This window comes from Rhodococcus sp. 15-649-2-2, assembly GCF_002258645.1.
Classification (GTDB): Bacteria; Actinomycetota; Actinomycetes; order Mycobacteriales; family Mycobacteriaceae; genus Rhodococcoides.
Genome location: NZ_NPFM01000035.1, coordinates 1 through 56,054 on the forward strand (window position 1 = coordinate 1; position 56,054 = coordinate 56,054).

Consider the following 56,054-nt stretch of genomic DNA (forward strand, 5'->3'; position numbering starts at 1 on the left):
CCATCCCGGCAACAGGAAGCGGTGGCACACACGACGGTGCGTGCCACCGCTTCACCATGCCGTCGTTGACAGGCCGACCTCCATATGAGAGCGGCTGCGCCGCATGTGAGTGTGGAGCCTGCGGGTCGTTCCGCAGGCTCCACTCCTGTCTCGTAGCAGGCTACGAGGTTCCACTCACATGCCTAGGCTCCCTTGCTGAGGAATCCGAGCAGGTCGTGGCGAGTGATGACGCCGACTGGCTTGCCTTCTTCGACGACCATCAGCGCATCGGATTCGCCGAGGGCCTTGGTGGCGTCGGAGACGGTTTCGCCGGCACCGATCAGCGGGAACGGCTCGCTCATGTGCTTGGCGACGGGGTCGGCCAACGCTGCGCGACCCTCGAACACGGCACTGAGCAGATCCCGCTCGGTGACGCTGCCGGCAACCTCGCCTGCCATGACGGGTGGCTCGGCTCCGACCACCGGCATCTGGGAAACGCCGTACTCGCGCAGGATCTCGATGGCGTCACGCACGGTCTCGGACGGGTGAGTGTGCACCAGATCCGGCAGCGCACCGGACTTTCCGCGCAGCACTGCGCCGACGGAGGTCTCCTCGGTTGTGCCGTCCAGACGCGAACGCAGGAATCCGTACGACGACATCCACGAGTCGTTGAAGATCTTTGCCAGGTAGCCGCGTCCGCCGTCGGGCAGCAGCACGACGACCAACGCGTCGGGACCTTCGCGCTCGGCAACCTGGATCGCGGCAACGGCAGCCATGCCGCACGAACCGCCGACCAACAGGCCTTCCTCACGGGCGAGGCGACGCGTCATGTCGAACGAGTCGTTGTCGGAGACGGCGATGATCTCGTCCGGGATGGACGGGTCGTAGGCCGTCGGCCAGAAATCCTCACCGACACCTTCGACGAGGTACGGGCGTCCCGTGCCTCCGGAGTAGACCGAGCCCTCGGGATCGACGCCGATGACCTTGACCTTGCCGCCGGAGACCTCCTTGAGGTACTTGCCGGTACCGGAGATGGTGCCGCCGGTGCCGACGCCTGCGACGAAGTGCGTGATCTTTCCGTCGGTGTCGGCCCAGATCTCGGGGCCGGTGGTCTCGTAGTGGCTGGCCGGTCCGGCCGGGTTGGAGTACTGGTTGGGCTTCCAGGCTCCCTCGATCTCGCGAACGAGTCGATCGGAGACGCTGTAGTAGCTGTTGGGGTCCTCGGGTGCGACGGCCGTCGGGCAGACCACGACCTCGGCTCCGTAGGCGCGCAGCACGTTGCGCTTGTCCTCGCCGACCTTGTCTGGGCACACGAACACACACTTGTAACCGCGCTGCTGTGCGACGAGCGCGAGACCGACGCCGGTGTTGCCGGACGTGGGTTCGACGATGGTGCCGCCGGGCTTCAGTTCGCCGGACGCCTCGGCCGCGTCGATCATCTTCACGGCGATGCGGTCCTTGGACGAACCACCCGGGTTGAGGTACTCGATCTTGGCCGCGACCGTGCCTGCACCGTCGCCGATGACGGTGGACAACTTCACCAACGGGGTGTTGCCGATGAGTTCGGTGATGTGCTGAGCGATGCGCATTGCACCATCTTCCCAGATGCAGGTATTCGACTCTCGGCCACTGCCGTCGACGCCCGCCTACGATGGTGTCGACGGCGCGACGAGAGGGATCGATCTGTGACGGCGAGCGGATGGCGCACCGCTGCGAAAGCGAGCGCCGCGACAGTACTTGCGGGCTCTGGAGCAGGGACTGCGTCCTGGGCCGCCTACCGACATCTCATGGGACAGGCCGCTGCGGCCCGCGGCGTCATCGGGCGTACCACCGCCAAGCCACCGGAGGCCGACGGCGTCTACACAGCGGGCTGCGCGGCCCCCGAACGGTGGCGATTGGGAAGTTCAGCAGATATTCATCTGATGATCTTCGGCGACTCCACGGCCGCGGGCGTGGGCTGCGTCGTTGCCGACGAAGTCCCGGGCGTTCTGCTCGCCCGCGGCCTGGCCGAGGAGACAGGTCAGCGAATTCGCTTGAGCACCAAAGCAATTGCCGGTGCCACCTCGAAGGGACTCGAAGGCCAGGTCGATGCGATGTTCGTCGCCGGTCCGCCGCCCGATGCGGCGGTCATCTTCGTCGGCGCGAACGACGTCACCAAGAAGTTCTCCATTCCCGCATCGGCAGCCAGACTGGGCGACGCGGTCGAGCGATTGACGGCCAAGGGCTGTGTGGTCGCTGTGGGGACGTGCCCCGATCTCGGTGTCGTGACTGCCATTCCGCAGCCGCTGCGCACCGTCGTACGCAATTGGGGTCGGCGGCTGGCCCATGCCCAGACGGCCCGAACGCTCAGCGCGGGCGGACATCCGGTGGCTCTGGCGGATCTACTGTCCCCCGAGTTTCTCGCGGCCCCCGACACCATGTTCTCGGCGGATCGCTTTCACCCGTCGGCCGCGGGCTACGAACTCGCCGCCCAGCAAATTCTGCCGGTACTCGCGTCCGCGCTGGGCGTGTGGCACGGCGGCCCACTGCCCGAACTGCCGACCGTGTCCGCAGCCGTCGAATCACGCAAGCCCATCCCCCGCGCCACGGCCGCACTCGACCGCTTCCTGCGCAGGAGAACCGCTGAGCTCGACGCCGAGATCAGCACTGCGTCGGAGGATCTCGTACGTCGTGGCGGCGGCGGTCGGGCGGGGTTGTAAGTTCGGTCAGGAGACATCGCCTACTCGGCGGTAACAGAGCAGGTAAGCAGTATCGATTCGAAGGAGATCTCATGCCAGAGGCAGTCATCGTCGCCACCGCGCGCTCACCGATCGGCAGGGCGATGAAGGGGTCGCTCAAGGACATTCGTCCCGACGACCTCACCGCTCAGATGGTCGCCGCTGCGCTGGCCAAGGTGCCCTCGCTCGACCCCAAGGACATCGACGATCTCCTCCTGGGCTGCGGTCTGCCCGGCGGCATGCAGGGCAACAACCTCGCTCGTATCGTCGCAGTGCAGCTCGGTTACGACTCCCTGCCAGGAACGACGATCACGCGCTACTGTTCGTCCTCGCTGCAGACCACCCGGATGGCGCTGCACGCGATCAAGGCAGGCGAGGGTGACGTGTTCATCTCCGCCGGTGTCGAGAGCGTGTCCAGCTTCGTCCATGGCAGCTCCGACTCGCTGCCCGCGAGCCACAACCCGATCTTCGCCGACGCCGAAGCCCGCACCAAGAAGGCACAGGAAGAGGGCGCGGACAGCTGGACCGATCCCCGTGAGAACGGCGAGCTCCCCGACGCGTACATCGCGATGGGCCAGACGGCCGAGAACGTCGCGCTGCTCACCGGCATCACCCGCGAGGATCAGGACCACTGGGGCGTCCGCAGCCAGAACCGCGCAGAAGAGGCCATCAACGCCGGCTTCTTCGAGCGGGAGATCACCCCGGTGACCCTGCCCGACGGCACCGTCGTCAACACCGACGACGGCCCTCGCGCCGGCACCACCTACGCGAAGATCAGCCAGCTCAAGCCGGTCTTCCGTCCGAACGGCACCATCACCGCGGGCAACGCGTGCCCGCTCAACGACGGCGCAGCAGCACTCGTCATCATGAGCGACACCAAGGCCAAGGAACTGGGTCTGACGCCATTGGCTCGCATCGTCTCCACCGGAGTCACCGGCACGTCCCCCGAGATCATGGGCCTCGGCCCCATCGAGGCCACCCGTAAGGCGCTGAAAATTGCGGGGATGTCCATCTCCGACATCGACCTGTTCGAGATCAACGAGGCCTTCGCGGTCCAGGTCCTCGGCTCTGCACGCGACCTCGGCATCGAAGAGGACAAGCTCAACGTCTCCGGTGGTGCCATCGCGATCGGCCACCCGTTCGGTATGACCGGTGCCCGCATCACCACCACCTTGCTGAACAACCTGACCACCCACGACAAGACGTTCGGCGTCGAGACCATGTGCGTCGGCGGCGGCATGGGTATGGCCATGGTGCTGGAACGTCTCAGCTGATCCGAGACACCACAACGAAAAGCCCCGCCCTCCGAAAGGAGTGGCGGGGCTTTTCGCGTGAGTACTAGTCGTTCTGGAAGTAGCTCAGCAGACGCAGGATCTCGACGTACAGCCAGACCAACGTGATCGTCAGTCCGAGGGCGACTCCCCAGGCTGCCTTCTCCGGTGCCTGTGCACGGATCAGCTGATCGGCCTGGTCGAAGTCGAGCAGGAAGCTGAACGCGGCGATACCGATGCAGACGAGGCTGAAGATGATGGCCAGCGGTCCGCCCGAGCGGAGTCCGAAGCCGTCTTCCATGAAGAAGCTGGCAACCAGGTTGCCGAGCATCAGCACGACGACACCGATCAGGGCACCGACGACCATGCGGGTCAGGCGCGGGGTGACGCGGATGGCGCCGGTCTTGTAGACGATCAGCATGCCGAAGAACACGCCGAACGTGCCGAGCACTGCCTGACCGATGAGGGCGGATCCGCCGACCCCACCGAACTCGACACCGGTGAACATCAGCGACAGTGCGCCGAGGAACACGCCTTCTGCGGCGGCGTAGGCGAGGACGATGGCCTTGTTGTCCATCTTGCGACCGAAGGTCGCGAACATGACCAAACCGAAGCCGATCAAGCCACCGCCGATCACGAACGGGATGGCCAAGTCGGTGTTGTTGGAGACGAGCAGGTACGAGATGATCGCCGTCACGCTCAGCACACCGAGGGTGATGCCCGTCTTGGTGACGACGTCATCGATCGTCATGGCCCGCTGAGCGGGCTGCGTGGTGTATGGATCGGCCTGCGTTCCGGGATGCTGGCCGAAGGTTGCGGCCTGCGAGGCTCCAGCCGTCGCAGATCCGAATGTGGCGTAGCCGCCGCCCTGCTGCTTGGGCAGGTTGCGGAACACCGGGTTGCTGGAGGTGCGCACCGTGTCTCTTCCCTTCGTAAGTTCTGATCCCCACCGGGGATCTCCCCGCCGGTCACCAGTAGAACGTCTGATATCCGGACAAAAGTTCCCGAACGGAGAACTTCTACGACGGACAAAACGGACTCTACCGGGTACGCCCTCCAAACGCGGACACGACCGCGTGTGTGACACCGAATCGAAACGGGCACTATGAGGAAATGGCAATCGAAGACGGACCCGACCAGACTTTGGACCCCAGCGAAAGCGTCGACTCCGACGAGGTGCGCAACGACGACGGCGACACCGTGGTCGATCCCCCGGACCACTGGAGCGAGGCCAACAGCTTCGGCACCACAGCCCGTGAGGCCGCCGAGGGCGAGAGCCTGGACCTCAAGCTCAGCGAGGAAGAACCCGACATCGCGGTCGAGGAGGAGCTCGACCGCCCGATCACCGAGACCCCCGACGACGAGTTGACCGAGGAACTGGTCGACCACGTCGTCGAGGAATCCGACGAGGATCCCGATATCGACTACGCCGAAGGCCAGCGTCAGGCGGAAATCGTCGAAGGAACCCTCGTCGAGGACCGCGGGCGCAACCGCGGCCAGATCGACGGCTCCCCCGAAGACGGCGGCCCGGTCACCTGACACTCACCGTTGCTCGCTCGGCCGCACCGAGCGAGCAACGGTGAACTTGCCGTTGCGCCCCATGAGGTCGGTGGGACCCACGGCGTCGGCCAGTTCGCGTCGATAGTTCAGGTGAGTGTTGAACACAGTCCACAGTTGACCGCCGGGCCGCAGCACCCGACCGGCGGCAGCGAACAGTTTGCTCGCTCCGCCCGTATGCACGGCAGAACCCTCGTGAAACGGCGGATTGCAGACCACCAGATCGACCGACTCCGATTCGAAGGTCGACATCGCATCGTCGGCGATCACCGCGACACTCGTCCCGTTCGCCTCCGCCGTCGCCGCTGCCGACGCGATCGCTGCAGCCGAACGATCGGTGGCGATCACCTCCAGATCCGGCCTGGTTCGCGCCAGCTCTGCTGCGAGAATGCCGGTGCCACAACCTAAATCGACGGCCGTGCGAGCACGCGGCACCATCTTCGGCACGAACTCGAGCAGGAACCGTGTCCCGATGTCCAGGCCTGCGCCGGCGAACACAGCGCCATGGGCCACGACCGTCATGTCGATATCCGCGAGACGTTTGCTCACCGGATACGTCATGGCCGACGCCACCGCCCCGGTCGCGGTGAGCACTCGGGCTTTCTGTCGGCCGCGGCCGGCCGTGACCGTCGCGAAGGACCGTCGTAGCACGTCGTTCATGGCAGGGGTCATGTGCTTGTCTCGCCCACCTGCCAACACCACGACGTCCGCGGTTGCGTGCGCTGCGATGTGCTCGGCGATCTCGGTGAGCTCGGCCAGACCTCGCGGCAACTGCATCAGTACCGTGCCGACGCCGTCGAACAGCTCGGCACCGAGCCTGTGCTGGGTGTACGAATCGCTCATGCCAACCCGCGCAGCGTTCAGTTCGAGCGCCCGCACGCCGGTGACGGCGTCCTGATGAACCCGCACATTCGTGAAGCCCAGCGCCGCGGCACCGAGGGTGAGGGCACCGTACCGATCGCCGATCACCGCGATCGGTGCAGTTCTCTCGACTCCCGGACGCTCGTCGACGGTGTCGAGTACCAGACGGTCCGCGGCGTCGACGGCATGGAGGTTGGGTGCCTCGGCGTCGGGCTCGCGACGCAAGGTGTCGAACAGAGTTTCATCAGGCACCCGAGCAGTATCCCACCCGTCACACGCATGCGTTCCGCGCGGCGAGTGGCTATTGCGGTCGACTAGGGGCATGCTCGGGGAATGGAACACAAGGACAAGAACGAGGCACTCTTCAGCCATCCCGACGACGCGTCGACCGATGCGCATGCCGAGGCTTCCAAGCCTGCCGTTTACACCGCCCTGTTCAGCGGCGCGAACGAATAGCGGCGCACTTCGGCGTCAAGACAGATAACGCAGGTATTCCAAGGCCTTGGTCGCGTGCACGTGACCGCGTTCGCTCTGCACCACCATCCGCACCACTCGGTGCCGATCTATCACGAATGTCGTCCGCTTCACGGACAGTAGCTGCCGCAGGTACCCACGGTTGGCCGCATGCGCCCGCCCGCGTTCGAGCTCACGAAGCCTACGCCGCCGGGTGAACCACCCACCTCGCCGCACTCCGAATTGTTCGGCCACCGCGCCGTCGGAATCGGACAGCAGTGGAAAGTCGAAGGACCTCTGCAGAGCGAAATGCTGATTCTTGTCACGGGTGTCGGTGCTGATCCCTACTCGCTGCGCGCCGAATCTGCTGAATTCTGTTCCGAGGTCCCGGAAATGGCAGGCCTCGGCGGTGCAAATGGGGCTGTTGGCCGCAGGATAGAAGAACAGCACCACCGGGCCCGATGCCGTCAGCTCGGAGAGCGCACGGGATTCACCCGAATGATCGGGGAGCTCGAAATCCGGGGCCGTCTGTCCGATTCGCATGACGCAGAGGCTACCGCTCAGTCCTGAACCAATTCGGCCACGAGCCGTCCGCGCAGATGTTCATCGATACCCAAGTGACTCAGGTACGCCTCGAACGACCCGTGATTCGACGTCACAGCCTGCATTCCGCGCTCCAGATAGGACGCGCGGACTCCCAACAACGCCTCCCCGGGCTCTTCGACGTCATCGGTACCTCCCCATATCCGGCGCACATGGGCGAGCAGCGGCTCCACTGCAGCATTGCTGGCGAGGTAGTCGGCGAGGATCTCGTCCTCGCTCACTCCGGCGGCACGCAGCACAGTCGCGACGGTCCACCCCGCCCGATCCTTACCCGCGGCGCAGTGCACCAGAACTCCGCCTCGTCCGGCTGCAACAGCCTCCGCCACCTGCTTGATCGCGTGCGCCGCCCCATCCAGCACCGGAAACGACGCGTACGCGCGTAGCAGGTAGTCGACCTGACTCTGTTCTGCGTGGGTCGGTACCTCGTGCGGAGCGCGCTCACCGATGTCGTTGTGGAACGGCACCGAGATCGACTGCACGCCGTCCGGAACTCTGTCGACACCACTTCGTGCAATCTCGGAGTCACTGCGAAAATCGAACACCGTGCGTATCCCGAGATCGACCACGGCGCGTTGACCACGCTCGGTGAGAGCACTCAATTCCGATGCGCGATAGAACTTTCCGGGCCGAATCCTCGAGCCGTCGACAGTGCGAACACCGCCGAGGTCTCGAAAGTTCCAGGCCCCGTCGAGAGCGAACTGGTTGTGCACACGGGCGTCGGGCATGATCCCGACTGTATAGAAGCGAGGTTGTACAGAAGCGAGGCCGGGCTCAGATGCGGGGTACGAGCCACTTCCGCAGCCGGGAGGTGACGAACGGCATCACCACGTAAACCATCAACGGCGTGCACATCATCACCACGACCGCCGTTCGCAGGGCGACGTTCAACCCCGTCAAATGTGGTGTGAGAACGATGTTGACCAGCAAGCTGACGGCATAGAACGCCACACCGATCGAGATCGCCTGCTTCCACCGGGGTGGCGGGCCGCCGATCACTCGAACAGCGTCGGTCAGGTTGGACTGCGGCTCGAACCATCCCTCCACGCCGGAAAGACGATGTGTTGCAACGTCGTCGGCGATGGGCCTGCCGCTGCTGAGCCAGCGGCGTCGAGAATCCGAGTGCAGCCACGCGTCGAGGTTGTCGTGGGTCTCGAACCGGTACACCACGTGGTAGTCGTTGGATCCGCCGGAACTGCGCAGCCAGCCGCCACCGAGAAAGCCGGGGAAAGTTCGGACGAGATCGATACCCTGATCGGTCCATTCGACGAAATCTGCTTCGTACCCCTCGCGAACGCGCCGTGCGACCGAGGTCGTGACGTGGTCGAGCGTGTCCGTCGTGGTCATGCGGTACCCCTTCTGCACGTGTTCGTCTCGGCCTTTCTGTTCTACACAGAGTGCGGGCCAGTGGACCAGCTTTCAAATCAGGGGCCCAGATGTAGATGTATGGCCCCCAAGTGCGACTGATGTGACAGTCTGTCCATACAGACCTCTCGTGAACGACCTGGAGTGGACGGATGGCACAGACCGAGTACGAGCTCGACGACGTGGATCGACGCATCGTCACCGAGCTGAGCCGTGACGGCCGAATGTCCATGCGCGCATTGGCCGAGGCAACCCACATCTCCCGGGCACACGCCTACGTACGCGTCGACCGCCTCCTCGACGAGGGCGTCATCGAGGGGTTCACCGCACGCATCGCCTACGAGAAGGCCGGAGTCGGCGCATCCGCCTATGTCGCTCTGTCCATTCGGCAGGATTCGTGGCGTGCCGTCGCCGACGACCTGAGTACCTATCCGTTCGTCGAGCACGTCAGCTTGATGGGCGGTGATTTCGATGCGCTCGTTCTGGTCCGTGCTCCTGACACATCGGCGCTGCGGCATCTGGTGCTGGACAAGTTGCAGGGGCTGGACGGGATACTGTCGACCCGAACCTGGCTGATTTTCGACGAGGCGGTCGGCCCCGGCGCTCAGTGGACCGCTCAGCCGAAAATCACCGAGCCGAAGAACGGGAGAACTCGATGAGCACGTCTGCTCGCGACACGGCTACCACCGATGTCATAGTTGTCGGCGGCGGAATCGGGGGTGTCTCGCTCGGCTACGAACTCGCAAGCGATCACCGAGTCACCCTGCTCGAACGCGAGAAGACCCTGGCCTTCCACACCACCGGACGCTCGGCCGCTCTGTTTCTGGAAACGTACGGCAACAACACGATTCGTGCTCTGACGACGGCCAGCCGTGACTTCCTCGAGAACCCGCCGGAGCACTTTCGATCAGAACTGCTCGCCCCGCGCCCCCTGCTCCAGTTCGCGTCCACCGGACGAGGCGACGCGCTCGAAGCGATGTACGCCGACGTCAGCCGCTTGACGCCCGACGCACAACTGGTTTCGCCTGCCGACGCGCGCACATTCTTTCCGCCGCTGCGCCCCGAATTGATCGATTGCGCTCTGTACGAGCCGCATTCGATGGAAGTCGACGTGCACGCCCTGCATCAGGGCTACGTGCGAGGGCTCCGTGCGCGGGGCGGGCGTGTCCACACCGGGACCGGGGTGAGGTCACTGAGGCGCATCGACGGACTGTGGCACGCGCACACCACCGATGGGTCGACACACACTGCTCCACTCGTCGTCGACGCCGCGGGCGCATGGGCGGATGTTCTCGGGGCAATGGCGGGAGCCGAGCCCATCGGACTCGTGCCCATGCGTCGCTCGGTGTTCATGGTGGCCGCACCCGACGACCTCGATACCGCGCACCTGGTGACATTGAGCGACATCGACGAGAAGTTCTACATCAAACCCGAAGGCACACAACTACTGTGCTCGCCTGCGGACGAGACGCCCACCGAGCCGAGTGATGCCCGCCCGGACGAGTTGGAGATCGCCCGAGCGTTCGACGACATTGCCGAGGCGACCACGTTGACGGCGCGGCACGTGCGGTCGTCCTGGGCCGGTTTGCGCAGCTTCGTGCCCGACCGAACTCCGGTCGTCGGATTCGATCCGAATATCGAGGGTTTCTTCTGGTGCGCCGGTCAGGGTGGGTACGGAATCCAGACGTGCGCAGCACTGGCCCGGGTCGGCGCGGCTCTGGTAGGGCGGCAACCACTTCCGGTCGATGTGACCGAGCGCGGGCTCGACGAAGCGGACCTGTCGCCCAGCCGCTTCAGGTGAGAGGCGCTTCGCGCCACGTGCACGAAAACTCGACCCCTGCTACCAAGTTCCGCGCACGACGTGTGCAGTCACCCGGCGACCACGCGTCGTAGATCGCGCTGCGTAGTTCGGTAGATGTCCACCAGGTCGGCGTCCTGCCCGGCGTCGATGCGCTCAGCCCAGTCGTCGAAGGCGATCCGCATGGCCATCCCGGCCCCCTCGACCAACAACCGTGCGTATGAGCGTGATTCGTGACCACCCAGCTTGGCGGCCACCGAATCGGTGACGCGACACAGCGTCATCGCGTCGGCCGCGAAGGCGGCGGCCCGCAGATGGTCGTCGCGACCGATCAACCGCCGGGTACGCAGGAGACGATCTCGCGCCTCGTACGGTGCAGCGGATAATCGTTCGACGGATCGCTCGTACAGTGCTTCGATAGCAGCGAGGGTGATGTCCGCGGGGGCCGTCGATGCCAGCCAGGCGTCGATATCGAGCTCGAACTCCGGGGCGAGCCCGAGAACCGATTCTTCCTTGGATGCGAAGCTACGAAAGAACGTGCTGGGCGATACTCCGGCCCGACGTGCGATCTGGTCGACCGTCGTGGCGGCGCAGCCCTGCGTCTCGAACAGATCGAGCGCAGCACGGGTGATGTCGAGGAGGGTTTCCCGACGACGTCGCTCTCGCAGATCCGGTACTCGATCGCTCATCGTCCTCCATCCATCGGTCACTCCTCTGACGTCTGGCTGTCAACATACCAGCAAGATCCAAGTTGACAGTCACTGTCATGATGATTCAAGCTGTCTACACACAAGAATTGCTCCACACGTTGCACCGATACCCGAAAGTTCTCGCCACATGACCACATCTGACATCGACCACAAACCCGACGGCCGACTCGCGCCGGGCAGCACACTGTTGATCGGCATTCTTGTCATCGCGGCGTTCGTCATGATCCTCAACGAGACGATCATGAGCGTGGCGCTGCCTACCCTGATGGTCGACCTGAGCATCACGGCGACCACCGCACAGTGGCTCACCACCGGATTTCTGCTCACGATGGCGGTGGTCATCCCCATCACCGGATTCCTGTTCCAGCGCTTCACACTGCGTCAGGTATTCGTGGCGGCGATGACTCTGTTCTCCGTCGGCACGCTGCTCGCAGCTTCTGCCCCGGGCTTCGAGATGCTCCTGCTCGGGCGCATCACCCAGGCCAGCGGCACGGCGATCATGTTGCCGCTGTTGATGACCACGGTGCTGACCGTGGTTCCAGCGCACAAGCGCGGCGCGATGATGGGCGTGATCTCCATCGTCATCGCTGTGGCACCCGCGATCGGTCCGACGATCTCGGGGATCATCCTCGATTCGCTGGACTGGCGATGGATGTTCTGGCTCGTCCTTCCGATCGCACTCATCGCGTTCGCCATCGGCACAACTCTGGTGAAGAACGTGACCGAGACCAGTCGGCCGTCGTTCGATCCTGTGTCGGTCGTGTTGTCCGCGTTGGCTTTCGGCGGCATCGTCTACGGCCTGAGCAGCCTGGGCCACTCGGCCGAGGAGTCCGTGGTGCCGGTATGGCTGCCGCTGATCGTCGGCACCGTCGCCCTCGTGGTGTTCGTTATCCGGCAGATCTCGCGTCAGGATCGCGGCGGCGCTCTGCTGGACATGCGTCCGTTCCGCACTCCCACCTTCAGTATCGGACTCGGCATGATCGCGATCTCGATGATGGCCCTGTTCGGCGCACTGATCCTGCTACCGATGTACCTACAGAACGTCCGCGGACTCGACACTCTCGACACCGGACTGATGTTGCTTCCCGGCGGACTCTTGATGGGTCTGCTCGCCCCGTTCGTCGGACGCATCTTCGACCGAATCGGGCCGCGTCCGTTGGTCATTCCCGGTGCCGTGGTGGTGAGCGGCGCGCTGTGGTCGATGACCGTGCTGGACGCGCAGACTGCACTGCCGCTCGTGATCGGTATCCACATGTTGCTCTCGGCGGGCCTGGCACTCATCATGACGCCGCTCATGACCTCGTCGCTGGGATCGCTTCCCACCCAGCTGTACTCGCACGGTAGTGCCATCTTCAGCACGGTCCAGCAGTTGGCCGGTGCTGCCGGTACCGCACTGTTCGTCACCGTGATGTCCAACACCGCAGCAGCCAGAATCGCCGACGGCGCAACTGCTGTGGGCGGCTCGGAGGCCGGAATACACACAGCCTTCCTCTACGGCGGGGCCGTGTCGTTGGTCGCAGTGGCGGCGTCGTTCTTCATCCGGGCACCGGCACGAACCGACAGCGAGGCGCTCGCCCCCGCACAACCGGTTCACTAGGTCACCCGGCGTCCATCATCCGCACGGCCGCGTCGACGATCTCGTCTTCCGACAGGAGGACGAGATCGGCCGCGCCGCCGAGGGGGACGAACGAATTCGCGCTGGAGACTCGCGCGATGGCACCGCCGTAGCCGCCCTCGACGAGAGCGGTCACGACGCCCTCACCCACTCCCCCGTCGTGCCGGGTCTCGTCGGCGATCAGCACTCGATCGAAGCGTGCCAGCCGGTACAACAGATCCTCGGCCGGCAGGGGAACTATCCAACGTAGGTCCACGACCGTCACCGCGATCCCGCGTTCGCTCAACCGAGACGCGGCGCGTCGACTCATCACCACTCCGTTACCGAACGTGACGATCACCAGATCATCTCCGTCGAGATGGCTTGCGACGGTGCCGAAATCGCCCGTTGAATTGTCGGCACAGCGCAGTGCACCGTCGCCGTCGAGCAGATCGGTGCGGTGATAGAGCGCAATGGGCTCCAGAAACACGCACACTCGCCCCTCCTCCGCGGCCAGTGCCACGCAGGTTCTCAAGAGACCGGCGGCCTCGGCCGCCGAACTCGGAACCGCAACCACGATGCCCGGAATATCGCGCAGAACAGCGACCGCATTGTCGTTGTGAAAGTGTCCGCCGAAACCGCGTTGATACGCCAAACCAGCGATGCGTACCACCATCCCGTTGGTGTACTGGGCGTCGGAGAAAAACTTCAGCGACGCGGCCTCACCACGCAGCTGATCCTCGGCATTGTGCAGGTACGCCAGATACTGAATCTCGGGTATCGGGACGAATCCAGCGAGCGCAGCACCCAGGGCGGTGCCGAGCACAGTTTGCTCGTCGAGCAGAGTGTCGAAAACTCGCGCTGCGCCGAACTTTTTACGCAAGCCCTTCGTGACGCCGTAGACGCCGCCTTTGACGGCCACGTCCTCGCCGAACACGAGCACGTCCGGTCGCGTCGTCATGATGTCGGTGAGAGTTCGGTTGATCATCGCGGCCAGCGTGAGCCGACCTTCGTTGTGAGCGCCTCGCAGACTGCTCTCGGTAGTAGCCACGGCGGTCGGTCGCCTGTCGGTGAGCGGAGCCATCACCGCCTCTGCGGTAGCGAGGCGCGACGATTCCCCGGAGCGCAGCGAGTCGACCGTCGCCTCGGCCTCGCCCATGACGGTCTCGCGCATCGCCTGGTATCGGCCTTCGACGTCGGCGGCAGTCAGGATCCCGGCGTCGACCAACGCGCGAGCGCCGGCCAGCAACGGATCTCGCTCGTAGTCACCGACAATGTCTGCGCTGGAGCGGTAGGCGAGTTCGGCATCCGATCCGGCGTGACCCATCAGCCGCACCGTCTCGAGGTGGAGCACTACCGGACGCCGCCGATTGCGCACTGTAGCGACGGCGGCGTCGACGGTGCGCATCAGTGCGATCGGATCGTTGCCGTCGGCCCGCACGTACTCGATCGACGGTAATCGGCTGAGCGACTGCGCGATCCACCCCCGCGGCGATCGGGTACTGATCCCGATTCCGTTGTCCTCGCAGACGAACAGGATCGGCATCGGAACGGACTGATGCGCACAGTAAGCAGCCGAGTTGAGCGCACCCACCGTCGTCGAATGGTTGGCCGAGGCGTCGCCGAAGCTGCACACCACAACGGCGTTCTCGGGCCACGGGGTTCGATGACGCATCGCCTTCGCCCGACCGAGCGCGAACGCCAGACCGACCGCCCGCGGAACCTGGGACCCGATGGTCGACGTCTGCGGGACGATGCCCAGAGCCGGATGCCCGAACACCTTGTGGCGGCCGCCGGACATGGGATCTCGAGTCGAGGCGACCAGACTCGCCAGTACGTCCCGGATCGGGTTCGAGTCCGAATGCTGTTGTGCGCGTGCGGCATGGAAACCACCGGAGCGGTAGTGCAGCAGCGCCGGGTCGGTGACCTCGGTCGCTGCCCCGACGGCTGCGTTGGCTTCGTGCCCCGACGATCCGATGGTGTAGTAACCGAAGCCCTCGGACTGCAACCAACGGGCCGCGAAGTCGAGATGCCTGCTGGCGAGCTGCGCGTCGAAGTACCGAAGCAGTCGATCCGGATCCGCGACGACCGACTCAGCGGGCCGGGCGAAGCGAACCTGCTTCAGGAAGTACTCGTCGATTGCCTCGGCCACGCGCGCACCCTTGTCTCTATCGACTTGTCTCCATCGACCTGTCTCCATCGAGCCGCGGAATCAGCTCAGGGCGATCATATCCATCGGAGTGCTGAGCAACCGACCGACGAGGGCGAGGAATTGTGATCCCTGCTGGCCGTCGACCAGACGGTGATCGAACGACAGTGACAGCGTCGTCACCGAACGCAGTGCGATGGCACCCTCGTGTTCCCAGGGCATACGGCGGATCGAACCGAAGCACAAGATGGCCGCTTCACCGGGATTGAGAATGGGCGTCCCGGCGTCGACTCCGAACACTCCTACGTTGGTGATCGTGATCGTGCCGTCGGCGAGGTCGGCCGGACTGCTCTTGCCTTCTTTCGCGGTACGCGTCAGATCTGCCAGTGCACGCGCGATGTCCACCAACGAAAGTTCGTGCGCGTCCTTGATGTTCGGCACCATCAGGCCGCGCGGAGTCGCTGCGGCGATGCCGAGGTTGACGTAGTGCTTGGTGACGATCTCCTGAGCCGCCTCGTCCCAGGACGAGTTGAGGGACGGGTTCGATCTCAGTGCTACCAGAACTGCCTTGGACACCAACGCCAGCGGAGTCAGCCGCACGTCCGCGAAGTGGGTCGAGGACCGGAGGGATTCCAGCAGAGCCAGGGTCTCGGTGACGTCCACGGTCACGAATTCGGTGACGTGCGGAGCGGTGAATGCACTGCGCACCATCGCATCCGCCGTATGTTTGCGCACCCCCTTGATCGGCGTGCGCTCTTCGCGGCCGGTCCGGTGCGGGGCCCGCGCCTCCGCCGGCTCCTCACCCTTCAGGTAAGTCTCGACGTCCTCACGCGTGACGTCACCGTGGCTTCCGGTTGCGGGCACCTCGGCCAGGTCGACGGCGTTGTCCTTGGCGATCTTTCGCGCCGGCGGTGTGGCCAACGGCTTGCCGTTCCGACCACTCGATGTCGCGGTGACCGGAGCTGGTCCCCGGCCGCCGCGTCGACTGGATCCTTCCTTCGCCACGCCGTAGCCGACGAGAACCGGAATCCGTTCGTCATTGTCTTCTGCGGGGGCTGCCCCGTCCGTGTCGGTGGCTGTCTCGACACTCGGCGGGGCAGTCACCTCCTCCTCGATGTCGCCGCCTACTCGGATGTCGATGATTGGCACCCCGACCTCGACGGTGTCGCCCTCCGAGACATGCAGCGCAACAACCACCCCCGCGAACGGTGACGGAAGTTCGACGGCAGCCTTGGCCGTTTCCACCTCGGCGATGTTCTGATTCAACTCGATCGTGTCACCGACGGCGACGAGCCAGGTCAGCAGGTCGGCCTCGGTGAGACCCTCCCCGAGGTCGGGCAACGGAAAACTCTGGATGGTGGGCATCGTCGAATCCTGTTCGGTGTCTGTCGTAGGCAGTGAGCGAAAAGTCAGTGGGAGCGGCAGCGGTCGACGGCGTCGAGGATCCGGTCGACGTCGGGGAGGTAGAACTTCTCGAGCTTCGACGCGGGGTACGGGGTCCCGAAGCCGCCGACGCGCAGCACCGGTGCCTCCAGGTTGTAGAAACACCGTTCGGATATCCGTGCGGCGATCTCGGAGCCGATACCCATGAACACCGGCGCCTCGTGTGTGACGACCAGACGTCCGGTCTTGCGCACAGAGGCCTCGATGGTCTCGAAGTCGATCGGGGACAGCGAGCGCAGATCGATGACCTCGATCGAGATTCCCTCGTGGGCAGCAACTTCGGCGGCCTTGCGGGCGGTGGCGACGAGCGGGCCGTAGGCGATGAGTGTGACATCGGTGCCCTCGGCGACCACCCGCGCCCGGTGCAGCGGGTACGACGCGCCCGGATCGGTGGAGTCCAGGTCGATCGGGCTCTTCTCCCAGTACCGACGCTTCGGCTCGAAGAACAACACGGGGTCGTCGCTGGCAATAGCCTGTTGGATCATCGAGTAGCCGTCTGCAGAATTGCTACAGGTGACGACGCGTAGGCCCGCGGTCTGCGCGAAGTAGCCCTCGGGCGACTCCGAGTGATGCTCGACGGCACCGATTCCGCCGCCGTAGGGCACGCGAATCGTCATCGGAATCTTCACGTTGCCACTCGTGCGGTAGTGCAGCTTGGCGACCTGCGAGACGATCTGGTCGAAGGCCGGATAGATGAAGCCGTCGAACTGAATTTCGCACACCGGCCGGAATCCCCGCATCGCGAGTCCGACTGCGGTGCCGATGATGCCGGACTCGGCCAGCGGCATATCGAGAACACGACCGGGTCCGAAGTCCTTCTGCAGGCCGTCGGTGATGCGGAAGACGCCGCCGAGCTTGCCGATGTCCTCGCCCATGAGGAGAACCTTGGGATCGTTCTCCATCGCTCGTCGCAGACCTGCATTGATGGCCTTGCCCAACGGAAGACTCGTGGGCCGCTGCGGCGCAATACTTTCCATGGTGGTCATGACGTGGCTCCTTCGAATCCGGCCTGGTACGAGGCAAATTGGGCTCGCTCGTCGTCCAGGAGGGGGTGTGGATCGGCGTAGACGTTGTCGAACACCGACATCGCTTCCGGCTCGACGGTCTCGAGGCACCCACGGCGGAGTTCCGCCGCGACGTCGTCGGCGGTGCGCTTCACCGAAGCGGCGAACGCGTCGTCGTACACACCGATTCGACGGAGCAGCTTCTCGATTCGATCGATCGGATCCTTCGCACGCCATTCGTCGTCGGTGGCACCCGAGCGGTATCGCGTCGGATCGTCGGACGTGGTGTGCGGGCCCATCCGGTAGGTGACGGCCTCGATGAGCGTCGGGCCACTACCCTCGCGGGCGCGCGCCAGCGCTGCTCTGGTCACCGCCAGGACGGCCAGAACGTCGTTGCCGTCGACGCGCACCGACGGAATACCGAAGCCCTCGCCGCGGGCCGCGATCGTCGTCTTGGTCTGTACCGTCACCGGTTCGGAGATCGCCCACTGATTGTTCTGGCAGAAGAACACCACCGGCGCATGGAAACTGGCGGCGAAACCGAGCCCTTCGGAGATGTCGCCCTGACTGGTCGCGCCGTCACCGAAGTAGGTGATGGCCGCACCTTCGGCACCCTCGAGCTGCATGCCGATGGCGTACCCGGTCGCGTGCAGACCCTGCGATCCGACGATGATCGCCGGTGTGGTCATCCGGTACTCGTACGGGTCCCAGCCGGACAGCGTCGATCCGCGCCAGAACCGCAGCATCTGAGTGGGGTCTACCCCGCGACAGTAAGCGACGCCGTGCTCGCGGTAGCTGGCGAACACGAAGTCCTCGGTGTCGAGTGCACGAGCGGATCCGACCTGCGCCGCTTCCTGACCGAGCAGCGGTGCCCACAGACCCAGTTCGCCCTGCCGCTGCAACGCGGTGGCCTCGGAATCGATGCGCCGGACGACGACGAGATCGCGATACATCTCCATCATCGCGGCCGTGTCGATATCGGCGACGAGAGGCGAGTAGGTCTCGTTGCGCACCACGGTTCCCGATTCTTTGATCAGCTGAACCAGCGAGTTGGTGTTCATGGTCCTGGCACTCTCCGTCCTGATGTGATGTCCTTCACAAGGACACCACCGACATCCAGACTGCACAAGTGATGACTTCGAAACTGCGCAACGTGCACAATATCGAGTGACGACTGAGCTACAGGAAGTGCGCAATGACCGATTTGGACAAGACCGACGCCAAGCTTCTCCTCGCCCTCTGCTCGAAGCCTCGCGCCACCGGGGTCGAACTCGCCACGACACTGGGCTTGTCGCGAAACACCGTCCAGGCGCGTCTCGGCCGATGGGACGACAAAGGCTCACTCACTCCGATCGATCACCGCATCCCGCCGAAGTCGCTGGGGCGACCGCTGCAGGCGTTCGTCACCGCACGGGTCAATCAGCACATGCTGGCGGCGGTCACCGAAAATCTCCGCACCATCCCTGAAGTACTCGAGGTGTTCGGGCTGTCCGGAGCTGCAGACATGCACATCCGCATCGCCGCCGTCGACGCCGACGACCTGTATCGCATCGCCGGTCTGATTCTCGAGATACCAGGAGTCGAGCGCACCAACATGTCCATCGCCATGTCGGAACTGATCCAGTACCGCACCAAGCCGTTGCTCGAACAGCTCGCCGAAGACGGCCGGCGCTGAGCAAGCAGACCAGCTCTGCCAGACCGATTCAGCGTCCACAGTGCAAGATGCATGATCTCGGCGACGGCGGTTGACCAGCGTGCACGTTCACGGCACTCTTCGACGGACATGTCCCGGATACCACCCATTTCCGGGTACCGCCGCCTCATCACCGAAAGAGACCGCCTGTGTCCGTCGTTGCCGACCACCCCGCCGCCGTAGCCAGCACCCCGCCCCGCTCCCTCTCCTCGACGGCAGGCGTCTTCGACCGTCCCGACATGCCGCGCGACTCCGCGCACGAACGCGTCGTGTTCTGCCAGGACCGCGATACCGGGCTGCGCGCGATCATCGCCGTCCACTCCACCGTTCTCGGGCCGGCCCTCGGCGGAACTCGCTTCTACCCCTACGCATCCGAGCAGGATGCGTTGACCGATGTATTGCGACTCTCCCGCGGGATGACCTACAAGGCCGCCGTCGCGGGCGTCGACCTCGGCGGCGGAAAGGCCGTGATCATCGGCGATCCCACCGCCATCAAGACCCCGACGCTGCTGAACGCATACGGCCGGTTCGTCGAGTCGCTCGGTGGAACCTACGTCACCGCAGGCGATGTGGGCACCAACAGCAACGATCTCGACATCATCGCCGAAGAGACCGCGCACGTCGTCGGCAAGAACACCACTGCAGGCGGCACCGGCGACAGCGGTCCGCAGACCGCACTCGGGGTCTTTCTTTCGCTCCGTGCGGCAGCCGAATCGATCTGGGGCTCAGATGATCTGACCGGTAAGCGTGTCGCCGTCGAAGGTGCAGGAAAGGTCGGATACAACCTCGTCGCCCTTCTTCGGGATGCCGGTGCCGACGTGATCGTCAGCGACTCCTATGCACCCGCACTCGAGCGCATCGCCCTGGACTTCCCCGGGGTCACCATCGAATCCGACATCATCGGTGCCGACGTCGACGTCTACGCACCGTGCGCCATGGGTGCCACCCTCGACGCCTCCTCGGTAGCCCGATTGACGGCGTCCATCGTCTGCGGCGCGGCCAACAACCAGCTGCTCACACCCGACGTCGAAGAGACGTTGGCGGCGCGCGGAATCGTCTGGGTACCCGATTACGTAGCCAACGCCGGCGGACTGATCCAGGTGGAAGGCGAACTGCGCAGTAAGGATTCGGCCCAGGTGATGGCCACGATCGGGAAGATCCGCGACACCGTCTTCGGCATCTTCGCCATCGCGCGTACCGAGGGCATTCTGCTGGGAGCCGCAGCCGATCGTCTGGCCGAGGACCGGATCGCAGCCGCGCAGGGCTGAGAACGGACCGGCACGAATCGCTCCACTCTCGGCCGTCGAACGGGACTTCCCGCGCTGACGGTCGCAGAGTGGCGCTTCGTGCACTGACTACTGCAGCGCGATGTACTTGGTCTCGAGGTATTCCTCGATGCCCTCCGAACCGCCCTCGCGGCCGAAGCCCGATTCCTTGACGCCACCGAACGGAGCGGCCGCGTCCGAGATGGCACCTCGATTGACCCCAACCATGCCGGTGTCCAGAGCCGCCGACACCCGCAGGGCCCGGTCGAGGCTTTCTGTGTAGAAGTACGCCACCAACCCGTACCTGGTGTCGTTGGCTGCGGCCACGGCCTCGTCCTCGGTGTCGAACCCGATGATCGCCGCGACAGGTCCGAAGATTTCGTCCTGCAACAGATTCGCGTCCGCGGGGATACTGTCGAGCACCGTCGGCGCGTAGAAGAATCCAGGTCCATCCGGCGCCGTGCCGCCGGTGCGCACTCGAGCACCCTTCGCGACGGCATCGTCGACCAGTGCGGTGACCGTTCTACGCTGTTTGTCGTTGATGAGCGGCCCGATGTCGGTGCCTTCCCGATCGCCGGCACCGACCGTCAAGGCCTCGATTCGCGCCGTCAACTTCACGGTGAATTCCTCACGCACCGAGTTCGCGACATACAAGCGGTTGGCCGCCGTGCAGGCCTCGCCGCCGTTGCGCATCTTGGCGAGCATCGCCCCGTCCACGGCCGCGTCGATATCCGCGTCGTCGAACACGATGAAGGGGGCATTGCCACCGAGCTCCATCGACGTCCGTAGCAGGCGGTCGGCTGCGTTGCGGACCAACAGCTTTCCCACTCCGGTCGATCCGGTGAACGTGACCTTCCTCAGTCTGGGGTCGTCCATCAGCGGTCCGGTGACCGCCGCGGCGTCGGAGGTCGGAAGGATCGAGAGCACCCCATCGGGCAACCCCGCGTCGGCGAACACCTGCCCCAGAAGGAGCATCGTGAGCGGAGTGTCCTCGGCCGGCTTGACGATGACGGTGCATCCGGCAGCCAGAGCGGGCCCGATCTTGCGCGTTCCCATGGCCAGCGGAAAGTTCCACGGGGTGATGGCCAGCACCGGACCGACGGGCATCTTGGTCACCAGGATTCGGCCGTTGCCTGCCGGGGCGGGAGTGAACCGGCCGCCGATCCGAACGGCTTCCTCGCTGAACCAGCGCAGGAATTCTCGTCCGTAGTTCACTTCACCGCGGCTCTCCGCCAATGACTTCCCCATTTCGAGGGTCATCAACAGAGCGAAGTCGTCGGCTCGCTGCTTCAGCAGGTCGAAGGCGCGCCGCAGAATCTCTGCCCGCTCGCGAGCAGGCGTCGCCGCCCACGCCCCCTGCGCCGCAACAGCGAGATCGAGCGCGGTGATCCCATCGCCCGCCGTGGCGTCGGCGACGGTGGTCAACTCCTCTCCGGTCGCCGGGTTCAGCACGGCGAATCGTGCGCCCGACGCCGACGGTGTCTGCGCACCGCCGAGCCAGAGATCGGTGGGCAACGAGGAGATCAGATCGTGGGCCGACATGTCAGTTCCCCTGCGCCACAGAGCGAAGCGCACCTTCGAGGACGGTGAGCGCGTCGTCCAACAGCTCGTCGGAGATCACGAGGGGCGGCAGCAGGCGGATGACGTTGCCGTAGGTACCGCACGTCAGCACGATCACCCCGGCCTCGAGTGCCGCAGCCGCAACGGCTTTGGTGGCCTCGGGATTGGGCTCGTGTCCACCGGGTACGACCAGTTCGACGGCCAGCATGGCTCCGCGTCCGCGAATGTCACCGATGATGGAGACGTCCGAAGTCAACGCGTGCAGCCGGTCGAGCACGATGCGTTCGATATCGCGGGCGCGGGCATTGAGGTCGAGCGTCTCCATCTGCTCGATCGACGCCAAGGCAGCGGCGCAGGCGACGGGGTTGCCGCCGTACGTCCCACCGAGTCCACCCGGATGCACGGCGTCGATCAGGTCGGCGCGGCCGGTGACCGCGGCCAGCGGCATCCCGCCCGCGATGCCCTTCGCCATGGTGATCAGGTCCGGCACGACTCCCTCGTGCTCACTGGCGAACCAGGCACCGGTCCGGGTGAATCCGGATTGCACCTCGTCGGCGATGAAGACGACGTCGTTCTCGCGCGCCCAGTTCGCCAGTGCCGGCAGGAAGCCGTCGGCCGGCACGACGAAACCGCCCTCACCCTGAATCGGCTCGATGAGGATGGCCGCGAGATTGGCTGCACCGACCTGCTTTTCGATGACGGAGATCGCCCGTGCCGCGGCCTGCGCGCCGGTAACCGAGGAACCGTCGGAGTTCAGACCTTCGCGGAACGGGTAGGACATCGGGGCCCGATAGACCTCGGGAGCGAACGGCCCGAAGCCACTCTTGTACGGCATCGACTTCGAGGTCAGAGCCATCGTCAGGTTGGTGCGGCCGTGGTAGGCGTGATCGAACACGACGACGGCCGAGCGTCCGGTGGCGTGCCGAGCGATCTTCACTGCGTTCTCGACTGCCTCGGCACCGCTGTTGAACAGGACGGTGCGCTTGTCGTGATCTCCTGGGGTGAGTTCGGCCAACTTCTCGGCAACTGCGATGTAACCCTCGTAGGGCGCGATCATGAAGCAGGTGTGGGTGAAGTGGGCGACCTGATCCTGCACGGCGGCAACAACGGCCGGATTCGAAGCACCGACGGTCGTCACGGCAATTCCGGCACCGAGATCGATCAGCGAGTTGCCGTCCACATCGACGACGACGCCGCCGTCTGCGTCGGCCACGTAGACCGGCAGGGTGGACGCCACGCCTGCACCGACGACAGCCTTGCGGCGCTCCGCCAATGCCGACGACTTCGGTCCGGGGAACGCGGTGACGATCTTGCGCTCCTGCGGAAGTCGGTACTCGATCGAGGCCATGGTCGCACCTTTCGTCTGGGCTGTTTCAGCAAGTATGCGACTGCTCGATCGCCGGGTCAGTTGCCATTTCGTCCATCCCACGAGCCGATCGCACTCCTTTTCGTCAACCCCAGGATTACAGTGCGACATGTGAGCGTGCAGATGTCCTGGCTGCTGAGGCAGCGACACCTTCGACTGAGTCATCGCGGCGGACCCGAGCGCAGTTCTGCGTCCATCACCTTCGCGCAGGCAACCGAGCTCACCGACCCCAGCCCCTGGCTGTCGGGCGGCGAGTTGATTCTGACGACCGGACTGGGCTTCGACTCCGACGGTCCCGCGCTCGGGACCTACGTTCGAACCCTGGCGGCCGCGGGTGTTGCGTGCCTCGGATTCGGAATCGGTTTGTCCCACAGCACGATTCCCCAGTATCTTCTCGACGCCGCAGACGAGGTGGGCCTGCCGGTCGTCGAAGTTCCCTACGACACTCCGTTCGCTGCTGTCATCCGAGCGGTCATGAAGCGAATCTCCGAGCAGGAGTACGAGCAGGTCGTTCGCGCTGCGTCGGTACAGAACCGCATCACGCGGGCAGCGCTGCACGGCGGCGTCGACGCGATCGTCCGGGAACTCGCAGTTGCCACGTCGACATCGGTGGCACTGATCGGTAGGCGCGCCGAGTCGTTCCATCCGACGGACGCATCGAATCTCGTCGAGCAGGCCCGCGACATCGCTCGCAGCATCCGCTCGTCGGCGTCACCTGCCACGGTCTCGGTGAGCGAACCGGGTCGCACCGTGAGTCTGCATTCAGTCCCGATCACCGGCAGCGCACCGACTTTCCTGGCCATCCGCACCGCTGGACCGATGACCGGGGTCGAGCAGATCCTGCTCGGGCATGCCGTTTCACTGGTGACCCTCGAACTCGAGAAACCGGCGCGCCTGCGCGCCGAACAGTCCAGGCTCAACACCTTGGCGCTCGGGTTGCTCCTCGACGGGCATCTGACCACGGACGACGACGTGCACGTGCCCAGCTATCTCGCCGACGCTGCCGACGACGACTCTCACATCAGGGTTGCGGTGGTGCGCGGACCATCCGAGCGCATCGTCGACGCGATCGATGCAGAGTCTCGGCTCCGGGGGCGGCCCACCTTCGCCCGGACGACCGACACCGGCTGCGCGCTCCTGCTCCGCGGCTCCGACGACGCCACCTTCGTTGCACGCATGATGGATTCGTTACCCCGATCGACGTGCGTCGGCCTCAGTGCCCGCCTTCACATCACCGAGTCGCCCGCGGCGCTTCGACAAGCCTCGCTCGCCTGCGCGGCTGCCGGATCCCACGATCGCATCGTCGAATTCGCCGGGTCGATGTTGCTGGCCTCCGAGCCGGTGCAGGAGTCGTTGCGCGCCATGGCCGCGGTGACCATCGCCGTGCTGGCCGAGTACGACCGCATCCATACCGCCGATCTGGTGGCGTCACTTCGGGCTTTCCTCGAGGCCAACGGGCATTGGGAAACCGCTGCCGCACAACTGTCCGTTCATCGGCACACGCTGCGAAACCGGATCACCCGATGCGAGGAACTACTCGCGGTGGATCTGACGTCCGCACGAGTGCGCGCTGAATTGTTGCTCTCACTCCTGGCATCGACGTGAATGGAACGAACTGTCGAGCTGTGATGGAAGGGCCCTGTGTCAGGATTTCTCGATGACCACGTCACGTCCTGAGCCCCACATCGCTGTCGCTACCGCGAAGTCGGTTCGACTCGGGGTACTCCTGGCCGCAGTCGGGGGCTTTCTCGACGCCTATACCTACGTCACTCGCGGCGGGGTGTTCGCAGGTGCCCAGACCGGCAACGTGGTGCTGCTCGGCGTCGATATCGCCGGCGGGCGCTGGATCGACGCACTGGCGTTTCTACCGCCGTTGGCGGCGTTCGTGCTGGGAGTCGCGACAGCGGAATTCATCGCGTTGCCTGCGGTGGCAAAGGTCGTACGGCGGCCGGTCCGTGCGGTGCTCGTCTTCGAGATCCTCGTGGTTCTGGTCGTCGGATTTCTCCCGGCAACCGTGCCCGACGCCGTCGTCTCGGTCATCCTCGCGCATGTGGCCGGCGTGCAGGTGACCACCTTTCGCGTACTGGTGGATTCGCCTTTCAACACCACGATGACTACCGGAAATCTGCGCAGCATGGCGATGGCAGCATTTCATCGTGTCGTCGATCACGATCGCGAGGAAGGGACGCGGGCGCGACGGTTCGCCGCGGTGATTTCCGGGTTCCTCGGCGGCGCGCTGCTGGGTGCGGCTGCGGTCGAGCTGTTCGAACTGCGAGCGATCTGGGTCGTTGCCCTGATGTTGACGATCGCGTTGGCGCTGTTCGTGTTCGACGAGCGCGCACCGCGTTCACTGCCGCCGAAGGGCTAATCCCCCAATCGAAGTGGCGCGATGGTCTCGAAGACGTCGCCCGGTCCCGGATTGCCCTCGGCGGACGAACCGCCCAGATGATGCACGACGCCCCACACTGCGTTCAGTGCCGTATGAATCGCACCTTCCGCCCAGCCCGCGGTCCACGAGATGTCGTCGCCGGCGAGGAATATCCCGCGGTGCCTGGGGTCCAGCTCGTCCTGCACGAAGTGGGTGAACAGTCGTTCCTGATACCGGTAGTGACCCGGCAGGTTCGCTTTGAATGCACCCATGAAATCGCGTTCGGTCTCCCAGGACAGTGTCACCGGGGTCGAGATGATGTGGCTACGGAAGTCGACGCCGGGGTAGATCTCTTCGAGTGAGCGCAACATGATGTTCATCCGCTCGGTCGGGTCGAGGGCCAGCAGCTTGAGCGAATCGTCGGACCAGGTGTAGGACAGGCAGATCAGCCCCGGCTTGCCCTCGCCTTGATCGAGTAGGTAAGTGCCGCGGCTCATTCGATCGGTCAGCGTCATGCTGACCAGGTCTCGCCCGGTGACCGGATCCTTGTCCTTCCAGAACGGCCGATCGACGAGTGCGAACACCTTGGTCGACCCCATGTAGTGGGTGCGTTCGATGGCGGTCCAGTGATCGATGGGAAACAGGCCGTCGTCACATCTGATGTTGCTGAGCAACATCCAGCTCTGAGCCGTCACGACGGCGGCCGCATAGGTGCGGATGTTGCCGCGGTCGTCGTGGATCGTGGTGCCGCCGTCGGTGCGCCTGATCTCGGTGACGCGCGACATCGTGGTGCCGCCGTTCAGTGAGGCCACCGACGTGCCGGCCGGCCAGTGCACCATGTTCGCGGGCGAGTCGGTCCACAGCCGCATCGGCAGTTGCTGTGAGCCTCCGACGATTCCGCGATGGTGGTCGTCCGCTGCCGTGCTGACGACGCGGAGGATCTCGAGAATCGAGTTGGGATAGTCGGTGTCCCAGCCACCCGTTCCGAAACCCACCTGGCCGAACAACTCTCGCATCCGAAACGACGAGAAGTGCTCGGACGCAGCGAGGAAACCGTAGAAGGTCTGGTCGTCGAACTTCACGATCAGCTCGTTCCAGATCCTCTTGATCTCGGCCACGTCTCGCCTGCGAATGGCGCGCTGCAGCGGAACCAGCTCGGCGTGTTCCTCGAGCGTGCGGTTCCACGCGTCGGCAACCTCGGCGAAGATCGGCGGAAGATCGTCGAGCTTGCGCGCATAATGGCTCTCGCCCTTGAGGTCGATCACCGTACTCGGTGTCACCTCTGCCAACGGATTCGGAAACGGCGTCGTCTCGAGCCCGACGGCGTCGAGGTAGTGGAACAGCGTGGTCGACGACGGCGGAAACCGCATTGCACCCATCTCGGCCACCACCCCGGGGTGTCCGTCGAACGGCACCGAGCGCATTCGTCCGCCGATCCGATCCGACTCGTACACAACCGGTTCCAGCCCGAGCTTGAGCAGCTCGTGGGCGACGACCATGCCCGCGAGTCCGCCGCCGATCACGGCGACCTGGGTACCGAGGGCCGCGTCGGGAATGTTACCGAGACCGGCCGGATGCGCGAGGTAGTCGTCGTACGCGAACGGGAAGTCCGGGCCGAACATGGTAAGCGGCTGTTCGTCCTCGGATTCGATCGAGCTGTCCGGGGTGACGGGTGTGGTCATCGGTCGGTCTCCTGCTCGGGCCGCGAGGACCCTGTCGGGTCGAGAACTGTCCGGTACAGATCATGGCGGCGATCGGCCAGATGGGTGTTGACGGAGCGGGATCGAGCGAGTTCGGCCGGATCCAAGTCCACCGTCAGCAACTCCTCGTGTGCATCTGCCCGGGCGATGTCGGTACCGTCCGGCGCGACGGCGCAGGTGAGTCCGCAGTACGTCAGGCTGGCCTCGGCACCGCAGCGATTCACGTAGGTGATGAACAGTTGACTCTCGTACGCCCTCGTCGGGACCACGTGAGTTGCGATGATCTCGAACGGCGTCATCAAACCGGTGGGGACGATCAACCATTGCGCTCCGGCATCGGCCTGCGCACGCACCGTTTCCGGGAATTCGACGTCGTAACAGGTGAGCAGGCCGCAGCGCAGACCTCCGAAGTCGAACTGCACCAACAGTTCCGGCCCAGGAGCGAAGTGCGTGCGATCGAGTTCACCGAACAGGTGGGTCTTGCGGTAGCGCGCGATCGACAGCCCGGATGCGTCGACCACCTGGACCGAATTGAACACGGATTCACCGCTGCTCTCGGGATACCCGTACACGATTGCGACGGCTCGAGATCGCGCGATCGCGGCGATGCGCTCGAAGATCGGACCGTCGAACGGTTCGGCGCGCTCCCGCACGAGATCTCCGATGTCGTAGCCACTGACCGACATCTCCGGGGTGACGAGGATGGACGCCCCTGCCGCGGACGCGCTCGCCGCGGCGGCGTCGATCGCCGCGAGGTTCGCGTCGACATCACCGGACAACTCCGGCCCTTGGAACAGCGACACGGTGACAGTCATGAGGAAAACTCCTGTTTCGTTGCAGGCAACTCCTCCGGCAACGCCGGGGCCAGTACCCACAGAACCTGCGCACCGCCGCTACCCTCGCTGCGAAAACTGTGCGGTCGCCTGGGCGAGAAGGTGAACGCATCGCCCGCCCCGAGCAGGACGTCGTCGCCGCCGAAGCTGCCGTCGGGGTCGGCCTCGAAGGTCACCCGCACCTCGCCGGACAACACGTGCACGAACGTGACGTCCAACGGCAGGGTGTACGCCTCCGCTCCGCTGCCGCCGCCCTCCTCGATGTCCCCCAGCAACACCTGGACGCGCCGTTCCCCCACCGGAGTCAACAAATACTCCGTCATCGCCTCGCCGCCGAAGACGATGCGCGGCAACGACTGTGCCCGTACGACGTCACCCGCCGGGGCATCGTCGAACAGGGAGCCGACCGGTACGTCGAGCGCAGCACAGACCCGCACCAACGACGCAACCGAGGCGTTCACCTGATCGCGCTCGAGCTTGGACAGGTACCCCTTCGTCACCCCGCACGTCTCGGCGAGCGCGTCCAGAGTCAACCGCTTCTTCTGCCGAGCCTCCCTGAGCCGCGCACCGATACGCGGTGCATCACTGACGACCGACGTAGCAAGGGACACCGCTCTCGCCTTTCAGGAAACTCGTGTTGACAAGATCGAGCATCAGAGTAACGCTTGCCGGGCGAACTGGTCGACCCGACGTGACCGGACTCCTGAAAATTCGGAAGGATTTGTCGATGAACCCGAGCAATCCCGAGCACCCCCCGATCGGTCCGGTCGACGCCACCAAGGTCCCCCGCTTCGCCGAGCCGACCACCTTCGCGCGGCTGCCCCGTCTCGACGAGGTGTCTCGCGCCGACGTCACCATCCTCGGTGTGCCGTTCGATTCCGGCGTGAGTTACCGCCCAGGGGCACGTTTCGGCCCGGGTCACATCCGCGCAGCCTCGAAACTGTTGCGGCCGTACAACCCTGCGCTGAAGGTGTCGCCCTTCGCCCGTCAACAAGTGGCGGACTTCGGCGACATCGGGGTGAATCCGTTCGACATCACCGAGGCACTGACCACGGTGCACGACGCGGTGACGGACCTGCGCGCCGACGGCTCGTCGGTTCTCACCCTCGGCGGTGACCACACCATCGCACTGCCGATCCTGCGTTCGCTCGCGCGCGACCACGGGCCGATAGCAGTGCTGCACTTCGATGCTCACCTCGACACGTGGGACACGTATTTCGGTGCGCCCTACACACACGGGACGCCGTTCCGACGAGCCAGCGAGGAAGGGCTCATCGACCTCGAACGCTCACAGCACATCGGCATCCGCGGCCCGCTCTACAGTGAGCAGGACCTCGAGGACGACCGGGTGCTGGGCTTCCAGGTGATCCGTTCCGACGACTACGAGGTCGACGGCGTGGCCAGCATCGTCGAGCGGATGCGTCGTCGCCTCGACGGTGGCCCGGTCTACGTCTCGGTCGACATCGACGTACTCGACCCAGCACACGCTCCCGGCACCGGCACTCCCGAAGCCGGGGGAATGACCTCTCGCGAGCTGTTGAACACGCTGCGTGGACTTGTCGGACTGAACGTGGTCGGTGCCGACATCGTCGAGGTCGCGCCTGCGTACGACCACGCCGAGATCACCGGAATCGCCGCGGCTCACGTGGCCTACGAACTGCTCTCGGTGCTGGCCCTCAACCGATAGAACGTCACCGACGCGGCAGCACCAGGATCGGTACCGGTGAGTGACGAATGATCTTCGTTGCCCGCGAACCGAGGAACACCCGAGCGATGGGCCCCAACGGTCCGGACGATCCGATGGTCAGTACTTCGCCGTCCTGCCAGTGCAGTTCGTCGAGGGCTTCGCGCCAACTCCCGGCCGTGGCCAACTCGGTCGTCACCTGTTCGGCCGGAAGTCCCACCGCAACAGCGTCGTTCACCGCCGCAGTGAGTGCCTCGCTCAGCCCTCGGGCGAGCTCGGCGGCAACATCGTCCTCGGCTCGCAGTCCGACCTCGGGTGGGTACATCGTTGCCCCGCGGACGACGAACGACGCCAATCGCAGTGGAATGCCGGCATCCCTGGCCAGCTCCGCGGTGGGTCCCACCACACGCGAGGCCTCGCTGTCACCGGAGAAAGCGCAGGTGATCCGCGTCAGCGTCGCACGTTCACGCATGCGATAGCCGCGCGGAGCGAGCGCTACCGTCACCGGTGAGGAGTGCAGGAGCTTGTCCGCGGTCGACCCGACGACAACTTGCCCGAGCGCCCCGTCCCCCGAGGAACCGAGTACCAGAAGCGAAGCCGAAAGGTCCTGTGCCGCTTCGGTCAACGCCGTCGATACCGAGCGGTGTGCCAGACGATGGAACGATGCTGCGATGTCGGGGGCCCGGTCCTCCAGGTAGTGGCGCGCCTTCGATTCCGACTCGGCTGCCGTCACCGCCGCCCAATCCGCGAACTCGGCATCGACGCGTGCCATCGACGGCGTGGACCACGGCTTGGGCACCACCGTCGCAACGTCGATGTCGGTACCCGACGACCGCGCGAGTTGGGCACCGAGATCGAGGGCACCGACACTGCCTTTTCCCGGCGCGAAGGCGATCAGAACGCTCATTCCGCGTCCTTTCCAACCGATCGGAGCGCCGAATGATGCCGACCCCACAGGAAGTAGAACGCGAGAACCACGGCGAGCCAGAGACCGAACCAGAACCACGTGGTCCACCGCAGACCCGACAGGATGTACACGCATGCGGCGACCGACAACACCGGCGTCACCGGGTATCCCGGCACCTTGAACGGACGCTCCAGGTCCGGCATCGTCCGACGAAGCACGACCACCCCGATCGCCACGACGATGAACGCGACGAGCGTTCCGATCGACACCAGATCGGCCAGCTTGTCGAGCGGAATGAACGCAGCGAGTATCGAGATGATCACCGCGACCACGATCGTGTTGTTGACCGGGGTGTGCGTGCGCGGACTGACTTTGGCAAACGCCTTCGGCAACATGCCGTCTCGGCCCATGGCGAACAGAATGCGAGTCTGCCCGTACATCGTCACCAGGGTCACCGAGAAGATCGAGATGACCGCGCCGGCAGCCAGAATCGTTGCCGGCCAGGCCTGCCCGGTGACGTTGCGAAGAATCTCGGCCAAGCCGGCTTCCTCCTGACCGGCGAAGGCGGTCCACGGCTGAGTTCCCAGCGCTGCCACCGCGACCACGAGGTAGAAGACGATGACGACGATGAGCGCAGCAATGATGGCCCGCGGCATGGTCTTCTGCGGATTCTTCACCTCGTCGCCCGCGGTGGACACCGCGTCGAGTCCGATGAACGAGAAGAAGATGGTGCCTGCGGCAGCGGTGACACCGGCGGTACCCAGCGGCATGAAATCGGAGAAATTCCCTGAATCGAAGGCGGAGAATCCGACGACCGCGAACAGTGCGAGCACACCGAGTTTGATGACGACCATGACCGCATTGACTGCAGCGGATTCACTGGCACCGCGAATGAGCAGCACGGCGCACAACACGATCAGCACCACCGCGGGCAGGTTCATGACCCCGGGGTCGGCGTCACCCGGTGCAGCGGACAACGCATGCGGGATGGTGAAACCGAAGAGGTTGTTGAGCAGCTCGTTGAGATACCCGCTCCACCCCACGGCGACGGCGGCACTCGACACCCCGTACTCGAGCAGCAGACAGGCCGCGACCCCCATCGCGACCACCTCACCCATCGTCACGTAGGCGTAAGAGTAGGTCGAGCCGGAAACCGGCACTGCCGATGCCATTTCGGCGTAACAGATAGCGGCGAGACCGGCCGCGATACCTGCCGCCAGGAACGAGAGGATCACCGCGGGACCGGCCTCGGGCACGGCGAGCGACAGCACGAAGAAGATACCGGTGCCGATGGTGGCACCGACGCCGAACATCGTCAGCTGGAACGTGCCGATAGTGCGTTCGAGCCCCCCGCTGCTGTGCTGTTCGGGGTCCACGATCGGCTTCTTGCGTAGCAGCTGTGATCGAAGACCCGATGCAGGTCTGTTCGACGAAGTCATGGTCGGCTCTCCCAACGTGGAGGCGAACGTGCGGATCGGCTGATTGTGCTCCCAGATAGTGCCTGCCGCACATCGAACACGCCGCGAAATCTCTCGATTCACGCAGCGACTCGTTTCGGGACGGCCACTGCGATGCCTACCATTGACCTTCGATCGAATGGGAGACGAGCGAACACATGGCCACACAGGAGGGCGGGGCACGGCTCGACACGGTCGCAGCGCTGGCTGCGTCGGACGCAGGCGGCCTCGACGTCGTGTTCCTCGGAAACTTTCTCGATGTCCTCACCGACGCGGTGAACGCCGGCGTCCCGCTCAGACGACAACAGCTCAGACCGTTCCGGGCGCAGGGTGATGCTGCCGCGCGCGCCGGAGTCGCATTGCGCGCGCTGCTCGACATGTATCTGTCCTCGGCATGGCGACTGTGGCGAGAACTGCCCGCAGTGACGGCAGCCGCCGACAATCCGGCCGGCGTAGTGACGGCAGGCGAGGTGATGCTGCGGGCCGTCGACGACGCAGTGGCCGAACTCGCCGAAGGGTTTCAACTCGCCCGTCGCACGCTCGTTCGTGCCGAGGTACTCGCCCGCCGCGAGTTCGTCGACGATCTGCTCTCCGGAACGTCCGACGTCGCCGGGGTACTCGGACGCGCCCAGACATTCGGACTCGACCTGTCGAGTCCGCACGCGGTTGCGGTGGTCACGTCGAGCAAGCCGTTCACCGACGCGAGCTCGGCGATCGGACTCGTCGAGCGCAGCGTGCAGGGCAGCAAAGGTGACGCCGAGTTGCTCGTCGCAACCAAGCAGGGCCGGTTGATTCTGGTCTTTCCCGCACCCGACCGCGAGGCCGTCGAGCATGTTCTCGACAGGGCGGGACGTGTCCTCGGTACGTCCGCGCACACCCCGACCGACTCCGTCGACCTCCGTCGCGACGGCGAGTACGGCAGGACGCAGACCGGGGTCGGTCGCCCACGCGGAGGAGCAGGGGGCGTCGCCGCGTCCTACCGGGAGGCGCTCGATGCTCTCGAACTGGCCTCCGCGCTCGGACTCGATACCCCGGTGGTCGATGCCCGAGATCTGCTCGTCTACCGAGTTCTCATCAGTGACCGGGCCGCCATCGCAGATCTGGTCGACACGTTGCTGACGCCGCTATTGGTCGCCCGCGGTGGTGCAGGTCCGTTGTTGGAAACGTTGCAGGTGTACTTCGACACCGGCGCGAACTCTGCGTCCACCGCGCGGCGCATGCACTTGTCGGTGAGGGCGGTCACGTACAGATTGTCGCGAATACATGATTTGACCGGTCAAGATGTGGGCAACCCCGTCGAGGCATTTGCGCTGCATACAGCCGTACTCGGCGCCATGTTGCTCGACTGGCCGGGCGGTCGCTTGCCGTCATGACAGGTACAGTCGACCAACTTGCCGGGTTCCGGCAAAGAATTCCTACGAAACATGTCCGCAAAACGACCCTGCCTGCATGAACCTGAACAGTCACACTGGAGTAGTCGCGGTCGGACCCACCAGGCGTGGGGCCCCGCGGAAAGACCCACGATTCCCGTCGAGCATAACGCTCGGCCAGAACGCCACCGGGATCATACGAACGAGAACGCAAGGAGCATGTGACAGATGTCGTCATTGGTACAGAAGTTGACCACATTCGCTCGCAGCCCACAGGGCAAGAAGATGGTCGACCAGGCACGTAGATACGCAACCAAGCCGGAGAATCAGGCGAAGTTGAAGCAACTCGGTAGCAAATTCAGCGGTAAGGGTGGTCGTTCATGAACGTCGTTCCGTGGTGGGCGTGGGCGGCTTTCGGTGCCGTCGTCCTCATCCTGCTGGCAATAGACCTGCTTGCGCACCGCGGTGCTCACATCATCGGCTTCAAGGAGGCCGCGTGGTGGAGCGCTCTGTGGGTCGGCGTGGCCATCATCTTCGGCATCGTCGTGTTCTTCACGCTCGGCACGACTGCCGGCGTGGAATACACCACGGCGTGGTTGCTGGAGAAGAGTCTGTCCGTCGACAACCTGTTCGTCTTCGCACTGATCTTCGGCTACTTCAAGGTTCCCCGTGAGTACCAGCACCGCGTGCTGTTCTTCGGTGTCATCGGTGCCCTGGTCTTCCGTGCCATCTTCCTGGCCGCCGGTGTGGCCATCGTCAGCAAGTTCGCCGCTGTTCTGTTCGTCTTCGCAGCCATCCTGCTCTACAGCGCCTACAAGCTGATGAAGGACGAGGACGACTCGTACGACCCCGGCACCTCCATCGCAGTGCGCTTGCTCAAGAAGATCGTCCCCGTTCAGGACGAGTACTCCGGTACCAAGTTCTTCGTCAAGGAAGCAGGCAAGCGGGTGGCCACGCCGCTGCTCGCCGTCGTAGTAGCGATCGAGGCCGCCGACCTGGTGTTCGCAGTCGACAGCGTTCCCGCTGTTCTGGCCGTGACCGACGACCCGTTCATCGTGTACTCCTCGAACGCGTTCGCCATCCTCGGACTGCGTGCCCTGTACTTCTTGCTCGCAGGGTTGCTCGAGAAGTTCCACTACCTGTCCAAGGGTCTGGCAATCATCCTCGCCTTCATCGGCGTCAAGCTGATTCTCCAGGCCGGACACAAGGTGATCAGCACGTCGATCCCCGAGATCCCGTCTCTGGTCAGCCTGGTGGTCATCATCGTGGTCCTGGCAGGCTCGATCATCCTGAGCCTGAAGAATCCCCCGGAGGAAGACAGCGCCGACGCGATCGACAGGGCCGCGGCCGACAGCCCGATCGTCGAACCGACGGACGGAACATCCACCGCCGGCTCCTCGTCGACGGGAACGTCGGGTACGGATTCACCGAGACTCGACAAGTCCTAGCACCGCACGACACATGCCCCGCCGATCAGTTCGGCGGGGCATGTTTGTGTTCCGGGACGTTGGGGCAAACACTGATCATGGCTGAAAAGAACTCGTACACCGTTCCCGGACTCACCTCGGAAAAGGGCGCGCGCGTCGCCGAGATCTTGCAAGATCGACTGAACGCGTACAACGACCTACACCTGACGCTCAAGCACATTCACTGGAATGTCGTCGGACCCAACTTCATCTCGGTACACGAGATGCTCGACCCGCAGGTCGAGTCAGTGCGCGGTTTCGCGGACGACGTCGCCGAGCGCATCGCAACCCTCGGCTCCTCGGCCAAGGGCACGCCCGGCACCATCGTCTCCGAACGTAGCTGGGACGACTACTCGATCGGACGCGCAACGGCCATCGAGCACCTCGGAGCTCTCGATCTGGTCTACACCGGCGTCATCGAGACCACTCGCAAGAACATCGAAGAGGTCGGTGACATCGACCCCATCACCGAGGACATGCTCATCGGCCAGAGCGCCCAGCTCGAACTGTTCCACTGGTTCGTTCGCGCGCACCTGGAGAACTCCGGCGGGCAGCTGTCCACCGCGAGCGCAACCAGCGAGGTCGACGCGGCAATTCAAGCAGGCTAGACCTCCTCGACACCAGCACCGACCCCGCCGTCACCGGCGGGGTCGGTGCTTTTTGTCCGAGTGCCGTCAGTCGGACGGCCTGGCCTCGCGCCCGCGGCGGCCATGGGTACGACGCTGCTCTTTCATCTCTGCCTCGAAGATGTGGCGGCGACCGTCGAGCAGTTCGTCTCGCACCGCCCGCTCGTGTTCGCGCAGCGGACTCCAGTAGCCGTCGTCGAATTCCTCGACGAGCTGGAACGTCCAGCGTCCGGGTGCGATGTTCCTGCCGATCATGTCGTCGCCGATTCGCTGGGCGATCGCATCGTGATCTGCTTCGGCGAGTGCCTCGACGGCTTCTCCGAGCAGCAGGTCGGAGTGACCCATCAGTTGATGGAACGAATAGAGGTGCCCGCGGGCCCGCTCGACGCACTCGAGCGCCTCGGACATCTTGCCCACCGCGGCCACGGTCGCGTCGTTCACACCGCTCGGACGCCGATGCTCCGGAGACGGTGTCTCGTGGGCGGGCGTGGCGTCGCTGTCTGAGTTCATGGTCGACGGTTACCCGGATCGCATCCGTACAACCGCACCCACAACGGGGATTACCGCGTCCGATCGTGGGTATAGCTCTCTGCGATCAGGTAGGACAATCTATTTCGAGGAGTTCACATGGCTGATTTCATCGACAAGGCAAAGCACAAGGCCGAAGAGCTGGTGGGCGAAGCCAAGGAAAAGATCGGCCACAAGACCGACAACGACGATCTTGCTGCCGAAGGCGCAAAGGATCAGGCTTCGGGTAAGACCAAGCAGGTCGGCGACGACGTCTCCGACGCTGCAGGCAACATCAAGGACAAGTTCACGAACTGACTTCGTGTTCGGACGACCCAAGGACCCCGCATCTCGAGCTGTTCGAGATGCGGGGTCCTCGGTCTGTGCGCGATCGACGGCGTCAGATCTGCGGATTCGGGAGCGGCATCGGCCGGCCGAACAGCCAGCCCTGCCCCAGGGTCGCGCCCAATGCCATTGCACGACGCAGATGCCGACGAGTCTCGATTCCTTCCGCCAACAGAGTTGCGTCGCTCGTGCGCAGGTAATCTCGCACCTGCCGCACAGCCGTACGCGATCGGTACGGCGACCGGACGATCGACGCGTCGAGTTTTACGATGTCCGGCGCGACCGACGCCAGCAGACCGAGTGTCGCCGGCGTCGCACCGACGTCGTCCATCGCCACCGACATCCCGCGCGCGCGAGCACCTCGAACCAGCGCCATCAGCATCGGTACGTTTCGATCGAGATCTCGCTCGGTGATTTCGAGGACTACGTCGAGATCGTTGCCGATCGCATCGAGGTGGATGTCGACATCCCGTTCGTCGACGAAGCAGCCCGGCTCGATGTTGAGGAAGAATCGCACTCTGCGTGAGTACGCGCGCTCACGAGCCGCCCGCAACGCGGCCGCCCGGCATGCGACGTCCACACGGCCCACCATGCCGCGCTCGCGGGCGAGGGCGAACACGGCCTCGGGAACGGCCAGGCTGGGAGAGGGCCACCTGGCGAGCGCCTCGTAGCCGACGACCGCCCCGGTCGACAGTTCGACGACGGGCTGAAACATCGCAGCCACCGACTCGACCGAATCGAGCGCCGCCGATGCTGCCAGCACCGCGCCGTCCGACACGGTCACGATATTCGCTCGTCCACCGGAGCGCGGCGTGCCTCGAGGCGGTCGGCGATCAGAGCCGCGTGCAGTCGGCGCAGCCCCGACGGCTTCATCGGATCCAGTCCGGTGAGCTGCTCTACGCGCTTGAGTCGGTAGTCGACCGTGTTGGGGTGCACCGTGAGCCAGGTGGCCGTCTTCTTTCGGTTGGAGTCCAACTCGACGAAGGCCTGCAGCGTCGGCAACAGGTCGACAGAATCGCGGAGCGGATCGATCAACGTCACGAGGTGCTTGCGGCCCAGACCCGGCCTACTCACCTGATACTCGAAGACCAGATCCGCAATCCGATACGTTCCCGGTGAGTATCGCAGGCGACGAACGAGACTCAGCAGCTCGTACAGATGCGGTGCAGTAGCAGCGATGTCGTCGATCGCTGCCGATGCAGTGGTCGCGGTAACGGCTAGCTGCCCGCCGTCTGCGAAACGACCGACCACTTCGTCGACGTCGACACCGGGAATATCGGGCAGCAGAACGGTTCCACCGGTAGCGCTGACGGATGCGATCGGCGCACAGTCCGCGTCCAGCGTTGCCAGAGCACCATGGATTCTGCGCAGTTTGCGGGCTGCCATCATGCCTGCGTCACTCCTGCGGGCACCATCGTCGGCGTGGGCCGGGAAGTGCAGAGCCACCACGTGATAGTCCTCGGCGAGCAGTGCGCCCATTCGATCGGCGATCTTGCGGGCCGTCCCGTCGCCGGTCAGCAGCGCGTCGAGCAGTTCCGCGTCGTGGCGGGGACCGTTCTGCGTCAGTGTGCGAAATTCCGCGAGGTAGGCATCGGAGACGGATTCGGTGACTGCGTCGAGGAGCTCCATGATCAATACGGTGCCGTCGACCATCGGGGCATCGGCGTTGTCGTCGATCGAGCGTGGGGCAGTGCGCAAACCCAGTGCGCAGCCCTCGTTGATCGCGTGCTGGATCCGTCCGAGCGGGACACCGTCGCGGGCCCACCTGGTTGCGGCATCACGAAAGATGTCCATCGCACCCGCTATCGGTAGACGACCTGATTCCAGGACCCCCGTTGCCAGTTCGCAACAGGTGGTCGTCATGTCGTCGAGCTCACCGCGAGCACAGTCCCGGGGCGGTGGAGTGTCCTCCGGCTCCCCGATGTCCTGATCCAACATCCGGGCTGCCGTCTCTCGCGGCGTCCGCAAGCGATCGGATGCGCGTCGCCCGCCCACGTAATCCTCCTGTGGCACGCGCACGCTCTCTGTCGTGGTCACCCGACTCCACCCCTCGCACTCGAAACCCGTAGCAGGTTGGTCTGTCGTATCGGCTCGGCACCCACCCGCTGCGGCATCGACCCCGTGCGTCGCTCTCTACTGCACCCGCTGAACTACCGAACGGAGAAGCGAACACACGAACCGTAGAACAATAATCAAACCTACGGATTGTTTTGGCCAATATATCCGGCATCGCATCCTGAATCGAGGTGGCCCAAGTCACTTGTGACGTCATCTCACAAATGACGCAGCGGTTACGGGCAGATTCCAAACGCCAGGCCGGAGGCCGTAATCGACCGAAATCCGCGCCTACTGTTCCGGCTTGTCCAACAACCCTCGTCGAAAGTCAGGCTCCATGACCACTTCTCGGTCCACTTTCCGCGCAACACGGAAAGCCACCACTGTGCGCGCTGCAATGATCGCGGCAATGGCGTGCTCGCTTGCCCTCGGTACCGGTTCGGCAGCACTTGCCGCTCCCGCCGCTCCCGCTCCGCCCGCCACCGTGCAGGGCGAGGACGTCATCCCGCCCGCACCGACCGAAGCGTCACCCAAGGCCTCCGACCAGGGCATCGTTCCTCCGAGTCTCGACTCCGCTCTTCCTGCGACCAGCACCTACGATCCGAAGACCGAGACGAAGGGCTACGGACCGGTATTCACCAACTTCCTCGCCGGCTTCCTGTACAGCGTCGTCAATCCCGACGTGGCACCGCAGGGGGCCAACGACTGGAACTGCAAGCCTTCGGCAGCGCATCCGCGACCGGTTGTCCTGTTGCACGGCACCTGGGAGAACGCGTTCAACAACTTCGCTCGGATGTCGCCTGCGCTGAAGAAGGAGGGCTACTGCGTCTTCGCCCTGAACTACGGTGACACGGACTCCAGCGCCATCGGTCACATCAAGTCGCTGCGCGGCACGGACTCCGTCGCTTCGAGCGCCAAGGAAATCGCGACCTACATCGACGCAGTTCGGGCCGCTACCGGCTCCGCTCAGGTCGACATCGTCGGTCACTCTCAGGGTGGCCTCGTCACCCGTCAGTACCTTCGCTTCGAGGGCGGTGCCAACCTGGCCGATCCCACCAAGAACAAGGTGAACACCGTCGTCAGCGTCGCCGGCTCGAACCACGGCACCACGCTGGTCGGAATCGGCACGCTCGGTCGCACCATCAACAATCTGGGTCTGAACGTGCTCGGCGTCGTCGGTGCGATCGCCGGCCCCGCTGCCTCCGACCAGGTCATCGACTCTCCGCTGGTCAAGGCGCTGGCTGTCGGCGGTGACACCGACCCCGGTATCAAGTACACCGTGATCGGCACCAAGTACGACGAGGTAGTCACCCCCTACAAGACGACGTTCCTCACCGCAGGCCCCGGTGCCACGGTCAACAACGTCACCCTGCAGGACGGCTGCGGAATCGACCTGTCCGACCACCTGTCGATCTCCGTCTCGGAGCGCGCGATCGGAATTGTGAAGAACGCACTGGATCCGAAGGGCTTCCCCACGAAGTCGATCCCGTGTGCGTACAACTCCCCCATCACCGGCGGATAGTCACCCCGCTCAGCACTCACCGATGAGGACGATCGGCCGTACGGTCGATCGTCCTCATTGCTGTGCCGGCCTCCACCCCAGGGCCGGACCCAGCTCGAGTGCCATGTCGGTGAGGATCTGTACGTAGTCCTCGTGGTCGAAGCTGAACGGCAGAGCGAACGCCACCTCGTCCACCTCACGAAACGACTTGTTGGCATACAGCTGCTCGGCAATGTGATCCGAGGTACCGACGAGGTCGGGTGCGAACATCATCCGCGCCGGGCCCTGCGGCTCGTGCGTGCGCGCCGATCGGGCCCGCGCATACTCCTCGTACTTGGCGACCTGAGTGGCACTGGCGTTGTCGGTCGGAATCACGACCAGTCCCTGCGACACCCTCGCATCGAGCCCTGCCGGGTGGAACTGCCGGAACGTGCGGATGTGCGAGAGCTGAATCTCGTCGAACTCGGTCGACTCCTCGGCACGCACCACGCTGCTCACCAGAAGGTTCATCTCGTTCTCACCGGCCCACTGCGCCGAGCGAAGGCTTGCTCCGCCGTACCACATCCGACTACGCAGACCGGGCGAATGCGGTTGCACTCGATCGGAGTACGACTCGATTCCCTCGGTTCCCGACCAGCTCGACGCGGGCTCACCGGCCACGAAACCGAGCAACCTCGATACCCGTCCGTACCCGAAATCCTCGTCGTTCGCGGTGTCGGGATAGAGAGAGTGCTTGACGCGCTCGAACTGCATCGGTGGACCGACGCTGACACCGGGATTGATCCGTCCTCCCGAGAGCACGTCGACCGTCGCGAGATCCTCGGCCAAGCGCAGCGGGTTCTCCCAGCCCAACGGGGTCACCGCCGTACCGAGCGCTATCCGGTGGGTGCGCTGCGAGGCCGCGGCCATCACAGCAATCGGTGAGGAAATTCCGAACTGCAGATGTCGGTGGCGAAGCCACGCACTGTCGAAGCCCAGGCGCTCGCCGAGTTCGATGATGCTCAACGTCGATTCGTGCCCTCGCGCGGGATCGTCTTCGTCGAACAACCCGATCGTGAGGAAGCCGAGCGAGCGCAGCGGCTGAGAAGGCTGGGGCACTGGCTTACTCCTCGGTCCGAATGTTCGACCAGCCTAGGCGACGTGACCGGATGTGCGCCGAATCCCGGAGTCGCCGAACTCGATGAGACCGCGGGCCGCGAACGCGTCGAGCCAACCGACCATCGGCCACCGACCCCATCGATCGAAGAACCTACGCGCGTTGGCAACGATGTCGTCAAGATGCTCCACCGGAGGATCGGAGACCGGATGCCACTGGTGATACGCATGCGCCCCGCCCACCCACCGCAACCCCATCCCCGACGCCACCGCGGTGGCAGCGAAATCGGTATCCTCGCCGCCGTAGCCGGTGTAGTCCTCGCAGAAACCACCCAGTTCGGTCCAGGTCTGCGTGGTGACGGCGAAGGACAGCGACCAGAAGAGGTCGAAGTTGTCCCCGTGGGCGACGGTTCCGGCCGGCGGATTCGGGCGCGCCGGATGCGGCGCGGTCAGTGCCGCCAGAGCCGGGCCCTCGGTACCGACGTCATATTCTTTCAGGTAGGTCACCGGACCGCACAGCAGGGATCGTTCGTTACCCGGAGCGGTTGCCGCACAACGGTATTGCTCCAACAATCCTGGCCCCGGGATGCAGTCGACGTCGAGGAACACCAACAACTCTGCGCCGCGATCGACTGCAGCAGCAGCGCCGAGGTTGCGCGCACGGGCCAGCGGTAGCGCGCCCTCGACGGGAATCTCGATACATGTGGCGGCCGAACCGGTCCGGGTGAGTACGTCGGCAATTGCGTTGTCTCCCATGGACACGACCATGTGGTCGACCTGTTCCGCGGTGGAAAGTCGCAGACCGCGCACCTGAGCGCCCAGGTGCTCGTGTCGCCCGGCCACCACGGTGACGACCGCGATCTTCACTGCCGACTCCGTCGAGGAACGGACTGCTCGATGGCCCAGGCGGCTCTCTCAGGGGCACCATCGGTGCGCAGTGCCGACCACCGAGCACCCCCGAGATCGAGGGCGCGATCCGCTGCGGCATGCCACCGGGCCACGGACGGCCATGTGTCGAGCACCTCGGCGATCGATCCGTCGGCCAGGGCCCGTCCGGTGGCCGACTGCTCGCCGAAGGGCCGGACCTGCGGCACGACGACGGCGGGCGCACCCGACGCGGCGACGTCGGCGACGGCGTTCTGCCCGGCGTGTGTGACGACGAGAGCGGCCGAACACAGCACCGGCCACACGTCGTCGATCCAGTCGCCGCCTGCGACGCCGAGGGCGCGAAACTCGAACCGGTCGTCCACCGCGGACCACGAGTCCACCAGATCGCGGGTGAGCGACGTACCGCCTGCCGCACCCAACACCACAACCGTCGGATCGCCCGAACGCGAGGTTCGCTCGCGTCCGGCGAATCTACTGATCGATCCCGAGAACGTCGTCTTGTCCGCGTACGGCAGCAGCCAACCGGGGTCGTAGACCTCGCGTGACCACGGCGCGAGGATGTGTGTCGCTGCCCGGTAGGCCAGACCATGGATCGGATCGGTGCGCTCCCCCGGGATTGCCATGACGATCACCCGAACTCCCATGAGACGCAGGAACATCGCCACTTCCACCGATACGTCCACCACTACCGCCGACGGTTTCTCACGCGCCACCCACTGCGCGACGATCGCCATCCGCTCGGTCAGACCGTCCACGTCGTACGGTGCCCAGTGCAGCACTCCGCCCGCCGAACCATTCTGTGCCACAACGTCTGTGGACTCGTCCACATCGAGGGGTAGCGAGAGCCACTCGGCCGCCGCATGCCCCGAAGGTCGAGGCCTCGAGGACAGAACGGTCATCGGTTCCGACATGGAGCGTGCGATGGCGTCGGCACGGGTGACGTGACCGACCCCGTGATGGTGCGCGTAATAGCCGATCATGCGATCGCGAGCCGATCGTCGACCGGGTCTGCGACCGCCTGGAGCGTCGAGCGGTACAGGGCCTCGTACTCGTCGACCATCCGATCCATCGAGCACACCGCTTCGGCGCGTGCCCTGACGTCGCTTCTCTTCAGAGCAGCTGCCCGAGGGATCGCCGCGGCGAGGCCCTGAACATCGTCGGCCGGTACGAGTACTCCCGACGACGCGTCGACGATCTCCGGAATGCCGCCTCGTGCAAACGCTGCGACGGGAGTGCCGCAGGCCAGCGCTTCCGCCACCACCAGGCCGTACGGCTCGGACCACACCGGCGACACCAACGCGACCTCGGCGCCGGCCACCAACGCCGCCAACGCAGGCTGGTCGAGGTGCCCGACGTAGCGAATGTCCTCGTCGAGCAACGGTTCGACGACGTCGTGGAAGTAGTCGAGGTTACTCAGCGGACCCGCGATGCGCAGCGCGCGTCCTGCTTGCTTCGCAGCGGCGATGGCAAGGTGCAGTCCTTTCTCCGGAACGACCCGGCCGGACCACACCACGTAATCGCCACCACTGCCGAAGGGCCACTCCTCCAACGAAATTCCGTTACGAATGACGACAGTGCCGGTAGTGACATCGGCCCATTGCGAGGCTGCGAACTCACTGACCGCGGCAAAGGTGTTGGCCCCGGCAGGGGCCAGCGCCACCGCCGACTCCAACCATGCGAACGGCGGTGTGTGCAGAGTCGTCACCATCGGCACCGACAACGTCGAGGACATGGCCAGCGGCAGGTAGTGCAGGCTGTGGTTGTGCACGATGTCGAATGACTCGGACAACGTCCCTGCGAGCTCCATCATGACCGCAAGATAGGCGTGGTGTTCGCGAATCGCGGTCGGAGTGATCGCGACGTCGGCAATGGATATCGGCGTCAGATCCAGTGTTCGGACCGGTAGCAGCGTCGCGTCCAGATCGACGCTCGAGCCGTCCGCTGCGAACAAACTCACCCGGTGCCCGCGCTCGGTGAGCGCACGCACCAGGTTGTAGACATGTGCCTCCAGACCGCCCGCGAAAGGCTGGGCCACCGGAAAACTCGATGACGCCAGCACCGCGATGCGAAGTGGGTTCTCGTTCAACGCATCTCCTTTGTCACTGCTGAATAGATTGCTGCGTGGGTTTCTGCGATCGTTCGTCTCTGCTTCGCTCGGACGTCGCGATCGAGTGCGGGCGTTCGATCGTCGTGCGCTGCTTGCACGGCCGCAACGAGGCCGGCCGCATCGAATGAGTCGATTCCCATCCGGAAGCTGTGCACCGGGGCTTGGTCTGCATAGAAGCCACAGTCCGACGCGACCACGGTCGTCCCGAGATCGCGGCATGCCTCCAGCCAGCCCGAGTGGGTGCCGAATCGATACGGCAGCAACGACACGTCGATCTCGGTGAGATAGTCCCAGAGCGCGTCGTCGTCGAACCGCTGGTGCACCCGAACATCGACGTCGGGAAACGTGTTGTAATCCAACAGCTTTGCGCCGACCGTTGGGCTGTACCAGTGGCTCGTGGACTCGAAGACATCCTGGTCGATATCCAACCGAACCGTCGCGTCGGGCAGCGATCTCGCGGCCTCGATCACCGCGTCCATCACCGCCAGCGGGTCCATGTTGGATCGTAGGTTCTTGGCGTGGACACCGATGACGAACGAGTCCGACCGGGGGCGGGCGCGATTCATTCGCTCGAGCGGCACCACGTGAGGATGCTCCACCACGCTCGCACTCACCCCCCACCGGTCGTGGATCCAGGCGGCCGCGCCCTCGGTCAGGGTGATCACCGCATCGGCCCCGCGAACCAGGACGTCCAGCTGCCGCAGATGATCGGTGTTGTCGGCGACATGGGGATTGTGCAGATCGTGGACGGTCAGAACCAACGCCTGACGGTGGGCACGTAGATGTTCGACGGTGCGAGCGAGCTCCTCGGGACCGAAGGACTCGAACCCGAAATGCACGTGCAGAACGTCGAACTGGACGTCGGTCTGCTCAGCGAGCCACTGTGCATCGAGCAGCCGCGGCGGCCACCACTGCCCGGGCACATCCACGCGGACGGGTGGAGGGTCGGGTAGCAACGTGACGGACTCGAGGGTGGATACCGCACCGTCGCCGAGCACCGGCTGCAGGTGCTGAACGTAGACGTGCGAGGACGGAACCGAGGCAACACGAATCATGACATCCTTCGGGTACAGGCAGGGCAATCGTGCCTGGTCCCGACACGCGATACGTGTTCAGTACCCACTTTCGCCCGGGTTCAATCGGGGTTGGCGCAGCAGGTCTTCCGGGGTTACGTTGACGAGGAAATGGTCCACTACGAACGAGCACACGACGTCGGGGCAAGCATGGACGGGCGCACCCGCCACTACGGCGAATTCTACGAAGTAGCCGAACGACAACAGGGCCGTGACGCCCCTGAACACGACGACCGGCCGCTCCTTCTGGTCTGGGGAAATTGTCAGGCCGAGGCACTGCGTATTCTCCTCGATTCCGATCCGGCCATGCCGCTGCGGACGGTGCGCGTACCACCCGTTCACGAGCTCGAGTCCTCGGACTTGCCCTATGTCGACCGGCTCGTGCGCCAGGCGTCGGTCCTTCTCACACAGCCGGTTCGGGCCGGCTATCGTTCGCTACCGCTCGGAGTACCCGATCTTGCCGAGAGCCTGCCGCCCGACGCCACCGTCGTGCGGTGGCCGGTGCTCAGATATGCAGGGCTGCATCCCTTTCAGGTGATCGTTCGACATCCGAGCGATCCTGCCGCCGTTCCGAGCCTGGTGCCGTACCACGACCTGCGCACGATACTTGCCGCTGAGAGCGGACTCGGCGAAGACGACGACTGGGACCGCTCCGTCTCGGACGACGGTCTCCGACACGCAGCCGAGTCGAGCCTCGACGAGTTGCGTCGGCGCGAGAGGCGAGATACCGACATCGCCGCGGCCGATTTGTTCGCCGATGCCGGGCGCGCTGCCACCCACACGATCAATCATGCGACCAATCTGGTGTTGACTGCGCTGGCACAGCGGATTCTGGACCAGCTCGGCACCGGCTGCACCGCCGCGGATCCGGGCCGCGAATTGCTCGGTGGCGTCCGGGCACCGGTCGAGCGACGAGTACTCGACGCACTCGGTCTCGACGGCGATCCACGGCCCGAGTGGACGGTAGACGGCACACCGCATTCACCCAGTTCGGTGCACCGTGCCCATCTGCGTTGGTATGCAGCTCATCCAGAATTCGTCGGTGCGGCGCTGCAGCGGCACTCGGAACTGATTCGCATCCTGGAGCTGGTGCCGTGACCCAGCCAGTGCACCATCTGGTCATCGGCCCTCCTGAGCACGGAGTGACTCGTTGCGCGCGCGAACTGGCCTCTGCGACAGCCAGTCCGGTGATCTCGAGCTTCGAAGATCTGCCCGTCGACATTCCGATACACGTGCATTTCACCGACCGGCTGTTCGGCCGAACCGCGGGTGAGGCCGCAGACGTGTTCGTCTCCGCGGTGGAGCGGCACCGAGCTCCGATCACCGTCACACTGCACGACATCCCGCAGGCCTCGGATGGAACCGCGTTCGAAGCGCGAACGACATGCTATCGGCGGGTGATGGACTGCGTGTCTGCAGTCGTCGTCTCCAGCATGCACGAGCTGCTGCTGCTCGACGACGTAGCGCACGACCGAATCGACACTCGCGTCATTCCGCTACCGATCCACAGTGCTACAGCAGAACCCGGACCGCGCGACGCCATGCGCAACGTCGTCGGCGTACTGGGGTTCGTGTACCCGGGCAAGGGGCACGAGGAAGTACTGCAGGCCATGAGATCTCTCGACACTGCTGTCGACATGCTGTCGATCGGATCCGCGTCGCCGGGCCACGAGACCATGATCGACGAACTCGCCTGTGCCGCTGCTCGACTCGGCCGTTCGTTCGACTCCACCGGGTTCGTTCCCGACGCCGACCTCGACGAACTCCTTCGGTCGATCGCGATACCCGTCGCGTTCCACCGGCACCTGTCGGCATCCGGTTCCATCAACTCCTGGATCGCGGCAGGCCGCAGGCCGCTGGTCCCCCGCGGTCGGTACGTGGAGGAGATCGAGGCCAATTCTCCGGGCACACTCTGGATCCACGAGAACTCCGTCGACGGCCTCGCTGCCGCCATGATCGAGGCGCTGGATCATCCCGAAAAGACCTGGCAGCAACCCGGCGTAGTTCCCTATCCGACACTCCACCAGGCAGCGACGCTGTACTCCGCACTGTTTCGCGAACAGAGCGCGCTGGATGCGCAGGAGCTGCCCGATGGCCGCTGGGTGGTACCGGGCAATCGGTGGGACCTGGTGCCACCCGTCGACCGGAACCCGTCGGTGTCGGTGGTGATCCCGTACTTCGAGCAACAACGCCGGTTGGAGTTGGTTCTGACCGCGCTCACCGCACAGACGTATCCGGCCTCTCGCATCCAGGTGATCGTGGCCGACGACGGGTCCCCCGTAGCGCCCGACGTCGATGCCTTTCGTTCCGCGCTCGATATCACCGTCGTACGACAGGCCGATCTCGGGTTTCGTGCGGCAGCGGCTCGCAATCTCGGCGCGTCGGCCGCCCACGGTGAGATTCTGTGTTTTCTCGACGCGGACACCGTTCCCGAGCCCGGGTACATCGCGGAATCGGCCCAGCTGCTCGCGGCCCTGCCCGACGCCCTCGCCGTGGGACGTCGACGCCACGCCGATCTGGCAGGTTGGGCCGCACAGGATGTAGCGGAGTGGTTCGGGGGGCGAGCGGCCGGACCGCCGGAGTTGACGGAACCGCTCTGGCTCCGAGACGGATACGCGCACTCACGCGACTTGCTCGACGCCGATCGACGCTCGTACCGGTACATCATCAGCGCCGTCATGTCGTGCAGCCGTGACCTCTTCACGGAGATCGGCGGATTCGACGAGAGCATCGTCGGATACGGCGGCGAGGACTGGGACTTCGCGCACCGCGCCTACGATGCCGGAGCCGTCCTGGTACACCTGCCGCGCGCAGTCGCCTGGCACGACGGGCCGGAATGGGCCGAGCGGACGGGCGGAGACCGCGAACGCAAGAACCTGGAGGCCATGATGTTGGCCTCGCGGATCACCGACCCGGCGGCGCGCACCCACGGTCTGCTCTACGCCGTGCCCGAGATCGCTGTGGTCGTGGATTCCGCAGGACACACCTCGGCGTCGCTGCTGTACACCGTCGGATCCGTTCTGCGCGAACGAGATTGCGTCGTGTGGATTCACGGCACCGACGCAGCCGAATTGCGAAGGCCGTGGGGGGACGTCGATCCGCGGGTGAAGCAAGGGCGACCGAGCGGTACCGGCCGCAGCCACGCCGTTGTGCAGGTGCGCGGCCAGGTGCTGTTCGGCGATCAGGCTCTGCGTCGACTGCTCGCCACCGGGGCCGATCGGATGACAGTGGACGTCGGGGGTACGGGAGTGGTCGAATTCAGCACTTCGCGCTCGAATGCACGTGCGGCGCGGTGGGCAGCGGCCCTGGAGCGCACACCGGAGGACGTGGCCGACGCGTTGTTCGGCCGCACGCACCGCACAGGTGTCGAATTCGGGTTGTCGATCGGCGAGCGGCAGCCGAACCTGGCCTGGTGACAGGTAATGCCGTGTCGGAGCGAACGATTCAATGAAGGTCGATGGAAAGTACGAGTCGAGGCTCGTCGGGACGAAGTGAAGAGCAAGGTCGGATGAAGATGAACAGAACGCTGTATTCGATGATCTGCATGATGGCGATCATCGCCTTCGTTGCATTGCTATGGGGCACAGTCGGGTACGTCTATGCCGACACCCACCCGTTGCGCCGCGCGGCGTTTGTCGGTGGCGGGGTGCTGATCTCGGGATGGCTGATCGTGCTCGTCGCCGCGGGCGTCAAGGTTTCTCGGTTGAAGGCCCGCAGACGAGAGAGCAACTCCGACACCGATTGAGAACGCCGGCGACGGGTACTCGGGATGGAAGTCTCGACGTACACCCTCCAGTTCGGATGCTCGTCGGGTCCCTCGTATCGGGTGCCGAGCAAGGATCGTCGATGGTCAGTCAGCGCAGTGTGTCCAGTCAGCGGGATTCCCCGGTTCGTCCGGCGACTCGCGACGAATACCTGTCGACGTGGTCGACGCTGCACAACGGCATCGATCCGTCTTCGTCGGTGTTGGTCAGATGGTGGCTCCGAGTGGTCTACACGCTGAGCGCCCCGCTGGTTCGTGCCTCCGTGTCCGCCCATGCCGTCACCTGCACCGCCGTCGTCGTGGCAGGGGCGGCGGTCGCTCTGTCTCGGCCAGGCACCTCGGCCCCCCTGCTCGCCGCTGTGCTCATTGCTTTCTCGGGCCTGCTCGACAGTATCGACGGCGGCGTCGCGATGATCGGTCGATCCCAATCACAGTGGGGTTATCTCCTCGACACGGTCGCAGATCGCTGCAGCGATCTTTTGCTGCTTGCGAGCGGCTTGGCGCTGGGAGCCCCGATGCCTCTCGTCGTCGCGGTCGGGGTGACGACACTCCTCCACGAGATGGCCCGGGCCCGGGCAGTCGGTGCCGGTATACCCGACGTCGGATTTCTGACGGTATGGGAGCGTCCTTCCCGAGTGATCGCTGCCGCGGTCACGGCCACCGTTGCCGGTGCCGCTCCGGCGAGTGCCGGTACATCGGCGACAATCGGTATTTCCGTGACGTGCACACTGGCCGTTCTCGGCTTCACCCAGTTGATGTTCGGGCTGCATCGCCGGGCAGATCGAACTCCGCGGTGACCAGCCAGCCTGCGAGCGCCAATATGTGGAACACGAACATCCACAGCATGATTGCCACGCCCCCACCGATCGCGGTGAGGCCGCCGAACGGCGCGCCGAGATCCACCGGAATCGCCAGAAACAGAATGAAACCGTGCACGAACCCGGTGACGATGGACGAGGTGACCAACGATCCCACGGCCAACGCCCGCCAACCCACCGCCCGCGGAGCAATCACTCGGTAGGTCCACGCAAGGGGAACCGACAGAATCAGCCACAGACAATTGAACCCGAGGAACACGCGCAGCGTCATAGCACCGATCCCGCCGTCACCGGTCGTTGCCTCGAGCAGCCGCGCAACGCTCAGCACGCCGGCCAGCAGCACCGGCGCTGCGGCGAAGAACGGCACCATCGCCAGTCGACCACGCCAACCGGTGAACGATTCTCGAGTCGGAGCGAACCGCACGATCGCCCGGCGTAGGCCTTCCCCGTAGAACGTCGCGGGAAAGATCGAGATCAGGACCCCGAGCGGACCGAGTTCGATGCCGGCGGTGGCCAATCCGTCGACCGCAGCCCGGGCACCGAGCGCGTCGGGCAGCAATGCCGACACCGCATCGAACCCGGACCGTACCCACTCCGCCGATACCAGCAGAGCTGTGGCGCGAATCGCGAGCAGTAGCAGCGGCACAACGGCGATGACGGCGTAGAACGTGAGTCCACCTGCAATCAGAGTGGTGTCCTCACGGGCGAACCCTGCTCTGATGGCGCCGAGGCTACGAATCGCCCGCGTACGAATTGTCGTCACGGCTGGAAATGTGCCACAGAATGCCGACGCGGCGTCATTCGAGGACTACGTCCACTCCGTCGATCACCTTGAGAAACGGGCAGATCGACGTCGCCTGCGCCAGGATCGCCTCGGGATTGTCCGTGCCCGGCAGCGACACCGCCAGAGAGAACTTTGCGTCGTACCCGGATGCGTCGGAGTCGGTCAGAACGACCTTGCCTTTGACAGCCAGGTCGTCGACACTGCCGCCCACTGTTCCGAGGGCGATGCGCAACGATTCGACCAGGCAACTCGACAGGGCCGCGGCCATCAGTTGCTCGGGGTTGGTGCGTTCCCCGGGACCACCGAGTTGTTGGGGTTCGCGCACACCGAGCGACAGGACGCCGTCGTCGGACGTGACTCCGGTCGCGGTGGCGGAAACGGTTGCTGTGTAGAGCTCGGTGTTCATCGATTACGGATGTCCACTCGGTGCGCGATCGAAACCGGCGTACGTCGCGACCATCCCGCGCATCCGTCCACACGTGTCCCTGTTCACACATCCGCGACTCCTGTTTGACCGAACCTACCCACGGGTAATGACCGGTACAGGGCCGAGCATCACGCTGCGACCCGCAGGCATCGGCCACAGGAAATCGATCACCAACCGAAAGGGGAGCACCATGAGCACATCCACGCTGATCGCCCAGTTGCGCGTCGCGCTGCAGCTGACGAACACGGAAATCCAGATCGCGGAAACTCGCGTCGTTCAGGCGCGCACCGAGGCGGTTCGTCGAGAACTGACCCAGAATGCCGCGAACGGCCGGGATCGCGCCGCAGCCATCGAGGAAGCCCTTCGTGGTCTCGGTGGCTTGCCCGATCTCGTGTCACCGTTCCTGGGACGCACACTCGCTGCCGTCAAGGCAGTCGCCGAACAGGCTCAGCCGTTCGACGAAGCACTGCTGGGCGATCTCGCGCTCGAGCAGCAGCTGCTGGGCCGAGCGAAGTACATCAAGGCACTGGCAACAGCAGCGAACGAGCCGTCCGTGGTTGCACTGGCCACCAGGCTGGCCACCGCTCACACCGCCACGGTCGAGTGGCTCGAGACGGTACTTGCCGAGGACGCTCTCGGCGGACCCGCAGCACTGCGCCGCACCCCGTTCCAGGCCGCCGCAGGTACCGCGGTCAAGATCGTCAACGCACCGGCAACCTGGTCGGCACGAGGCCTCGACCGCGCACTGGATGCAGCTCGCGCCACCCCGGACCGCCTCAGCGCACTGCTGGGCCGCGGTGCACATGCCGGTGACGTCGCAGTCAAGACACTCACCGCGAGCCGCGACGCAGCACTCGAGGCTGCCGAGGACGTGACCCGCAGCGAAGGCGTCGATGCTGTCGCCGACGCGATCCACACTGCTCGCTCGGCCAGTGGAACCCTCGACGCCGACGAGCTGCCGATCGCGGACTACGACGATCTCAACGTCTCGGACGCCGTCGCCGCCATCAAAGACCTCAGCAACCCGACCGACGTTCGCACCGTCGTGACGTACGAAGAGGCACACAAGAACCGCCACGGAGTCGTGTCCGCAGGACAGACGCGCGTGGCAGCAATCGCCAAGGACGTCATCTCAGTCGACTGATCCTTCTGCGAATACCGATGCGGCCCGTGATTTTCCGGGCCGCATCGCTGTATTCGAAGCCCTACGGCTTCAGCAGAACCTTGATGGCACCGTCCTGCTTCTTCTGAAAGATCTCGTACGCGTGCGGGGCATCGTCGAGCGACAACTCGTGCGTTGCGAACGAATCGACGCCGAGAGGATCGTCGTCACCGAGCAACGGCATGATGTCGTCGACCCACTTCTTGATGTTCGCTTGCCCCATTCGCAGCTGAATCTGCTTGTCGAACATGGTCATCAGCGGTAGCGGATCGGCCATACCGCCGTACACGCCGATGATCGAAATGGTTCCGCCGCGGCGAACGATGTCGATGGCCGAGTACAACGCACCCAGCCGATCCACACCGGCTTTCTGCATCATCGGAGCCGCAACGGCGTCCGGGAGCATCCCGACGATCTGCTGCGCCATCTTGCCGACCGGAGATCCGTGCGCTTCCATGCCCACGGCGTCGATGACGGAGTCGGTTCCCCTGCCGTGGGTCATCTCCCGGATCACGTCGCCGACGCCGCCGCTGTGTTCGGCGAGGTTCACCGTTTCGATTCCTCGCGCAGCTGCGCGGGCAAGCCGTTCGGGAACGAGGTCGACCGCGATCACTCGGGCACCCTTGTGCTGCGCGATGCGAGCGGCCATGTCTCCGATGGGCCCGAGACCGAGCACCGTCACCGATCCGCCCTCGGGGATCGCAGCGTATTCGACGGACTGCCACGCGGTGGGCAACACGTCCGACAAGTAGACGAATCGTGAATCCGGCGGTCCCTCGGGAACTTTGATGTGTGTGAACTGCGCCTGCGGGACACGAAGGTACTCGGCCTGTCCGCCGGGCACCTGCCCGTAGAGCTTGGAGAAGCCGAACAATGCTGCGCCCATTCCCTGCTCGCGAACCTGGGTGGTCTCGCACTGGGTGTACAGACTCGAATTGCACATGTAGCAGTGTCCGCAGGAGATCTGGAACGGGATGACGACGCGGTCACCGACTGCCAGATCGCCTGTCTGCGAGCCGACTTCCTCGACGATGCCCATCGGCTCGTGGCCGAGGATGTCGCCTTCGTCCATGAATGCACCGAGCGTTTCGTACAGATGCAGATCCGAGCCGCAGATGTTGGTGGTCGTGATTTTGACGATCGCGTCCGTCGGCTGCTCTATCCGCGGATCGGGAACCGTGTCCACGCTGACTTTTCTCTTGCCCTGCCAGGTGACTGCGCGCATGAGGTCCTTCCGGTGGATTCGACACCGAAGTTCGATGTCGTGCACGACGGATTGCCGGTTGTGACGGCTCACAAACACCTGCGCCGACTGCGATTGATACCGCCCCGCGGTGGGTAGCCTCAGGTATGACCGAGCTTCTGTCCGCCCGCCCGACCGCCGCACGCTCCCCCGTCCTGCCGGTTCCGTGCGGGCCGATTTCGGAAGCCGTCGTACGGTGCTTGACCACAGGTGAGCCGGGAACGGTCGGAATCTTGCCGACACCGACAGACGTCGACTCCACGTCGCGAGACGTACAACTCGCCCTGCTGATCTGCTACGAATTGCACTATCGCGGATTCGACGGTGTCGCCGACGCATGGGAGTGGGACCCCGATCTCCTTCGCCTGCGAGCAACACTCGAATCCGCTTTTCTCGAGTACGTCCGGGCTCACGTCGAACCCGGGCACGATGCAGCCGCAGAGATGGACTCCCTCTCCGTCGAGGCGACCTCGGGAACCGGCCCGTCGTGGTTTCTGCGCGACGAGGGTTCGTGGGAGCAGATGCGCGAGTATTTCGTGCATCGGTCGATCTACCATCTCAAGGAAGCCGATCCGCACGCCTGGGCCATCCCCCGGTTGACCGGTCAGGCCAAAGCCTCTTATGTGGCAGTCGAATTCGACGAGTACGGCGGCGGGAAGGGTGATCGCGTCCACCAGAAACTGTGGGCCGACTCCATGGTGGCCGCCGAGCTCGACGCGTCGTACCTCGGATACGTCGACCGTGTTCCCGCTCAGACTCTGGCGTGGGTGAACCTGATGTCGCTCTTCGGCCTGCACCGAGGACTGCGTGGTGCCACGGTCGGACACCTTGCCGCCACCGAGATCACGTCGTCGCCGGGCTCACGGCGGTACGTACACGGTCTGAAGAGGTTGAAGGCGCCCCAGGCATGCATTGCGTTCTACGCCGAGCACGTCGAAGCGGATGCGGTGCACGAGCAGGTGCTTCGGCACGATGTCGTCGGCAATCTACTCCGCGACGAGCCCGAACTCGAGGCCGATGTGGTGTTCGGAATGCGTGCACTGGATTTCGTGGAGAACGAGCTCGCCGATCACGTGATGTCGCGCTGGTCCGCCGGTCGGTCCTCGCTCGACTGAGCCTGCCGCTTCTTGGCGCGATGGCTGGTGTCGCACAACGGATAGTTCTTGCTCCGTCGGCACGTGCAGACCGCCACGGCGAATCGGTCGGAACACACTCGTGTGCCGTCGTCCAACTCGATCTCGACAGGGCCGTCGATGACGATCGGCCCACCCCTGACGATGCGGACGGTGGTGCGTTTCGTGGTGGACGCCACGGGACCATCGTTGCCCCCGATGGCACTGCCCTCATCGTCGGTCGGCACGAATGACCACCAGATCCTCGATGTCGCGGGATGCTTCGAGCAGTCCGACCTCCTGAAGCCAGGCAGCCCTCTCCGTCATGACCGGGCCGAACGAGATCGATCGACGTGCCGCCACGGACACCGTCATGTCCGCACGGCGCAGCATCGCCTCGGTTCGTGCAGGGTCGGAGTACTCCGACTGCACCACCATCAGGGTCCCGCCGGGAACGAGCAGGTCGTGAGCGGCATCGCACAGCGGATCCAGCACCACTCGGCCGTCGTGGCCGCCGTCCCACGCTCGGTGCGGACCGACACCCTCGGGCACAGCCTCCGAGGGCACGTACGGCGGATTGCACAGAACCACGTCGAACGGCTCGAGCACCGACGCATCCGCGAACGACCCGAGACGGACGTCGACGTCGACATCGAGGGCGGCTGCGTTGCGGCGAGCGCACGCCACCGCGAGCGGCGAGATGTCGAACGCCAGCACTTCGCGTGCGCCCAACGACGCCGCAGCGAGCGCGACGGCACCGCTACCGGTACACATGTCGAGCACACGGGCACCCCGCAGCACCCCGGCCCGCGACGCCATCTCGCAGAGGAGCCATGAATCGTCCTGCGGCTCATAGACTCCAGGATCCGCGTGAACCGCGCGGGTGGATCTGAACGTATCGAATTCCGCCGTCGTCATCGAGGTGTCCTCTCGGAGATCGTCATCGCAAGACGTGCCCTCTCGGGCTGTGTGCCGAGCGTGGACTCCACTCGAAGGTGGCAACTGTATGCCCGATTGCACCGGCCGCAAACAAGCCGCTTGAAACCGCACGAATCGGGTAGTCCGACTACAACCTGCGGTGAAGCAAACGCCGCCGTTCGCCCGTATCGGGCCCACACCGTCTGCGACGGCATCGCTGCCCGCGTCCTTCATCGAGGAGATTCTCTTGTCGGTTCTACCTTCCATCGACCCTGTTCCCGCCGTCGTCGTACCGTCGCTTCGGCAGGTGTTTCCGGCACCGACTGCTGGAGCCGGCATCACCGTCACCGAACTGGGCGGTGCCACCGTCGTTCGCGTCGCCGGAGAATTCGGTCGTCAGGATCTCGGCGTGCTGGCCGAGACACTCGGTGATGCATCGGTCGAAGGTTCTCGGTTGGTG

At 64.8% G+C, this 56,054-nt stretch carries 56 protein-coding genes (1 of these 56 running past the window's edge); 25 read left to right on the plus strand and 31 right to left on the minus strand.

Annotated elements, in window-relative coordinates; genetic code table 11:
* Nucleotides 1–182: 182 nt before the first annotated feature.
* A complete protein-coding gene (locus CH305_RS26600; RefSeq protein WP_037149541.1) occupies nucleotides 183–1,568 on the minus strand; it encodes a cystathionine beta-synthase in 1,386 nt (461 codons plus the stop codon).
* Nucleotides 1,569–1,664: 96 nt separating this feature from the next.
* Between CH305_RS26600 and CH305_RS26605 the strand changes: the two genes are divergently transcribed.
* Both CH305_RS26605 and CH305_RS26610 read left to right on the plus strand, forming a co-directional pair.
* Nucleotides 1,665–2,678 carry an SGNH/GDSL hydrolase family protein gene (locus CH305_RS26605; protein WP_094608122.1) on the plus strand — a complete coding sequence of 338 codons (1,014 nt, stop codon included), beginning with the start codon at nucleotides 1,665–1,667 and terminating at the stop codon, nucleotides 2,676–2,678.
* Between the two features lie 71 nt (nucleotides 2,679–2,749).
* On the plus strand, nucleotides 2,750–3,970 hold the full coding sequence (locus CH305_RS26610; RefSeq protein WP_094705579.1) for an acetyl-CoA C-acetyltransferase: 1,221 nt from the start codon (nucleotides 2,750–2,752) through the stop codon (nucleotides 3,968–3,970).
* 64 nt (nucleotides 3,971–4,034) lie between these two features.
* Here the strand turns inward: CH305_RS26610 and CH305_RS26615 are convergent, their stop codons facing one another.
* On the minus strand, nucleotides 4,035–4,883 hold the full coding sequence (locus tag CH305_RS26615; RefSeq protein ID WP_032404782.1) for a Bax inhibitor-1/YccA family protein: 849 nt from the start codon (nucleotides 4,881–4,883) through the stop codon (nucleotides 4,035–4,037).
* 197 nt (nucleotides 4,884–5,080) lie between these two features.
* Between CH305_RS26615 and CH305_RS26620 the strand changes: the two genes are divergently transcribed.
* Nucleotides 5,081–5,506, plus strand: coding sequence for a hypothetical protein (locus CH305_RS26620; protein ID WP_032376583.1), 426 nt, complete (start codon nucleotides 5,081–5,083; stop codon nucleotides 5,504–5,506).
* 3 nt (nucleotides 5,507–5,509) lie between these two features.
* On the opposite strand, the gene CH305_RS26625 is transcribed toward CH305_RS26620, so the two are convergent.
* Nucleotides 5,510–6,637 (minus strand): methyltransferase, encoded by a 1,128-nt coding sequence (locus tag CH305_RS26625; protein WP_094705581.1) that lies wholly within the window; start codon nucleotides 6,635–6,637, stop codon nucleotides 5,510–5,512.
* 81 nt (nucleotides 6,638–6,718) lie between these two features.
* Here CH305_RS26625 and CH305_RS29575 point away from each other — a divergent pair, with 81 nt between their 5' ends.
* Complete coding sequence (locus CH305_RS29575) at nucleotides 6,719–6,841, plus strand: hypothetical protein (RefSeq protein ID WP_254925592.1); 123 nt, start codon at nucleotides 6,719–6,721, stop codon at nucleotides 6,839–6,841.
* A gap of 15 nt (nucleotides 6,842–6,856) precedes the next feature.
* On the opposite strand, the gene CH305_RS26630 is transcribed toward CH305_RS29575, so the two are convergent.
* The 3 genes from CH305_RS26630 to CH305_RS26640 are packed head-to-tail and all read right to left on the minus strand — an operon-like array spanning nucleotide 6,857 to nucleotide 8,785.
* Entirely contained in the window at nucleotides 6,857–7,381 is a 525-nt protein-coding gene (locus CH305_RS26630) for a peroxiredoxin (RefSeq protein ID WP_032404779.1), read from the minus strand.
* 17 nt (nucleotides 7,382–7,398) lie between these two features.
* Nucleotides 7,399–8,166, minus strand: a complete 768-nt coding sequence (locus tag CH305_RS26635) for a tyrosine-protein phosphatase (RefSeq protein WP_094705583.1) — start codon at nucleotides 8,164–8,166, stop codon at nucleotides 7,399–7,401.
* A gap of 46 nt (nucleotides 8,167–8,212) precedes the next feature.
* On the minus strand, nucleotides 8,213–8,785 hold the full coding sequence (locus CH305_RS26640; protein ID WP_094705585.1) for an antibiotic biosynthesis monooxygenase: 573 nt from the start codon (nucleotides 8,783–8,785) through the stop codon (nucleotides 8,213–8,215).
* Nucleotides 8,786–8,955: 170 nt separating this feature from the next.
* On the opposite strand from CH305_RS26640, the gene CH305_RS26645 reads away from it, so the two are divergent.
* Nucleotides 8,956–9,462, plus strand: a complete 507-nt coding sequence (locus CH305_RS26645) for an Lrp/AsnC family transcriptional regulator (protein WP_094705587.1) — start codon at nucleotides 8,956–8,958, stop codon at nucleotides 9,460–9,462.
* Complete coding sequence (locus tag CH305_RS26650; RefSeq protein ID WP_094705589.1) at nucleotides 9,459–10,604, plus strand: FAD-binding oxidoreductase; 1,146 nt, start codon at nucleotides 9,459–9,461, stop codon at nucleotides 10,602–10,604. Before CH305_RS26645 ends, CH305_RS26650 begins: the two co-directional genes overlap by 4 nt.
* 68 nt (nucleotides 10,605–10,672) lie before the next feature.
* Here CH305_RS26650 and CH305_RS26655 read toward each other — a convergent pair whose 3' ends face one another.
* Nucleotides 10,673–11,290 carry a TetR/AcrR family transcriptional regulator gene (locus CH305_RS26655; protein ID WP_094705591.1) on the minus strand — a complete coding sequence of 206 codons (618 nt, stop codon included), beginning with the start codon at nucleotides 11,288–11,290 and terminating at the stop codon, nucleotides 10,673–10,675.
* Between the two features lie 148 nt (nucleotides 11,291–11,438).
* On the opposite strand from CH305_RS26655, the gene CH305_RS26660 reads away from it, so the two are divergent.
* Entirely contained in the window at nucleotides 11,439–12,908 is a 1,470-nt protein-coding gene (locus tag CH305_RS26660; protein ID WP_094705593.1) for an MDR family MFS transporter, read from the plus strand.
* A gap of 1 nt (nucleotide 12,909) precedes the next feature.
* Here the strand turns inward: CH305_RS26660 and CH305_RS26665 are convergent, their stop codons facing one another.
* Genes CH305_RS26665 through pdhA form a run of 4 tightly spaced genes read right to left on the minus strand, consistent with a single transcriptional unit; the run spans nucleotide 12,910 to nucleotide 18,562 of the window.
* A complete protein-coding gene (locus CH305_RS26665; RefSeq protein ID WP_094705595.1) occupies nucleotides 12,910–15,105 on the minus strand; it encodes a thiamine pyrophosphate-dependent enzyme in 2,196 nt (731 codons plus the stop codon).
* 12 nt (nucleotides 15,106–15,117) lie between these two features.
* The gene (locus CH305_RS26670; RefSeq protein WP_094705597.1) at nucleotides 15,118–16,419 is read right to left on the minus strand and encodes a dihydrolipoamide acetyltransferase family protein; all 1,302 of its coding nucleotides are present in this window, start codon (nucleotides 16,417–16,419) and stop codon (nucleotides 15,118–15,120) included.
* Nucleotides 16,420–16,463: 44 nt separating this feature from the next.
* Nucleotides 16,464–17,474 carry an alpha-ketoacid dehydrogenase subunit beta gene (locus tag CH305_RS26675; protein WP_373454598.1) on the minus strand — a complete coding sequence of 337 codons (1,011 nt, stop codon included), beginning with the start codon at nucleotides 17,472–17,474 and terminating at the stop codon, nucleotides 16,464–16,466.
* Between the two features lie 5 nt (nucleotides 17,475–17,479).
* On the minus strand, nucleotides 17,480–18,562 hold the full coding sequence (pdhA, locus tag CH305_RS26680; RefSeq protein WP_094705601.1) for a pyruvate dehydrogenase (acetyl-transferring) E1 component subunit alpha: 1,083 nt from the start codon (nucleotides 18,560–18,562) through the stop codon (nucleotides 17,480–17,482).
* A gap of 134 nt (nucleotides 18,563–18,696) precedes the next feature.
* Between pdhA and CH305_RS26685 the strand changes: the two genes are divergently transcribed.
* Together CH305_RS26685 and CH305_RS26690 are read left to right on the plus strand one after the other, a co-directional pair.
* Complete coding sequence (locus CH305_RS26685; RefSeq protein WP_032376573.1) at nucleotides 18,697–19,176, plus strand: Lrp/AsnC family transcriptional regulator; 480 nt, start codon at nucleotides 18,697–18,699, stop codon at nucleotides 19,174–19,176.
* Nucleotides 19,177–19,433: 257 nt separating this feature from the next.
* Nucleotides 19,434–20,462, plus strand: coding sequence for a Glu/Leu/Phe/Val dehydrogenase (locus CH305_RS26690; protein ID WP_094705633.1), 1,029 nt, complete (start codon nucleotides 19,434–19,436; stop codon nucleotides 20,460–20,462).
* 87 nt (nucleotides 20,463–20,549) lie between these two features.
* Here CH305_RS26690 and CH305_RS26695 read toward each other — a convergent pair whose 3' ends face one another.
* Nucleotides 20,550–22,001, minus strand: coding sequence for an NAD-dependent succinate-semialdehyde dehydrogenase (locus tag CH305_RS26695; RefSeq protein WP_094705603.1), 1,452 nt, complete (start codon nucleotides 21,999–22,001; stop codon nucleotides 20,550–20,552).
* A 1-nt stretch (nucleotide 22,002) separates the two neighbouring features.
* Nucleotides 22,003–23,367 carry a 4-aminobutyrate--2-oxoglutarate transaminase gene (gabT, locus tag CH305_RS26700; RefSeq protein ID WP_032404766.1) on the minus strand — a complete coding sequence of 455 codons (1,365 nt, stop codon included), beginning with the start codon at nucleotides 23,365–23,367 and terminating at the stop codon, nucleotides 22,003–22,005.
* A gap of 129 nt (nucleotides 23,368–23,496) precedes the next feature.
* Between gabT and CH305_RS26705 the strand changes: the two genes are divergently transcribed.
* Complete coding sequence (locus tag CH305_RS26705) at nucleotides 23,497–24,990, plus strand: PucR family transcriptional regulator (RefSeq protein WP_094705605.1); 1,494 nt, start codon at nucleotides 23,497–23,499, stop codon at nucleotides 24,988–24,990.
* A gap of 52 nt (nucleotides 24,991–25,042) precedes the next feature.
* Nucleotides 25,043–25,753 (plus strand): YoaK family protein, encoded by a 711-nt coding sequence (locus tag CH305_RS26710; RefSeq protein ID WP_094705607.1) that lies wholly within the window; start codon nucleotides 25,043–25,045, stop codon nucleotides 25,751–25,753.
* Here CH305_RS26710 and CH305_RS26715 read toward each other — a convergent pair.
* From CH305_RS26715 to CH305_RS26725, 3 genes are read right to left on the minus strand one after another with little or no spacing between them, the layout of a single operon-like run.
* Nucleotides 25,750–27,435, minus strand: a complete 1,686-nt coding sequence (locus CH305_RS26715) for an NAD(P)/FAD-dependent oxidoreductase (RefSeq protein ID WP_094705609.1) — start codon at nucleotides 27,433–27,435, stop codon at nucleotides 25,750–25,752. The two genes, CH305_RS26710 and CH305_RS26715, sit on opposite strands and share 4 nt — an antisense overlap.
* Nucleotides 27,432–28,268: a carbon-nitrogen hydrolase family protein gene (locus CH305_RS26720; RefSeq protein ID WP_037176463.1), complete on the minus strand. Its 837-nt coding sequence runs from the start codon at nucleotides 28,266–28,268 to the stop codon at nucleotides 27,432–27,434. The genes CH305_RS26715 and CH305_RS26720 overlap by 4 nt, the downstream gene beginning before the upstream one ends.
* The gene (locus CH305_RS26725; RefSeq protein ID WP_032376566.1) at nucleotides 28,265–28,897 is read right to left on the minus strand and encodes a helix-turn-helix domain-containing protein; all 633 of its coding nucleotides are present in this window, start codon (nucleotides 28,895–28,897) and stop codon (nucleotides 28,265–28,267) included. Before CH305_RS26725 ends, CH305_RS26720 begins: the two co-directional genes overlap by 4 nt.
* 116 nt (nucleotides 28,898–29,013) lie before the next feature.
* On the opposite strand from CH305_RS26725, the gene speB reads away from it, so the two are divergent.
* The gene (gene speB, locus CH305_RS26730; protein ID WP_032405057.1) at nucleotides 29,014–29,973 is read left to right on the plus strand and encodes an agmatinase; all 960 of its coding nucleotides are present in this window, start codon (nucleotides 29,014–29,016) and stop codon (nucleotides 29,971–29,973) included.
* A 4-nt stretch (nucleotides 29,974–29,977) separates the two neighbouring features.
* Here the strand turns inward: speB and CH305_RS26735 are convergent, their stop codons facing one another.
* Together CH305_RS26735 and CH305_RS26740 are read right to left on the minus strand one after the other, a co-directional pair.
* A complete protein-coding gene (locus tag CH305_RS26735; protein ID WP_094705611.1) occupies nucleotides 29,978–30,877 on the minus strand; it encodes a universal stress protein in 900 nt (299 codons plus the stop codon).
* Nucleotides 30,874–32,316 carry an amino acid permease gene (locus CH305_RS26740; RefSeq protein ID WP_032405056.1) on the minus strand — a complete coding sequence of 481 codons (1,443 nt, stop codon included), beginning with the start codon at nucleotides 32,314–32,316 and terminating at the stop codon, nucleotides 30,874–30,876. Before CH305_RS26740 ends, CH305_RS26735 begins: the two co-directional genes overlap by 4 nt.
* Nucleotides 32,317–32,492: 176 nt before the next feature.
* On the opposite strand from CH305_RS26740, the gene CH305_RS26745 reads away from it, so the two are divergent.
* From CH305_RS26745 to CH305_RS26755, 4 genes are all read left to right on the plus strand, one after another.
* Entirely contained in the window at nucleotides 32,493–33,707 is a 1,215-nt protein-coding gene (locus tag CH305_RS26745) for a CdaR family transcriptional regulator (RefSeq protein WP_032404760.1), read from the plus strand.
* Nucleotides 33,708–33,932: 225 nt separating this feature from the next.
* Nucleotides 33,933–34,088 (plus strand): hypothetical protein, encoded by a 156-nt coding sequence (locus CH305_RS29215; protein ID WP_165430199.1) that lies wholly within the window; start codon nucleotides 33,933–33,935, stop codon nucleotides 34,086–34,088.
* The gene (locus CH305_RS26750) at nucleotides 34,085–35,152 is read left to right on the plus strand and encodes a TerC family protein (RefSeq protein WP_094705613.1); all 1,068 of its coding nucleotides are present in this window, start codon (nucleotides 34,085–34,087) and stop codon (nucleotides 35,150–35,152) included. The genes CH305_RS29215 and CH305_RS26750 overlap by 4 nt, the downstream gene beginning before the upstream one ends.
* A gap of 77 nt (nucleotides 35,153–35,229) precedes the next feature.
* Complete coding sequence (locus tag CH305_RS26755) at nucleotides 35,230–35,778, plus strand: Dps family protein (protein WP_094705615.1); 549 nt, start codon at nucleotides 35,230–35,232, stop codon at nucleotides 35,776–35,778.
* Nucleotides 35,779–35,844: 66 nt separating this feature from the next.
* On the opposite strand, the gene CH305_RS26760 is transcribed toward CH305_RS26755, so the two are convergent.
* Nucleotides 35,845–36,306 (minus strand): hypothetical protein, encoded by a 462-nt coding sequence (locus CH305_RS26760; protein WP_094705617.1) that lies wholly within the window; start codon nucleotides 36,304–36,306, stop codon nucleotides 35,845–35,847.
* A gap of 117 nt (nucleotides 36,307–36,423) precedes the next feature.
* Here CH305_RS26760 and CH305_RS26765 point away from each other — a divergent pair, with 117 nt between their 5' ends.
* Nucleotides 36,424–36,621, plus strand: coding sequence for a CsbD family protein (locus CH305_RS26765; RefSeq protein ID WP_027496220.1), 198 nt, complete (start codon nucleotides 36,424–36,426; stop codon nucleotides 36,619–36,621).
* An 82-nt stretch (nucleotides 36,622–36,703) separates the two neighbouring features.
* Here the strand turns inward: CH305_RS26765 and CH305_RS26770 are convergent, their stop codons facing one another.
* Together CH305_RS26770 and CH305_RS26775 are read right to left on the minus strand one after the other, a co-directional pair.
* Nucleotides 36,704–37,432 (minus strand): EAL domain-containing protein, encoded by a 729-nt coding sequence (locus CH305_RS26770; protein WP_242640331.1) that lies wholly within the window; start codon nucleotides 37,430–37,432, stop codon nucleotides 36,704–36,706.
* Nucleotides 37,429–38,685, minus strand: coding sequence for a CdaR family transcriptional regulator (locus CH305_RS26775; RefSeq protein WP_141215766.1), 1,257 nt, complete (start codon nucleotides 38,683–38,685; stop codon nucleotides 37,429–37,431). The genes CH305_RS26770 and CH305_RS26775 overlap by 4 nt, the downstream gene beginning before the upstream one ends.
* A 355-nt stretch (nucleotides 38,686–39,040) precedes the next feature.
* Here CH305_RS26775 and CH305_RS26780 point away from each other — a divergent pair, with 355 nt between their 5' ends.
* A complete protein-coding gene (locus CH305_RS26780) occupies nucleotides 39,041–40,225 on the plus strand; it encodes a triacylglycerol lipase (RefSeq protein ID WP_032404755.1) in 1,185 nt (394 codons plus the stop codon).
* A 54-nt stretch (nucleotides 40,226–40,279) separates the two neighbouring features.
* Here the strand turns inward: CH305_RS26780 and CH305_RS26785 are convergent, their stop codons facing one another.
* From CH305_RS26785 to CH305_RS26805, 5 genes are read right to left on the minus strand one after another with little or no spacing between them, the layout of a single operon-like run.
* Nucleotides 40,280–41,302, minus strand: a complete 1,023-nt coding sequence (locus CH305_RS26785) for an LLM class flavin-dependent oxidoreductase (RefSeq protein WP_037149594.1) — start codon at nucleotides 41,300–41,302, stop codon at nucleotides 40,280–40,282.
* Between the two features lie 33 nt (nucleotides 41,303–41,335).
* On the minus strand, nucleotides 41,336–42,166 hold the full coding sequence (locus CH305_RS26790) for a glycosyltransferase family 2 protein (protein WP_037149597.1): 831 nt from the start codon (nucleotides 42,164–42,166) through the stop codon (nucleotides 41,336–41,338).
* Nucleotides 42,163–43,167 (minus strand): glycosyltransferase, encoded by a 1,005-nt coding sequence (locus tag CH305_RS26795; RefSeq protein WP_094705619.1) that lies wholly within the window; start codon nucleotides 43,165–43,167, stop codon nucleotides 42,163–42,165. Before CH305_RS26795 ends, CH305_RS26790 begins: the two co-directional genes overlap by 4 nt.
* Nucleotides 43,164–44,273, minus strand: coding sequence for a glycosyltransferase (locus CH305_RS26800; RefSeq protein WP_037149603.1), 1,110 nt, complete (start codon nucleotides 44,271–44,273; stop codon nucleotides 43,164–43,166). The genes CH305_RS26795 and CH305_RS26800 overlap by 4 nt, the downstream gene beginning before the upstream one ends.
* Nucleotides 44,270–45,349, minus strand: a complete 1,080-nt coding sequence (locus CH305_RS26805) for a glycosyltransferase (RefSeq protein WP_032404750.1) — start codon at nucleotides 45,347–45,349, stop codon at nucleotides 44,270–44,272. Before CH305_RS26805 ends, CH305_RS26800 begins: the two co-directional genes overlap by 4 nt.
* A gap of 168 nt (nucleotides 45,350–45,517) precedes the next feature.
* On the opposite strand from CH305_RS26805, the gene CH305_RS26810 reads away from it, so the two are divergent.
* The 4 genes from CH305_RS26810 (at nucleotide 45,518) to CH305_RS26825 (ending at nucleotide 49,927) form a co-directional block, all read left to right on the plus strand.
* Entirely contained in the window at nucleotides 45,518–46,465 is a 948-nt protein-coding gene (locus tag CH305_RS26810) for a WcbI family polysaccharide biosynthesis putative acetyltransferase (RefSeq protein WP_256984001.1), read from the plus strand.
* The gene (locus CH305_RS29580) at nucleotides 46,462–48,783 is read left to right on the plus strand and encodes a glycosyltransferase (protein WP_256984002.1); all 2,322 of its coding nucleotides are present in this window, start codon (nucleotides 46,462–46,464) and stop codon (nucleotides 48,781–48,783) included. Before CH305_RS26810 ends, CH305_RS29580 begins: the two co-directional genes overlap by 4 nt.
* Before the next feature lie 98 nt (nucleotides 48,784–48,881).
* A complete protein-coding gene (locus CH305_RS26820) occupies nucleotides 48,882–49,112 on the plus strand; it encodes a hypothetical protein (protein ID WP_141215767.1) in 231 nt (76 codons plus the stop codon).
* Nucleotides 49,113–49,213: 101 nt separating this feature from the next.
* Nucleotides 49,214–49,927 (plus strand): CDP-alcohol phosphatidyltransferase family protein, encoded by a 714-nt coding sequence (locus tag CH305_RS26825; RefSeq protein WP_052077881.1) that lies wholly within the window; start codon nucleotides 49,214–49,216, stop codon nucleotides 49,925–49,927.
* Here the strand turns inward: CH305_RS26825 and CH305_RS26830 are convergent.
* Complete coding sequence (locus CH305_RS26830; RefSeq protein ID WP_094705621.1) at nucleotides 49,875–50,711, minus strand: YihY/virulence factor BrkB family protein; 837 nt, start codon at nucleotides 50,709–50,711, stop codon at nucleotides 49,875–49,877. The two genes, CH305_RS26825 and CH305_RS26830, sit on opposite strands and share 53 nt — an antisense overlap.
* A gap of 34 nt (nucleotides 50,712–50,745) precedes the next feature.
* Nucleotides 50,746–51,138, minus strand: coding sequence for an OsmC family protein (locus tag CH305_RS26835; RefSeq protein ID WP_032404748.1), 393 nt, complete (start codon nucleotides 51,136–51,138; stop codon nucleotides 50,746–50,748).
* 211 nt (nucleotides 51,139–51,349) lie between these two features.
* Here CH305_RS26835 and CH305_RS26840 point away from each other — a divergent pair, with 211 nt between their 5' ends.
* Nucleotides 51,350–52,303, plus strand: coding sequence for a hypothetical protein (locus CH305_RS26840; RefSeq protein WP_032405049.1), 954 nt, complete (start codon nucleotides 51,350–51,352; stop codon nucleotides 52,301–52,303).
* Between the two features lie 61 nt (nucleotides 52,304–52,364).
* Here CH305_RS26840 and CH305_RS26845 read toward each other — a convergent pair whose 3' ends face one another.
* Nucleotides 52,365–53,546 (minus strand): zinc-dependent alcohol dehydrogenase, encoded by a 1,182-nt coding sequence (locus CH305_RS26845; RefSeq protein WP_037149609.1) that lies wholly within the window; start codon nucleotides 53,544–53,546, stop codon nucleotides 52,365–52,367.
* Nucleotides 53,547–53,671: 125 nt separating this feature from the next.
* On the opposite strand from CH305_RS26845, the gene CH305_RS26850 reads away from it, so the two are divergent.
* Entirely contained in the window at nucleotides 53,672–54,679 is a 1,008-nt protein-coding gene (locus CH305_RS26850; protein ID WP_179278416.1) for an iron-containing redox enzyme family protein, read from the plus strand.
* On the opposite strand, the gene CH305_RS26855 is transcribed toward CH305_RS26850, so the two are convergent.
* Both CH305_RS26855 and CH305_RS26860 read right to left on the minus strand, forming a co-directional pair.
* Nucleotides 54,634–54,924, minus strand: coding sequence for a CDGSH iron-sulfur domain-containing protein (locus CH305_RS26855; protein ID WP_037149612.1), 291 nt, complete (start codon nucleotides 54,922–54,924; stop codon nucleotides 54,634–54,636). The two genes, CH305_RS26850 and CH305_RS26855, sit on opposite strands and share 46 nt — an antisense overlap.
* On the minus strand, nucleotides 54,908–55,594 hold the full coding sequence (locus CH305_RS26860; protein WP_032404745.1) for a HemK2/MTQ2 family protein methyltransferase: 687 nt from the start codon (nucleotides 55,592–55,594) through the stop codon (nucleotides 54,908–54,910). The genes CH305_RS26855 and CH305_RS26860 overlap by 17 nt, the downstream gene beginning before the upstream one ends.
* 160 nt (nucleotides 55,595–55,754) lie before the next feature.
* Here CH305_RS26860 and CH305_RS26865 point away from each other — a divergent pair, with 160 nt between their 5' ends.
* Nucleotides 55,755–56,054 carry the 5' portion of a hypothetical protein gene (locus CH305_RS26865; protein WP_094705623.1) on the plus strand. Its footprint extends 207 nt past the window's final position, so only the first 300 of its 507 coding nucleotides appear in the window; it begins with the start codon at nucleotides 55,755–55,757; its stop codon lies off the right edge, out of view.

Excerpts from the sequence above, each read along its gene's own strand:
- CH305_RS26795 (WP_094705619.1), bottom strand. The coding sequence starts at position 43,167 with ATGATCGGCTATTACGCGCACCATCACGGGGTCGGTCACGTCACCCGT.
- CH305_RS26665 (WP_094705595.1), bottom strand. The coding sequence starts at position 15,105 with ATGGAGACAGGTCGATGGAGACAAGTCGATAGAGACAAGGGTGCGCGC.
- CH305_RS26740 (WP_032405056.1), bottom strand. The coding sequence starts at position 32,316 with ATGACTTCGTCGAACAGACCTGCATCGGGTCTTCGATCACAGCTGCTA.
- CH305_RS26850 (WP_179278416.1), top strand. The coding sequence starts at position 53,672 with ATGACCGAGCTTCTGTCCGCCCGCCCGACCGCCGCACGCTCCCCCGTC.
- CH305_RS26620 (WP_032376583.1), top strand. The coding sequence starts at position 5,081 with ATGGCAATCGAAGACGGACCCGACCAGACTTTGGACCCCAGCGAAAGC.
- CH305_RS26845 (WP_037149609.1), bottom strand. The coding sequence starts at position 53,546 with ATGCGCGCAGTCACCTGGCAGGGCAAGAGAAAAGTCAGCGTGGACACG.
- CH305_RS26825 (WP_052077881.1), top strand. The coding sequence starts at position 49,214 with ATGGTCAGTCAGCGCAGTGTGTCCAGTCAGCGGGATTCCCCGGTTCGT.
- CH305_RS29215 (WP_165430199.1), top strand. The coding sequence starts at position 33,933 with ATGTCGTCATTGGTACAGAAGTTGACCACATTCGCTCGCAGCCCACAG.
- CH305_RS26690 (WP_094705633.1), top strand. The coding sequence starts at position 19,434 with ATGCCGCGCGACTCCGCGCACGAACGCGTCGTGTTCTGCCAGGACCGC.
- CH305_RS26745 (WP_032404760.1), top strand. The coding sequence starts at position 32,493 with ATGGCCACACAGGAGGGCGGGGCACGGCTCGACACGGTCGCAGCGCTG.
- CH305_RS26715 (WP_094705609.1), bottom strand. The coding sequence starts at position 27,435 with ATGACCACACCCGTCACCCCGGACAGCTCGATCGAATCCGAGGACGAA.
- CH305_RS26820 (WP_141215767.1), top strand. The coding sequence starts at position 48,882 with ATGAACAGAACGCTGTATTCGATGATCTGCATGATGGCGATCATCGCC.
- CH305_RS26660 (WP_094705593.1), top strand. The coding sequence starts at position 11,439 with ATGACCACATCTGACATCGACCACAAACCCGACGGCCGACTCGCGCCG.
- CH305_RS26630 (WP_032404779.1), bottom strand. The coding sequence starts at position 7,381 with ATGCGAATCGGACAGACGGCCCCGGATTTCGAGCTCCCCGATCATTCG.
- CH305_RS26765 (WP_027496220.1), top strand. The coding sequence starts at position 36,424 with ATGGCTGATTTCATCGACAAGGCAAAGCACAAGGCCGAAGAGCTGGTG.
- CH305_RS26720 (WP_037176463.1), bottom strand. The coding sequence starts at position 28,268 with ATGACTGTCACCGTGTCGCTGTTCCAAGGGCCGGAGTTGTCCGGTGAT.
- CH305_RS26670 (WP_094705597.1), bottom strand. The coding sequence starts at position 16,419 with ATGCCCACCATCCAGAGTTTTCCGTTGCCCGACCTCGGGGAGGGTCTC.
- CH305_RS26750 (WP_094705613.1), top strand. The coding sequence starts at position 34,085 with ATGAACGTCGTTCCGTGGTGGGCGTGGGCGGCTTTCGGTGCCGTCGTC.
- CH305_RS26780 (WP_032404755.1), top strand. The coding sequence starts at position 39,041 with ATGACCACTTCTCGGTCCACTTTCCGCGCAACACGGAAAGCCACCACT.
- CH305_RS26650 (WP_094705589.1), top strand. The coding sequence starts at position 9,459 with ATGAGCACGTCTGCTCGCGACACGGCTACCACCGATGTCATAGTTGTC.
- CH305_RS26695 (WP_094705603.1), bottom strand. The coding sequence starts at position 22,001 with ATGTCGGCCCACGATCTGATCTCCTCGTTGCCCACCGATCTCTGGCTC.
- speB (WP_032405057.1), top strand. The coding sequence starts at position 29,014 with ATGAACCCGAGCAATCCCGAGCACCCCCCGATCGGTCCGGTCGACGCC.
- CH305_RS26755 (WP_094705615.1), top strand. The coding sequence starts at position 35,230 with ATGGCTGAAAAGAACTCGTACACCGTTCCCGGACTCACCTCGGAAAAG.
- CH305_RS26835 (WP_032404748.1), bottom strand. The coding sequence starts at position 51,138 with ATGAACACCGAGCTCTACACAGCAACCGTTTCCGCCACCGCGACCGGA.
- CH305_RS26635 (WP_094705583.1), bottom strand. The coding sequence starts at position 8,166 with ATGCCCGACGCCCGTGTGCACAACCAGTTCGCTCTCGACGGGGCCTGG.
- pdhA (WP_094705601.1), bottom strand. The coding sequence starts at position 18,562 with ATGAACACCAACTCGCTGGTTCAGCTGATCAAAGAATCGGGAACCGTG.
- CH305_RS26600 (WP_037149541.1), bottom strand. The coding sequence starts at position 1,568 with ATGCGCATCGCTCAGCACATCACCGAACTCATCGGCAACACCCCGTTG.
- gabT (WP_032404766.1), bottom strand. The coding sequence starts at position 23,367 with ATGGCCTCGATCGAGTACCGACTTCCGCAGGAGCGCAAGATCGTCACC.
- CH305_RS26640 (WP_094705585.1), bottom strand. The coding sequence starts at position 8,785 with ATGACCACGACGGACACGCTCGACCACGTCACGACCTCGGTCGCACGG.
- CH305_RS26645 (WP_094705587.1), top strand. The coding sequence starts at position 8,956 with ATGGCACAGACCGAGTACGAGCTCGACGACGTGGATCGACGCATCGTC.
- CH305_RS26710 (WP_094705607.1), top strand. The coding sequence starts at position 25,043 with ATGACCACGTCACGTCCTGAGCCCCACATCGCTGTCGCTACCGCGAAG.
- CH305_RS26805 (WP_032404750.1), bottom strand. The coding sequence starts at position 45,349 with ATGATTCGTGTTGCCTCGGTTCCGTCCTCGCACGTCTACGTTCAGCAC.
- CH305_RS26860 (WP_032404745.1), bottom strand. The coding sequence starts at position 55,594 with ATGACGACGGCGGAATTCGATACGTTCAGATCCACCCGCGCGGTTCAC.
- CH305_RS29575 (WP_254925592.1), top strand. The coding sequence starts at position 6,719 with ATGGAACACAAGGACAAGAACGAGGCACTCTTCAGCCATCCCGACGAC.
- CH305_RS26735 (WP_094705611.1), bottom strand. The coding sequence starts at position 30,877 with ATGAGCGTTCTGATCGCCTTCGCGCCGGGAAAAGGCAGTGTCGGTGCC.
- CH305_RS26810 (WP_256984001.1), top strand. The coding sequence starts at position 45,518 with ATGGACGGGCGCACCCGCCACTACGGCGAATTCTACGAAGTAGCCGAA.
- CH305_RS26610 (WP_094705579.1), top strand. The coding sequence starts at position 2,750 with ATGCCAGAGGCAGTCATCGTCGCCACCGCGCGCTCACCGATCGGCAGG.
- CH305_RS26655 (WP_094705591.1), bottom strand. The coding sequence starts at position 11,290 with ATGAGCGATCGAGTACCGGATCTGCGAGAGCGACGTCGTCGGGAAACC.
- CH305_RS26675 (WP_373454598.1), bottom strand. The coding sequence starts at position 17,474 with ATGGAAAGTATTGCGCCGCAGCGGCCCACGAGTCTTCCGTTGGGCAAG.
- CH305_RS26760 (WP_094705617.1), bottom strand. The coding sequence starts at position 36,306 with ATGAACTCAGACAGCGACGCCACGCCCGCCCACGAGACACCGTCTCCG.
- CH305_RS26840 (WP_032405049.1), top strand. The coding sequence starts at position 51,350 with ATGAGCACATCCACGCTGATCGCCCAGTTGCGCGTCGCGCTGCAGCTG.
- CH305_RS26685 (WP_032376573.1), top strand. The coding sequence starts at position 18,697 with ATGACCGATTTGGACAAGACCGACGCCAAGCTTCTCCTCGCCCTCTGC.